This is a genomic window from Asticcacaulis sp. DW145 (assembly GCF_037101385.1).
GTDB classification, from domain to species: Bacteria; Pseudomonadota; Alphaproteobacteria; order Caulobacterales; family Caulobacteraceae; genus Asticcacaulis; species Asticcacaulis currens.
In genome coordinates this window covers 2,417,199-2,474,869 of sequence record NZ_AP029024.1, presented here as the reverse complement: position 1 = coordinate 2,474,869, position 57,671 = coordinate 2,417,199, and the positions used below count along the sequence as shown (strand labels likewise).

Here is a 57,671-nt window from a genome sequence, read left to right as displayed (position 1 = left end):
ACACGAATTTCAAGGGGGCGGGATATAACTGAAGGGCGCAGACAGGTCAACGCTTTCGGGGCAAGAATCATCCACAGAACGACTCTTTTTTCTCCATATCCGATCCCCTTAACTTTTCTGGCACGCCGGACAGTAAAAAGTCGAGCGTCCAGAATGGGTTTTACGGGCAATGGTGCCTGCGCAACCCGGTCGCAAACAGGCTTCGTCCTCGCGGTCATAGACGCGGAAACGGTGCTGAAAATAACCAAGCTCCCCTGAGGCAGACGCAAAATCGCTGATCGACGAGCCGCCGGCGGCGACCGCTTCTTCGAGCACCTCACGTACGGCGAGGGTCAGCTCGGCGGCCTTAGCGTGGCTCAGCTGGTCACCCGGCAGATCCGGCGACAAGCCAGCCCGCCACAGGGCTTCGCAGACGTAGATATTGCCAAGCCCCGATATCAGCGTCTGATCCATCAGCAGGCTTTTAAGCGGCGGGCGGCGCGGATGGAACAGGGCATAAAGGGCATCGGCGCTCAGCGCGTCTGACAGGGGTTCAAGACCCAGCCCCTTATACCAGCCCTGCGCATAGAGTTCGTCCGGGCGCAGCAACAGCATGAAGCCGAAGCGGCGCGGGTCGTAGAAGTCGATGAGACGGGTGACGCCGTCTTTGCTGGCCAGCACCTGAACGTGGAGGTGCTTGGGGTCGGGGCGCAGGGCGTGGTAATAGTTACCGTCAAGGGGAAGGCTCTGGCCGTCGATGTCGCTGACCTGAAAGCGACCGGTCATGCCAAGATGGGTTACCCAAACCTCTTGCGTGTCGAGGTAGAAAAGCAGGTATTTGGCCCGTCGCTCCAGTCGCAGGATTTCTGCCTCTTCGAGGCGCGCAGCAAAGCCTTCTGGGAAGGCATAGCGCAGATTGGGCCGGTGCAGACGTACACCGCTCAGGCGCGCATGTTCCAGCGCTGGCAACAGGCCCCGACGGACGGTTTCGACTTCAGGCAGTTCGGGCATTGGGGCGCTCAGGGTAATGGGGCGGAGCGTCTATATAGGGTGGGCTTTGAACTGCGAAAAGTCCGAACGTCGCGCGAGTGCGTCATGAAAGGCCCCGCCCCATCCGTTTCTTTTTCGTGCAGAGGGGTTCGCGCCTGGGGTGGTGAAAACCTGAACGCAGCTAGGCGGCGCAGATGAGCGATCGCCGTTCGCGCAGACGCGGGTCTTCGCTGAGGTCGGCATGCCATAGGGCCGGGTTGAGCGCGATCGGATCCTCAATCGCGAAGGCCTGCCAGGCGAGGTCCGGACGAGGGCGGTCGGAAGCGGCGATCACGGCGCGTAGTTCGGCCGCCGAGGTGACGCCGACGATCACCGAAGATACACCCTTCAGGTTGAGGGCATAGCTGAGGGCGGCGTGCAGTGGGTCAGTGGCGGTTTCCAGCAGATGTCGACGGATACGCGATAATTGCGGACCGAGCGGCTGTAGATTGGCCGGCAGGGCTTCGCGCGGCGTGAATAGCAGACCTTGCAGAAAGACGGAGCGGACCTGTACCTCAATCCCCATGCCTGACAGGGTTTCAAGTGCACCTTCGCGCACCAGTCGCTGATCGAGAATCGAGGTCGGCACCTGAATGAGGTCCGGTTTGAAGCGCTTGGCCAGCGCTACGGGCGAGTCTTCATAACGGGCGGAAATGCCGATCCGCGAGAAAAGGCCGTCGGCTTTAAGCTTTTCCATGCGTGCCCACAGGGCATCGCCCTGTGGCCCCATCAGGTCGGAGGCATCATCGATCATGCCGACGCCAACACGGGCAAGCCCCATATGCTCAACCGAGCGCTTCAGACGGGATTCAACCCAGTCGAGACCTCTCTCGGCGCGAACGGTACGAATTTGTGGCTTGAACGGCGAAGGGAAGGGCCAGCAGCGGCCGAGTATGCGTTCGACGTCTCCTTCATAGGGTGCTACGTCGATCGCCTTCAGACCGCATTGCGCCGCATAGGACAGGATTTGGCGCACCTCGTCTTCGGACACGCGGCCGCGCAGGTTCGAGATGCCGTAGTCGCATCCGAATTGCGCCGATCCGAGGCCCAGAGCCGCTTTCATTGATCCTTACCCAAACCTTAATGATTCCAACAAGCTATCGCCTGTATCACTGGGATTCTGCGGTCAAAGGTTAAACAACCTCTGAACGCCGAGAGGGATTTACGATAAATTTGCAGGAAAAATGGGTCTTCCATAGCTGAAAAGAAGGTCGCCCAGACAAAAGGGTTAACGGTATGGAAAAACCGTTAACCCTTGCCTCATTTACCAATTGCAGTGTCGGCTGATGGGCCGTTTATGGATTACGCTTCTGGGCGTCTTCGAATACCTCGTCTAGCGACTGAGGCGTTTCTGATTTAGCGGGTTGCGCCGGCTCGATCGTTACTGTCGGAGCTTCCGCGCTCGCGGCCGTGCCGAGCAGATCGTCAACGGCAGAGGTCGCGCCATCATCGAGGGCTCCGGGGCCGGCGGGGATGGTCGAGACCTTAATACGTGTCAGAGCGCGCGACATGTATTCGCGCCAGATCGCAGCGGGGGTCCCGCCCCCTGTGACCTTGGCCATCTGCGAATTGTTATCGCGACCGACCCACACAGCGGTGGTGAACCCACCTGTATAGCCGACAAACCACGCGTCCCGGTAATCAGAGGTGGTTCCGGTCTTGCCCGCAATATCGAACTGTGAAAGGCGCACACCTGAACCCGTGCCTGACCGTACGACTTCGCGCATCATCGTATTCATATAGCCGAGCGCAGGATTGTTGATCACCAGAACGCGGCTATCACCGGCATTATGCTGATAAAGCACCTTACCTTTGGTCGTGCGAATGCGCACAATGCCATAGGGAGCCACCTTATACCCGCCATTTGAGAAGGGTGCATAGGCCCGGGCCATTTCAAGCGGGGTCACGTCAGCAGTGCCAAGCGCCATAGCTGGATCGGTATTGATCTTGGAGGTGATCCCCAGGCGATGCGCGGTGGAGGCAACATTTGACCGCCCAACCTGATCGGCCACGCGGGCCGCCACCGTGTTGATCGACTGCGCCAGCGCCGTGGTCAGGGTGATATCGCCCAGATACTTGTTGGTGTAGTTGGCAGGGGTCCAGCCATCGATGGTGATCGGTTCATCCACCACAGGCGTGTCGGGGCGGAACTGACCGCTTTCCATGGCGGTGAGATAAACGAACGGCTTGAAGGCTGAGCCTGCCTGACGCTTCGCGTCAATGGCCCGATTGAACTGGCTGTCGGAATAGGACACGCCACCGATAAGAGCGCGCACGCGGCCCTCGCCGTCGATTGACACCAAAGCGGCCTGCTCGACCTTTTTCTTCGCATCGCGTTCCATCATCGCCTTGACGGCGCGTTCAGCGTCAGTCTGGATCGGCAGGTCCAGAGTGGTTTCGACGATGACGTCGTCCTTGATCTGGCTGAGGTCGATCATTTCGCCCAGCTCCGACTGCAGCCAGTCGACAAAATACTGCGCGTGTTCCGTCGCCAGTGTGCGCGAGACTTTAATGCCGGTCTTGAAGACCTCGTCACGCTGTTCGGGGGTGATAACCTTTGCCTCGACCATTTCGTTCAGAACGATCTCAGTGCGCCTGACAGCCCGGTCTTTGTCCGAAAGGGGAGAGTAGCGTGACGGGCCCTTCATCATGCCGGCTAGCATGGCGGCTTCACCGATGGTGAGATCCTTGGCGGGCTTGTTGAAATAGCGCTGGGCGGCCGCTTCGATGCCGGTTGCACCGCCGCCAAACCATACACGGTTCAGGTAGAGCGCCAGAATTTGCTTTTTAGAGAACTTCATCTCCAGCCAGACCGAAAGGATCAGTTCCTGGATCTTACGCTTTACGTTCTGATCGTTGGAGAGGAAGAGATTACGTGCCAGCTGTTGCGTAATAGTCGAACCCCCGGCGAGATTGGCACCTTCCTTCCGCGTGGCGTTACGGATCAAAGCGCGACCCACGCCGATCGGGTCGAAGCCGAAATGGTGATAGAAGCGCCGGTCTTCGATGGCGATAAAGGCTGCCGGCACGTAAGGCGGCAATTCGTCGATGTCGACCGGCGGGGCAAACTGCGAGCCTCTTACGGCGACAAGCGCGCCGGAGCGATCCAGATAGGTGATCGAAGGGGCGCGGTCGGTCTTATACAACGACGAGGTGTCGGGCAGATCGAGCGCGAATATGGCAACAAAGCCGACGGTGAATATCACCGCCCAGACGGTCAGGACCGTCAACCAATACAGGATAGCCTTCACGGGCGGACGCTTCATATTAAAGGCGAGAGCCATACATTATCCCCACGACACCGCCCTGCCAAACCGGGTGAGCGGCCTTTCGCTTCTGCTTCATGCAAAGATTTCGTTAAGGATATATCAAAGCCCGCCGCGCGCGTCCCTTATATTTACGCACAGCGCCTCAGATTTCTCCCTGCCGCGGTGGCCGCGGCACACGTCATCCTCTCATGGTCGTCCCCATCTCAAAGATGAGAGGCAAATCCGGCAAAATTAAGGGCGACAAAAAATCGCTGATGGCCCTTGTATCCTCTGGCCCGAAGCAGCTTATAGGAAGGGGCGAATATTCAGTCGAACGGACATAGCCGATGCTTCTCGATCACCCTCATGACCCAGTGCCTGAGGCCGGATACGGCCTTTCAGGCCCCGGTCTTGAGCGGGTGCGCCAGGCGCGGGAGACACTGAAAAAAGTCTTCCAATACGATGACTTCCGAGGTCAGCAGGCACGTGTAATCGCAGCGATTCTCAATGGTGAGGATGTCCTCGCCATTCTGCCGACAGGCGGTGGTAAAAGCCTCTGCTATCAGATTCCGGCCCTCATGCGACCGGGCTTCGGGCTCGTCATTTCGCCACTCATTGCACTGATGGCCGATCAGGTGCAGGCTTTGATCAAAAAGGGTGTGCGTGCTGAACGCCTCGACTCCAGTTTATCGATGGAGGCGCGCTATCAGCTTTGGGACCGTGCGCAGAACGGTGAAATCGATCTTCTTTATCTCTCTCCCGAAGCTCTGACTCAGGGGTTCGTCCTCGACAAGCTCTCGCGTCTGCCGATCAATCTGGTTGCAATTGATGAAGCGCACTGCGTGTCGCAATGGGGGCATGACTTCCGCCCTGAATACCGGGCCCTTGGCAAGCTGAAAGCCCTGTTCGGCAAGGTGCCCACGCTGGCCCTTACCGCGACCGCTGATCCGCACACGCGGGCCGATATCAAGAAGGCGCTGCATATTGAGGATGCGGCCGAGGTCATTGACAGCTTCGACCGGCCTAACCTCAGTCTGCGCCTGATGCGCCGTACCGGCAGCGCCCAGAAGATGATCCTCGACATATTGCGCCGGCAAAAGAACGCCTCCGGCATCATCTATGCCGGATCGCGCGACGGCGCTGAAAAGCTGGCGGGGCAGCTGTCGGCCGAAGGTTTCAAGGCCGACGCCTATCATGCGGGGTTGCCAGCCAAGGTGCGCGACGATCGGCTGCACGATTTTCTGGCGGATCGTACAAAGGTCATGGTGGCGACCATTGCTTTCGGTATGGGGATCAACAAGCCCGATGTGCGCTTTGTGATCCATGCCGACCCGCCGTCCTCCCTGGAGGCCTACTGGCAGGAGGTGGGCCGCGCCGGCCGTGATGGCCGACCGGCCTCCGGCATTTGTCTTTATAGCTCTACGGATCTTGGCTGGTCCCTGAGACGGCTCGCGATGCGGGAAAAGGAAACCGGTACAGATTTGTCTGTACAAAAGAAGAAGGCGCTGGACTTCTTTCGCTTTGTCCATAGTCCGGATTGCCGGAGAAAAGGCGTGCGCCGATATTTCGGTGAAGCCGCCGGCGAAAATTGCGGGACGTGCGACCGTTGCCTGTCGCGTGCGCCGGTCGTAGATGCCACAGAAGCGGCGCAGATGCTGATGTCAGCGCTTTATCGCTTTAACAGCCCGCGCGGGCGCAAAAAACTGATCGAGCATGTGCTCGGACAGAACGCGCAGGATTACGGGTCGCGCCTTTCCACCTTTGGTTGCGCAAAGGGGCAGTACAAGGCTGATTTCCTTACCGATGTACTTGATCTGTGTGAGGCTGAGGGTCTGATCGTAGAGGAATTATATGATGGTAAGATGCCCATTGTTGCGCTGGATCGCGAACGTCTGACTGACCTGATCCGTGGGGAATTGCATCTTGAGTTGAAGGCGTAGGCCGTAGTTTTTGCCGGTTGAGGTCCTTGCCGTTTTGAGAAATCGATAAAGTTCGGAGGATCTGACTTCACTTGGCGGACCCAATGCGTCTTACTCTTTTTCAGCACGGCTCTGATGACACAACTTGACCCGCAGGCGAGGTAGGGTCATTACCGCCGCTACTTCCCGCTTTTTTGTGTGTGTCATGTCCGCTCCCGAAGCCGCGCCGCCTGCGTTGAAAAATCCCTTCCTCGTGATCTTTACGCTGGGCGCGCTCTCGACCATCAGCCCCTTTGCCATTGACATGTATCTGCCTGCCTTTGGTCAGATCGCAGCGGATTTTCACACGAGCAGCGCCGCCGTTGGTTTGTCGTTGTCGACCTACTTTGCTGGGATGGCGGTGGGGCCACTGATCTATGGCCCCTTACTTGATCGCTATGGCCGTAAACCACCCCTTTATGCCGGCTTAGCTCTGTTCGTCCTGACCTCGGTCGGTTGCGTGTTGGCGCCCAACATTGATGTGCTGATCTGGCTGCGGTTGTTTCAGGCGTTGGGTGGCTGCGCCGCATCAGTGGCGGCCATGTCGCTGGTGCGCGATCTGTTTCCACCCAGGGATACCGCCAAAATCATTTCCCTGATCATCCTGACCATTGGCGTATCGCCACTTTTGGCCCCGACTTTTGGTGGGCTGATCACCACCTGGTTAGACTGGCATTGGGTGTTTGCGTTTCTGGCAACGATAGTCGGCCTGATCCTCATTCTCGTGCTGACCGTGCTACCCGATGGCAAGCCCGCTGACGCTTCCGTCTCCCTGAAGCCCCTGCCAATCCTCACGACCTATCTCAGCATCTACCGCAACCCTACCTTTGTCACTTACCTCTTTGCCGGAGGATTTTCGTTCGGCTGCCTCTTTATCTATGTCTCGGCCTCGCCGGTCATCTTCATGGATATTTTCCATATCAAGCCGGAGATCTATGGGTTGATTTTCGCCGGGCTTAGCGTGGGTTTTATCGGGTCGAGCCAGGTCAACGTGTTCGTTAACCGGCGCTACACTTCCAAACAGATTCTGCGCGTCGCCCTCAGTGCCCAGTGCGTGTTCGTGCTTATTTTTTTGCTGGCGTCTGCGAACGGCTGGCTGAACGTCTGGGGCACAGTGGGTATGCTGTTCCTCATCCTGTCCTGCCTCGGCTTTATCGGTCCCAACTCGTCGGCGACTGCCATAGGAAGCCTGACGCGTGACATCGGTTCCGGGTCAGCCTTGATGAGCTTTACTCAGATAGGGCTGGCGACCGTGGTTTCGGCGGTGGTGTCGGGTCTTAATGCCGAAACCCTGACGCCGATCGTCAGCGTGATGGCCGTCAGTGCGGTGGTTGGGCGTGTGGTCCTGTTTGCAGGCGAGCGGTGGGGAGGTGCGCGGCAATGAGCGAAGGCGCGGCCGGACGGTACACCTTATGGGCTATATCCGGCGTCATCGGCGGCATGTTGTCGTTTCAATTGGGTGCGGGTCTCGCCAAGTCGCTCTTCAGCAGTATCGGGCCCCTGGGGGCAACGGCCCTGCGACAGACCCTGGCAGCCATCTTCCTGATGGCGCTGTTTCGCCCATGGCGCAATCCGCCTGCACGTTCGGCCTGGAAGGCACTGATCCTGTTCGGCCTTAATCTGGGGCTGATGAACCTCTGCTTCTACCTGTCTTTTCAGCGCATTCCGCTCGGGATTGCGGTGGCCATTGAGTTTATGGGTCCGCTCGGCGTCGCCGTATGGAATTCGCGCCGGGCACTCGACTTTCTCTGGGTGGCCTGCGCCGCCGTGGGCTTATGGTTACTTCTGCCCCATGCGGGGGGCAGAGCGCTTGATCCGATAGGCGTGGCACTGGCCGTAGCGGCGGGGGTCGGGTGGGCCTTATACATCCTCCTTGGAAAGAGGGTCGCAAGGCACGTTCCCGAAGGTCAGGCCGTCAGCTTAGGCGTCGGGATATCCTGTCTCGTCACCTTGCCTTTGGCACTCATCACCATAGGTGCGCCGCTATTTAAACCGCAGGTACTGCAGACGGGCCTGATGGTGGCGCTGTTATCCAGTGCAGTGCCCTACACGCTCGAAATGTTCGCGCTGAAACGCATTCCGGCGCGCACATTCAGCATTCTGATGAGTCTGGAGCCCGCTCTGGCGGCCCTATCAGGCCTCATCCTGCTGCGCGAGGCCTTAAACCCGCAGCAATGGCTTGCTATTGCCCTGGTCGTACTGGCCTCAGGAGGTTCAGCCCTCACCGCGCGGAAGGCTCAGATGGCCCCCCAGTAGGGATCAGAGGTTGTCGCCCAGGAAATCGATGGTGCGCTCCCACGCAAGGTCCGCCGCGGCCTCGTCATAGACCTCCGGGCGGGTCTTGTTAAAGAAGGCATGGTCGGCATCGTAACTGTAAAGCTCCGGATGACGGCCGGCCCCGCGCATGTCGCTTTCGATCTTGGCCACCACTTCCGGCGTAACCCAGTCGTCCTTTTTGCCGAAATGGCCCTGAAACGGGATAGCGATATCGCCAGGCTTTGCGAACTCACGTGGCGGGATGCCATAGAAGCAGACGGCGGCCGAAAATCCGCTCAGACGCGCCGCCGACGCGATGGTCAGGGCGCCGCCCATGCAAAAACCCATCACCGCCACCTTGTCGTTGATGGCCTTAAGATATGTCAGAGCCGCCGCGATATCCTCATGTACGGCGCCCGGGAAGTCGAGGCCAGTCATCAGGTGGCTCGCCTCGTCGGCGTCTTTTGTCACTCGGCCATGATAGAGGTCCGGGGCGAGTGCATTAAAGCCTTCGGCATCGAAGCGATCGACAATTGCCTTGATATGATCATTGAGGCCCCACCATTCCTGCAGTACGATCACACTGGGACGTGCCGGATCGACTTCCGAACGGTAGGCTGACAGCGCGCCTCCATCGGGACGGGTGAGTTCGATCATCTGGCCCATGTGGTAATCCTCGGATATGTTTTTGCTTTTTGGCGGTGCGGTAGGGCTAACATAAATTCATTCGGGCCAGCCTGTAAAGCCGTCTGCGCCGCCCTATATGCTCTGGGTGCAGGTTTTATATTGCGACGCAACCGTTTGTTCGCGCCTTTCAGAGATCGGGAGATGGGATATGCAGTTCAGACAACTGGGACGTTCGGGTCTGAAAGTTCCGGTGCTCAGCTTCGGCACGGGCACCTTTGGGGGTAAGGGCGACATGTTCTCCAAATGGGGGACGACTGATGTGGCCGAGGCGCGCAACCTGATCGATCTGTGCCTGGACCACGGTGTTAATTTCTTCGATACAGCCGATGTCTATTCGCGCGGCGCGTCCGAGGAAATTCTCGGCGAAGCCCTCAAGGGACGCCGCAACGACGTTCTGATCTCGACCAAGGCCACCTTCACCATGGGCGATGGCCCCAATGACAAAGGCTCCTCGCGCTATCATCTTCTGCGCGCGGTAGAGGCCAGTCTGCGGCGCCTCGGTACAGACCATATCGACGTCTATTTCATGCATGGTTTTGATGCGTTGACGCCCGTCGAAGAGGTCCTTTCAACCCTCGATACGCTCGTGACGTCCGGCAAGGTGCGCTATATTGGGGCGTCGAACTTTTCCGGCTGGCACCTGATGAAGTCACTGGCGGCATCTGACCGGCTGGGGCTTAGCCGCTACGTCGCTTACCAGGGTTATTATTCGCTGATTGGCCGCGAATACGAATGGGAACTTCTGCCGCTGACCCTGGATCAGGGCGTAGGCACAATGGTGTGGTCACCCCTCGGCTGGGGGCGGCTGACAGGCAAGATCCGTCGCGATCAGCCTGCCATTGAGGGCCGTATTGCCAAGGGCGGTGATGCCGGCGGACCGCCGGTCGATAACGAGCATCTCTACAGCGTCGTCGAGGCGCTTAGCGAAATTGCGCGAGAGGTGGACAAGACGATCCCGCAGGTGGCCCTCAACTGGCTGCTTCAGCGACCTGGTGTTGCCAACATCGTTATCGGTGCCCGCAACGCCGATCAGCTTAAGGCCAATCTGGGGGCCATCGGATGGGACCTCACGGCCGATCAGGTGGCGCGTTTGGATGGGGTAAGCCGCCGTCAACCCATCTATCCCTACTGGCATCAGATGGGCTTCGACCGTAACCCCAAGCCAACGCGGTGGTAGGATTGATCACATCACCGTTAGTCCTGCTGATTGGATTGTCACTCCTGCCGCCCTCTACCGTACAGGAAAGCGAGATCGTTGTGCGTGGGCGGCTCAAGCCGTTTCGTGGGGATACGGCTTTTGCCACCCTCACCGTAGCCAGGCCTGCCATTGAAGCGGCCAGCAGCCTTGATGAAGCCCTAAAGGCGCAGGCGCAGGCCTCTTTGTTTCGCCGGCAGTCAAGCCTAAGCGCCAATCCAACCATCCAGGGCATGTCGCTGCGCGCGATCGCGCCATCCGGGGCTGGGCGGGCCCTCGTGACGCTTGACGGTGTGCCGCAAAACGATCCGTTTGGCGGCTGGGTCATCTGGGCGAGCGTCCCGGTGGACGCGATAGACCGGGCGCGCGTGGTGCGCGGCGCGGGTGGTGGAGCCTATGGTGCCGGAGCATTAACCGGCGTTGTCGATCTCGACCTTTCTCCGACACAAGCCGGGGTCTCGGGCGGTCTCGATTGGGGTGACAGCGGAACCTGGGGCGCGCAGGTTAATGCAGGTCTGGGCGGCGTTGGTCTGCACTATAGTCGCGCCCTTCGATATGGGGATGCCGCTGTTCGATCACCGCAACGCGGCGCCGCGGATGAAGGCGTCTTCGGCGACGACGAAGCCGCATTGGCGACATGGCGCACCGAGGTGCACAGGCACAATCTCACCCTCATGGCGGGCCGCTACGACAGCCGCCGTGATACCGGCTTGTCGGGGGCCACTGCGCGTGCCAGCGGTCATCAGTATGCCTTCAGCCTCACGCGTCCCACGGCAGACACCGGCGACGGCTACCGCCTTCAGCTCTGGTACCGCGACAGCGACCTCGCCAACCGTTCTGTCTCGGTCCTAAGCGGACGGGGTGGGACTACCCTTGCCAATGACCAGTTTGCTACGCCTGCCGAAGGTTATGGCCTGAACGCTGCCTGGCGCCATGAGAACGCGACGGGCGAATGGGAGGCGGGTATCGACGTCCGGCGTAGCGACGGCAGGGCGCGCGAGCGCCTTCGCTTTGTCAGCGGGATGGCCACGCGGTACCGCGAGGCGGGCGGCCGCACCGAGCTGGCCGGGATTTATGTGCAGGCAAGCCAGCGTCTGGACCAGGTGAGCCTCACCGCCGCCGTGCGCGCCGATCGCTGGACGGCGACCCGCGGTTTTCGCCGCGAAACCGAACTGAGTACAGGTGCCTCGGTTTTGGATCTGCGAACCTCCGATGCGGAAGCCACGGTCGTTTCCGCGCGTCTTGGTATAACGCGCCAAACGGGGCCGCAGCAATGGCGTGCAGCCGTCTATAATGGGTTTCGCCCGCCGTCTCTGAATGAGCTTTATCGCCCCTTTCGCGTCGGCAATGACTTAACAGAAGCCAATAGCGCGCTGAAACCGGAGAAGCTCAATGGTGTCGAAGTGGGCTGGCGCTATGCGGCAAACGGGATAAGCATCGATCTGGGCCTGTTCCATAACCGCCTGAAGGATCCAATCAGCAATATCACTATAGGCGTCGGGCCAGGCACATTCCCGACGGCGGGCTTTGTCCCGGCTGGAGGGATATTGCGTCAGCGTCAGAACGCCGGTGAGGTGCGCGCCACGGGACTGGAGTTGTCGGGCCGGTGGCAGGCCACTGAGCGTTTGATCCTGACCTTATCAGGTACGCTGACCGATGCCGCAATGAGCGGCGGCGACCCGGCCCTGACCGGAAATCGCCCGGCGCAGGCCCCGGCGTACCTGGTCTCCATGGGCGGGAATTACCAGCTGGGCCGGACGCGGCTCGGCGCCGACTGGCTGTTTATCGGTGAGTCTTTTGAGGATGATCTCAACCGTCAGCGGCTGTCTCCAGCCTCCCGACTGCACCTGACGGCAGAACGATCCGTAACGAAGACCCTCAGCTTGCGCCTCGGCGTTGATAACGCTCTGGATGCCGACATACCCGTCCAGCGCACCGCCGACGGGATAATCAGCTATGACAATCGCCGCGCAATGATGCTGTCTGTGCGCTATCGACCTTAGATCAGGAGATCCTGACTGACGGAAGAGCGCTTTAGCCAGGCTGCTGCATAGCCGCAGATGGGATGCACCTTTAGGCCGGTTGCGCGGGCATGGGCCGTAATGCCTTTCATCAGATCACCCGCCGCGCCCGTGCCACGCAGCTCGGGCGGTGCGAAGACGTAGTCGATATTTAGGACTTCGCCGTTCAGATGGTAGTCGGCATAGGCGGTGTGGCCATCGCGTGTAAGCTCAAAGCGGCTTTCGGTGGCATTGTCAGTGATCTGGCTCATAGCGCCTTCTCCTCATCGTCTCCTAAGACATGGGATCGTTGAGCCGTTAAACCAATACCCACCCAGGTCGAAAGACTGGTGCAAGGCGCGTCGTAAGCTCGCACCCAACTTTTGTGCGAAGGCCGACGTTGTATAAAGTGCTTCCGTAGAAGGCGCGCGGTCGGCCAAGCGCCCCGTCAAATCCGCCTGACCTTCTCAGATCGACACGCTTAGGTCCTATACCTTCTAAGGTTCGGGCCTTCTGAAGATGAAGTCGGCATAAGAAACACTTCAAGCGTCAAGATGTAACGCCGGTTTCGCTTTCATTCCTGGGCGTACGGTAGGGCTTCGAGTGCAGACGCGAAGATAGCAGCGTGCAGATTCCGACAAAGGCCGCCGCTGGCCATGGTCCAAAATGACTTCCAATCCAAAGGGAAGCACCACACATAACGGGTGGGACGATACTTAAGCGCAGCAGCATGATCCATTTGAAAGATGTCGAGAGCTCAGGGTCAATGACCCCTGAGGCAAATGAGATATAGGTCCATAATATCCCCCCAACGAAAGAAATCGCGGCCATCAGGCCCATGTAAATCCAGATGACTTCCATCGTCAGACGACCTGCACCTAAGAGCATGTTGGCCAAAGGAGTCAGGCCTATCAGGGCTAGGAATAAGAGATTTAACCACGAAGCGGTTTCGCTAAACTTTCGGACGTAACGAAACATAAAACGGTGCGACATCCAAAAGGCGCCAACAGCGGCGAAGCTGATCAGGTAGTAGATAATGCTCGCCCCGAGGTGGTGGATCAGGCCAGATGCGGTGCCATCCCAGTCGTGAGGGGGATGAAGCTCGATGACCAGAAGGGTAATGGCTATTGCGAACACGCCATCCGAAAAGAAAATAAGCCGCTCTAGATCATAGTCTTTCTCAGGTGTGTCGTGCCGCTTCATATGCCGCCCCCGCTTCTTCAGATCAATATGTGAACAAGGCAATCAAAGGGCGTCAAGAACAATGTTTTGGTAGGTGGGCAAGCATCCAGGTCTGTTCTGATGCCTAAGCGCGCAAAATGACCGGCAGGATGCGTTGAACGCTGAAGATCCCGGACCACGCTCGCCCAACGCATTTGCACGTTCGCGGAAGTTAAATCTTATCGATTGGGCGGGAACGGTTGGAAAAGGCGAATGCGTCAAAATCCGGTATCAGGACAGGATAATGATCTGTCTATGACGCGACCCGTACCCATCTCCGCCGAAAGTCTGAATGGCGCTCGGATAGCTCGCTTCTAAATCAGTCGGGAAAGTTGAGTGTTTGATAGCCAAAACGCCACAGCGACGCCCGGCTCGTCTTCCGGGCCTAGAATAACTAGCAAAGCTGGCAGAGCAAGAGACGTTGACCCTTCATCCCGTTCACTCTTTTCAAAGCGCAGACAACAGCGGCTTAAAAAGGAAGGGATGGTGGAGCTAAGCGGAGTCGAACCGCTGACCTCTTGAATGCCATTCAAGCGCTCTACCAACTGAGCTATAGCCCCATCTCATTTCGATGGTCTTGGCGGCGTCACCGCCACCGAGGTCGCGACTTCTAGGGCAAGGCATTTTGACATGCAAGCGCTTTTTCGAAGTTTTTTTGATTTTTTCACAGGCCCGTGAAGGGCGATGGAAAGGCGCAAAATAAAAGCCGCGAAGCACAGGCTTCGCGGCTTTTGACAGTCTCCCCTAAGGGTTAGATGTCGTCGTCATTTCCTTCGCCGGGCAATCCGTCGATGTCTTCGTCGAACGCATCGTCCTCATCGTCTTCAAGGAAGGGCACGTCGTCGGTATCGTCGTCGGCAAGGTCTGCGTCTTCGATATCCATGTCGACCGGATCGGGTGCAACGCGTGCAGGATCGGCCGGGTCAAGTTCATCGTCTTCATCAGCAAGGAGCGAGTCGTCGGCGACGACCTCATCGATTTCCGGCGTAACAATTTCCGGCTCTTCGTCCTCATCCTCTTCGCCAGGGGTCTTGCCCTTGACCTGATCTTCGGCCTCGTCGTCCATTTCATACTCATCCGGTGCAACCGGGCGGGCGCGGGTGCGACGGGTGCGCAGCGCCTCTTCAGGGTCGAACTCGAAAGCGCATTTCGGGCAGTGTGCCGGGCGTTTGCTCAGGTCGTAGAACTTCGCCGTGCAATTCGGACAAATCTGTTTGGTGCCAAGGGCGGGATCAGCCACGGAGCGTCCTCATAAAGTGAAAACTATAAAGCTTTGGCCTCCCTTGCCACCAGATCGCTCGGCTGTCAAAACCCCTTTTACACAAACACTGCGATTTTTTCGCCAGTCGGCTGCGATGCTAAGCGGCGACAGACGGTGATTGTGAAAGCGAATTTTCTCCAGATCCTCTTGGAGGACTAAGGGTCTTTTCTTCGGATTGGCGCAATCCAATACTTCCTTTTCCGCCACCAGGCATTAGAGTCCCAGGTCGACGACAATTAAGACGCGTTCACGGATCAGTTCATCGGCTCTGTCTGGGCCGTCCGCAAAAGCAGTGCTTTGCTGACCTGGTTTTAACCGCCGGACAGGTGAAATGAAAGATCAGGACCTTGGCTGTGATCCCCACGGCAAAACGTGGGGTCCTGTTCAAAATACCGCTCCTTCAGAGAGAAAGGGTTGCCAAGTTAGGCAGTGTTTTTCTAACCCTTTTTAAAACCGCAGTTTTTTGCGGCAATCATCTTGAAATAAAAGCGTCCGGCGTTAAGAGGGAGCTCATGACTTTACCGCTCATCATCGCCTTTGATGGACCTGCGGCCTCCGGGAAGGGGACGCTAGCCTCGGTCATCGCGCAGGATTATGCCCTTCCGATGCTCGATACTGGTCTGATCTATCGTGCAGTCGGCTACCAACGTGAAAAGCGAGGTCTGACCGTCGATAATGTGCCGGAATTGGTTGAAATTGCACGCACCCTCGATGCGACAGGTTTCGATAATCCAGAACTTCGCGGACGCGAGGCCGGCGAATGGGCTTCACAGGTGGCCGCTATCCCCCAAGTGCGTGAGGCCTTAAAACGTTTTCAGATCGATTTCGCCCATCAGTCCGCAGGGGCCGTTCTTGATGGGCGTGACATTGGTACGGTGATCGCACCCGATGCTACGGTCAAACTTTTCGTCACGGCCCGACCCGAGGTGCGTGCCCACCGCCGCTGGTTGCAACTGGTCAAAAGTGCGCCGGACCTGGCCTATGAAGACGTGCTGGCCGACATAAGGTTGCGCGATGAACGCGATTCGTCGCGGTCGTCAGCACCGCTGACAATGGCTGACGATGCCGTCTTGCTTGATACGACCGATTTAGGTATAGAGGCGGCCATCGAACATGCGCGACGCATCGTGAGAGACCGCCGCGGCTCTAAATAACGGAGCCAATCTCATCGGCGCGTCTTTTCAGGCAGGATCACGAACGGCGCTTTGCGGAACTCCCTCCGGCATGTGACATGTCCCCCCAAAAGCCGCTGTCCGTGTGGCCGAAGTCGTGCGCTTCGCCGTCCTGTCTGCTTACGCCGTCTTCGTCACGGCCATGCCTCAGCGCCAACCCAAACTGAGATTACATGAGCGATTACAATCCGTCGCGTGACGATTTTGCGGCCCTTCTTGACGAATCCCTGCATGGCCGCGACATGCTCGAAGGTCAGGTCGTACACGGTCTGGTCGTCGGCCTGGAAAAGGACTTCGTTATCGTCGACGTCGGTCTGAAGACCGAAGGCCGCGTTTCCCTGAAGGAATTCGGCTCTGACGCCGCCAACCTCAAGACCGGCGACACCGTCGAAGTCTATCTGGAACGCGTCGAAAACGCCATGGGTGAAGCGGTCATCAGCCGTGAAAAGGCCCGTCGCGAAGAAGCCTGGACCCGCCTCGAAGCGATCTTCAACCGTGGCGAGCCGGTCATGGGCACGATCGTCGGTCGCGTCAAAGGCGGCTTCACCGTTGACATGGACGGCGCTTCGGGCTTCCTGCCCGGTTCGCAAGTTGATATCCGTCCGGTGCGCGACATCGCTCCGCTGATGGGCAAGGAACAACCCTTCGCCATCCTGAAGATGGACCGTCCGCGCGGCAATATCGTAGTGTCGCGTCGCGCCATCCTCGAAGAAGCCCGTGCTGAACAGCGTACGGAACTGGTTGGTCAGCTGGCCGAAGGTGAAATCCGTGATGGCGTTGTCAAGAACATCACCGACTACGGTGCGTTCGTTGACCTCGGTGGCATCGACGGCCTGCTGCACGTTACGGACATGTCGTGGAAGCGCGTGTCGCATCCGTCGCAAGTTCTCAACGTTGGCGACAGCGTCCGCGTCCAGATCATCAAGATCAATCCGGACACGCAGCGTATTTCGCTGGGCATGAAGCAACTGCAATCCGATCCGTGGGATGGTGTCGAATCCAAGTACCCGGTCGGCGGCAAGTTCACCGGTCGTATCACCAACATCACGGACTACGGCGCGTTCGTCGAACTGGAGTCGGGCGTTGAAGGTCTGGTGCACGTGTCCGAAATGTCGTGGACCAAGAAGAACGTTCATCCGGGTAAGATCGTTTCGACCTCGCAGGAAGTCGAAGTGGTCGTACTGGAAGTCGACGCCAGCAAGCGCCGCGTGTCGCTGGGCCTTAAACAGGCTCAGAACAATCCGTGGGATGACTTCCTGTCCAAGCACCCGATCGGTTCGGTGATCGAAGGCGAAGTGAAGAACGCGACCGAGTTTGGTCTGTTCGTCGGCTTTGAAAACGACATTGACGGCATGGTCCACCTCTCCGACCTCGACTGGAACGTCGCTGGCGAAGAAGCCATCGCCAAGTACAAGAAGGGCGACGTCGTCAAGACCAAGGTTCTGGACGTTGACGTCGAAAAGGAACGCATCTCGCTGGGCATCAAGCAGCTCGGCGGCGATCCGATGTCGGGCGACACCTTCCGCAAGGGCCAGACCGTGACCGTCACCGTGACCGAAGTCACCTCGGGCGGTATCGAAGTCAAGTTCGGCGAAGAGGATGCTCCGGTTTCGGCGTTCATCCGTAAGTCGGACCTGTCGCGCGATCGCAACGAGCAACGCGTTGAGCGCTTCGCCGTTGGTGACCGCGTCGATGCCCAGATCACCAACGTCGATAAGGCCGCTCGCAAGGTGTCCGTCTCGATCAAGGCTCTGGAAATGGCGGACGAGAAGCAAGCCATTGAGCAGTACGGCTCGCAGGATTCCGGCGCTTCGCTGGGTGACATCCTTGGCGCCGCCCTGCGCGGTACGTCCAAAGAGTAAGGTTAAGGACCGTTAGGTTCTTATCCGCCCCTGCCTTTCGGTTTCGCAAGACCTGAAAGGCAGGGGCTTTTTTTGTGCGATGCGACATCTTTCATGAGACATTTCAGGGTTTCTGGACGGATATTCCGTATACCAGAGACGACTGAGACATTAATTTTTGAAACAAACCCTTGAAGGGGCTTTCGTTTTCGATCATGCTCGTCTGATGATGTGCTGGCAGGTGCCGGGCTGCGTTGCAACGTGGACAAAGAGCGAAAAACCACGGGGTCGCCGGGCGCTGATATATTTCGAACCTATGTTCGGGGGATAAGATGTTAAAATCGGAACTGATCGAGCGTTTGGCGTCCGAATATCCGCATATGACGCAAAAAGACGTCGAACGGATCGTCAATCTGATTCTGGAATCCATGATCGAGACGCTGGAAAAAGGTGGTCGCGTCGAACTGCGGGGCTTTGGCGCTTTTTCAGTGCGTTCGCGCCCGGCACGAGTGGGCCGAAATCCGCGCACCGGGGAAGCGGTTTCTGTTCCCGCAAAGCACGTCCCCTTCTTTAAAAGCGGCAAGGAACTGCGTGAGCGTCTGAACCTGTCGGGCGACGATAACGAATAACAAACATAAAGAGGGGATGCCCATGAGCATTGTTTCGGAATTCAAGACCTTCCTGATGCGCGGCAATGTCATCGACCTTGCGGTCGGTGTCGTGATAGGCGGCGCGTTCGGCAAAATTGTCTCGTCTCTGGTGGACAATATTATTATGCCGCCGATCGGCCTGCTGACCGGTGGTGTCGATTTCTCAGACCTGAAAGTTGTTCTGAAAGCCGCCGAAGGGACCGCCCCGGAAGTCGCTATCAGCTATGGCATCTTTATCAATACGTTGATTCAGTTTGTCATTATTGGTGCGGCCATCTTCCTGGTGGTTAAGGCAATCAACCGCCTCTTCCCGCCGCCCGCCGCCCCGGTAGCCGATCCTGGCCCGTCAGAAAAGGACCTGCTCGCCGGCATTCTCGAAGAGCTGAAGAGGAAATAGGTCAAAGGCGCGGAGGGTTCCGCGCCTTTTTGTTTTAGCTAAACAGGGTTGTCAGGCCGATCAGTTCCAGATCTCGCGCCCGGATGAGATAGACCGGGATGTCCTGCATATAACCGCGAAGCCGACCCTTATCGTTGAAGCGGGCTTCAAAGGCGGGCCAGTCGATGAGATCGCTGATCAGTTCTATGTATTCGCCAGCCAGATAGATGCCTCCGCGCGCCCCAAGCATGAGGGCGGTATCGGAGGCCATGGCCGCCAGAAACCCCTGACTGAGGCTGACCGCTTCCATCGCCAGTGCATCACCGGTGTGGGCGAGCGCTACAACCTCGGCGGCATTGACGCGGCGGGTCCCGCCTTCATCGGTGTGGGCCAGAATTTCGTAGATTTCGGCTAGCCCTTGCATACTGACCACACGCTCGCGGGAGACATGGCCGTATTTGCGTTCGAGCCGCTCAAACAAAACGGCCTCGCGCGGCGACGTAATCGCGAGGTCCGCATGCCCGCCTTCGCACGGAAGAACGGTCGGGTGCCCCAGATCGTCCAGGATGATACCCGCCAGACCGAGGCCGCGTCCGGCCCCGACCAGTGCACGTGCCTGACCGTCTTCGCCCTCGCCACCACAGACCTTGACCAGTTCTGAACTGAACAGACGATCAACCGCCATTGCCTTGCACACGCAGTCATTGACGACATGCAGACGCTGAATGTTCAGAAGGTCACGTAAATGCTGACGGTCGATGCGATAGCCATGATTAGGCATGGAAAACCCACCATCCACTTCCCATCCGCAGGCCGAAACCGCCGCCGCCATCAGTTCCGGCTGGTTGTTGGCTTCAAGAAAATCGATTATGGAAGCGTTAAATTCTTCGATCGACTTACATGGATATAGGGTGGCCTCGGACGGGCGCGCACCCGGCGTTACCAGCGCCAGCTTCATGTGGGCACTGTTGGAGAGGTCGCTCAAAAGAACGGACGTCATATACTATCCCCTGTACGGTGCGCCGTTTATCCGGCGCGTCTTATGTGAATCAAGAATTGCCTCTAATTCTTGATTTTTCTTAAAGCTCGTCGCATCTGGCGTAAAAATCAAGGCATTTCATGGCGGTCAAGGCGAAAATCTGCGGTATTACGGATGATGTTAGCGCTCGCACCGCGATAGATGACAGCGCTGGCATGCTGGGCTTCATCTCATTTCCTAAAAGTCCGAGGCATCTTGACTTGGATCGAATGGCACAATTGATTGCAAATGCGACTGCCTATACTGCGCATGTGAATAAAGCCACCAAGTGCGTCAGCGTGCTCGTTGATCCGGATGATCTCTTGCTGGAGGCGATTACCCAGCAGGTGCGCCCAGATCTTATCCAGTTGCATGGCCATGAAAGCCCGGAGAGGGTCCGCCACATCCGCACGCGTTTCGGCATCCCGCTGATCAAGGCTATCAGCGTCGAGAGCCGTAGCGATGTGCTGTCGGCGCAGCCTTATGAAGAGATGGTCGAGCATCTCCTGTTCGATGCGAAGCCGCCGAAGGATGCCGCTCTACCCGGCGGGGTTGGCGCGCGATTCGACTGGACATTGATGGAGGGTTATCCTTCCGCACGCCCGTGGCTACTGGCCGGAGGGCTTACCCCCTGGAACGTCGCTGAGGCGGTTTCGCAGTCCAAAGCGAAGTTGGTAGATGTTTCTTCTGGTGTTGAGCGGGCACCGGGACTAAAAGACGCAGCACTGATCTCTCAGTTTCTCAAAGCCGTAAAAGAGATTTAATCCAAAAAGGATCTTTCACCGTGGATGATGCCATCCTGACCAATCGCTACAACATGCCTGACGCCAAAGGGCGTTTTGGTGAGTTCGGCGGGCTCTATGTCCCCGAAACCCTCATGCCGCTCGTTCTCGAACTGGGCGAAGCATGGGCACAGGCGAAGCAGGATCAGGCCTTCTGGGCGGAATATCATCACCTCCTGAAATACTTCGTCGGTCGCCCGAGCCCGCTCTATCTGGCGGAGCGTCTGACCGAGCATTTCGGCGGCGCTAAAATCTATTTCAAGCGCGAAGAGCTGAACCACACGGGCGCGCACAAAATTAATAACTGCATCGGTCAGATCCTGCTGGCGCGCCGGATGGGCCGCACGCGTATCATTGCTGAAACCGGTGCCGGCCAGCACGGCGTGGCGTCAGCCACGGTGTGTGCCAAGTTTGATCTTCCGTGTACGGTATATATGGGCGCGCTCGATGTTGAGCGTCAAAAGCCTAATGTTTTCCGGATGCAGCTGATGGGCACCAAGGTTCACCCGGTGACCAATGGTAATGGCACGCTGAAAGATGCTATGAACGAGGCGCTCCGTGACTGGGTCACCAATGTTCACGATACCTATTACATGATCGGGACCGCCGCGGGCATGCATCCCTATCCGGAGATGGTCCGCGACTTTCAGACCATCATCGGTAAAGAGACGCGCCAGCAAATTCTCGAGGCTGAGGGTCGTCTGCCTGACGCGGTGATAGCCTGTGTCGGCGGGGGATCAAACGCGATCGGCATGTTCCACCCCTTCATCGATGATGAGAGCGTCAAAATTGTCGGCGTCGAAGCTGCCGGTCACGGGCTTGATGTCTATAATGGCCACGCCGCCTCGCTGAACGGTGGCCGTCCGGGCGTGCTGCACGGCAACCGCACTTATTTGCTTCAGGATGAGGACGGTCAGATTCTCGAAGGTCATTCGATCTCAGCGGGTCTCGACTACCCGGGCATCGGGCCGGAACATGCGCACCTGTTTGATACGGGTCGCGCGCGTTACGTCTACGCCACCGACGAAGAGGCTCTGGAGGCGTTTCAGCTGACTTCCCGGCTCGAAGGCATTATTCCGGCGCTCGAATCCTCACACGCCATCGCCCGCCTGGGTGATCTGGCCAAGGAGATCGGTAAGGGCGGCGTCATCGTGCTCAACCTGTCGGGCCGGGGCGATAAGGACATTTTCACCGTAGCCAAGGCGCTCGGTCAGCAAATGGGGAATCTCTAACTGTGTCAGTCGCGCGTATCGACGCCCGCTTCGCCCAGCTTAAGGCGGGGAACCGGGCGGCATTTGTCTCCTACATTATGGCCGGCGATCCGGACCTCGAAACCTCTTTCGACCTGTTGAAAGGGCTCGTGAAGGCGGGTGCCGATATTATCGAGCTGGGCTTTCCCTTCTCTGACCCGATGGCGGAAGGCCCGATTATTCAGCTGGCCGCAGAACGTTCTCTGAAGAACGGCACGCGCATGGCGGACGTGTTCGCACTGGCTTCACGCTTTCGTGAAGCGGATGCCGAAACGCCCCTTATTCTGATGGGCTATATGAACCCCGTCGAGAATATGGGCTATCCGGCCTTTGCCGAAGCCTGCGCTAAGGCGGGCGTGGATGGGGTAATCGTCGTCGATTGTCCGCCTGAAGAGGCAGAGCGTCTGATTGATGAGCTGGACGCGGCTGATGTTGCCCTGATCCGTCTGATCACGCCGACCAGCGATGACAACCGTCTGAAAACGCTAGTAAAACGCACGAAGGGTTTTGTCTATTACGTGTCAGTGGCCGGGGTGACCGGCGTCAAGGAAGCCGATGCGGAGGGCATAAGCGAGGCCGTGGCCCACGTGCGCGGGGTCGCCAAGCTGCCTGTCGTCGTTGGCTTTGGCATTAAGACGCCGCAACGCGCTGCCGAAGTCGCTCGCATCGCCGATGGCAGCGTTGTCGGGTCGGTGCTCGTTGACGCAATAGCGAAATCTTTACTTGAAAATTCCCCATCCAGCACAAAAGTGCTGGAAACCGCGAGCCTTTTGGCTCAGGCTGTCCGTAACGCTAGAAACTAGGCCCTCAGACTGCAGGCCCCCGTCACTGAAAGGGATTGTTAACCCTTTCTTGGCAGGGCTCACCTCAGATAAACGCATAGATTTTTGAGCGCCTCCGGAGTTAGTGACCGTACATGGCCATTGCCGATAAATTAGCCAAGAGTAGACGCGCCTTGACGAATACCGCCCGACCCACGGACCGCCGCGATAGCGGTGGATGGCTCGCCAAGATTGCCCCCGGCGTCTCCAAATTTGTGTCCAAGCGTGAAACGCCCGAAAACCTGTGGGTCAAGGACCCCGATACGGGCGAGATGATCTACCGCCCCGACCTCGAAGCGTCGCTGTGGGTGACGCCGACGGGTCGGCACATGCGTATCAATGCTCAGACGCGTCTGTCCTTTACCTTTGATAACGGCGAATACGAGGCGCTCGATACGCCCGCCGTGCCCGAAGATCCGCTCCATTTTTCCGACGGCAAACCCTATTCGCAGCGCCTGAAGGCCGCGCGGGAAGCGTCCGGCGCCAAAGACACCATGCAGATCGGTTATGGCAAGGTATCGGATGTACCCTGCGTCGTGCTGGTTCAGGACTTTACCTTCATGGGGGGGTCGCTCGGAATGGCCGCGGGGGAAGCCTTTATTGCCGCCTGCCGCTACGCAGTGGAGCGTAAGGTGCCGTTGGTCGCCATCACGGCGTCGGGCGGGGCGCGGATGCAGGAAGGCACCCTGTCCCTGATGCAGCTCGCGCGCACGACGCTTGCCATTCAGGAACTGAAGGCCGCGCAGCTGCCCTATATCGTCGTCCTGACCGACCCGACCACGGGCGGAGTTTCGGCCTCCTACGCCATGCTGGGTGATATCCATCTGGCGGAGCCCGGCGCGCTGATCTGCTTTGCCGGACCGCGCGTGATCGAAACCACCATCCGCGAAAAGCTGCCCGAAGGCTTCCAGCGCGCCGAATATCTGGTGGATAAAGGCATGGTCGATCGCGTTGTCTCGCGTGCGGAGCTACCCGAGGTCCTGGGCGCCCTTATGTCCATGCTGATGGATGGCAAACGAAGGCAGGGTCATTGACACTGCACCCCTGACCGGGCGCAGGTGACGAGGGGGAGCCTGTGATGTTTGACCGTTGGCCGCTGATAAAATCCCTTTGTGCCTGCATCATTGGTGCGGGGGTGCTGGCATTGTTTTTTTCAATGATATCAATTATTTCCGTGTTGATAGACGGTATAGGCAAGCCAGAAAAGTTAGGTAGCATCTTAACGTATTCCTCGTCGCTTTCGGTTTTTTTTGCTTTTACCTACTTCTTCGTTTGCACACTTTTGCCGATGATTTTTATAGGCCTTCCCGTTCAAGCGCTTTTGCAGAAGTGTCAGCAAACGGGTTATTGGGTTCACGCCATTTGCTCGGTTGTGGGCGGAGCGCTAGCATCTTTGTTTTTGTTTCCCAGTCTGCCCTTAGCGGGCTTTTGTGCGGCCATAGGGCTTACTGCGGGCTCCGTGGCATGGGTCATCCGCCGACCGGATAAGGACGTACCAAAAGTCCTCCCTTAAGTCAGGGAGAGATGCTAAGTCAGGTTATGACCGACCGACTTTTGCCATTCGATGCGCCTCTGGAGAGGCTCAAAGCGCTTCATCCTAAAAAGATCGACCTGACGCTGGATCGTATGCTTCGGGTATGCTCGGCACTGGGTAATCCGCAGGACCGCCTGCCGCCGGTTATCCATGTGGCAGGCACCAACGGCAAGGGGTCGACCCTGGCGCTCCTTCGGGCCATGGCCGAAGCGCAGGGCTTGCGAGTGCACGTCTATACCTCGCCGCATCTGGTGCGCTTTGCCGAACGCATCCGTTTAGCCGGTCATCTGATCACAGACGATTATCTGGCCGATGTGTTAGATCGCGTCGAAAAGGCCAATGCCGGCGAGCCTCTGACCTTTTTTGAGGCGACGACCGCTGCCGCGTTTATGGCCTTTGCAGAGGTTGCGGCCGATGTGCTGCTACTTGAAACCGGGCTGGGTGGTTTGCTGGACGCGACCAATATCATCCGTGCACCGAAGATTACCATCATCGCGCCTGTTGATTATGATCATCAGGCCTTTTTAGGAAACGATCTCACCACCATCGCCAAGCAAAAGGCCGGAATCATCAAACCCGGTTGCCCGGTCATCAGCGCGCGTCAGGCCGATGAGGCTGAAGCCGTGATCGAACGCACCGCGCTGAAGGCGCGCAGCCCGCTCCATACGGCCGGGCAGGGCTTTGAGGCGCATGAAGAAAATGGTCGCCTCGTATTTCAGGATGAGGATGCCCTGCTGGACCTTAGCCTGCCGCGTTTGCCAGGCGAGCACCAGATCGACAACGCGGCGCTCGCTATTAAGGCTGCACGCCTCATGGGCTGGTCTTCAGATGCCATGGATCAGGGCCTGCAAAGCGCTGTGTGGCCTGCGCGCATGCAGCGCTTAAAGTCTGGCCCCCTGATATCGGCGCTTCCCGAAGGTTCGGAGCTCTGGCTCGACGGCGGACATAACCCGCACGCGGCGCGCGCCTTGCGCGCCCATATTGACCGGCTTCAGGCGCGAAATCCCAAGCCGTTATATTTGATCTGTGGGCTGATTAATACGAAAGACGCGACTGAGTTTTTTTCTCATTTTATAGGCCTTGATGCGCAGATCACGTGTGTAGGCTTTTCATCGGAAGCGGTCATTCCTCCCGCTGAGCTGGCTGCCAAGGCGGCCGTCAACGGATTTAAGGCGCAGGCTGAGCCGAGCGTGACGGAAGCGGTCCAGCAAATTAATGATGGTCCTGCCCGCGTCCTCATCTGTGGCTCTTTATACCTCGCAGGAGATGTCTTGGCCCTATCACCCGACACCTGGCCGTCCTAATGCGTTTAATCTCAGGTGGAGAAATAACCGAGGTTTGACGACGAGAAATTGCCAATCCTTGGAAGGATTGTGGGCAGTTCGCTTTCGGAGGCCCCAAACCAACGGGCGAGGGTTGATGCCATCTGATCGACGGATGTGGAGGGCAAGAGCCTGCCTTGACCCACCTGATCATCCGAACTTATCGACACTTGGGGCGCGGCGCCATAATAGCGTCCGCCTTTGACCGCCCCACCCATCACAAAGTGGTGCCCACCCCAGCCATGGTCAGAGCCGTCGCCATTGGAGGTAAGAGTCCGGCCAAAATCAGAGGCTGTGAACGTCGTCACCTGATTTTCAACCCCCAGTTCTACAGTGGCTGCGTAAAAGCTTGAAAGTGCCTCATCAATGAGCGCCAGAAGACTTGGATGGGTTTCCATCAATCCGTCATGCGTGTCAAAGCCGCCGAGTGAAACGAAGAACACCTGCCTCTTTGAGCCGAGTGCACTACGTGCACCGATCAGGCGCGCCACAATTTTCAGCTGATTTGCCAGGCTATTGGGTTTGTTATCCGTGTCGAATGAGGTCGTGAGCGTTATGGGGTTGAGGGCCGTATTAACGATGTCCTCCATAACCATCGAACGCTTTGTCACCTTGGTAAACTCGTTTTCAAGGACGTGGGCCCTGGGCTCTGTTATGAGGGTTTTGAGCACCTCTGACGCCCGGGAGGAGCCAAAACTTGCCCCTTTTGCCGCCCATATCGGAATCGCGCCACCCGGGCTGATCTGATATTGAAGCGCGTCATTGCCTGATAAAAACACGGCATTTCCCGATGCCGATATGCAGGTCAGAAGACTATTGGTGTTGCTCGAAAGGGCGAGATCCCCGATGCGGCCACCCCACCCGACGGTTGCACCTTCTGCGCCCAAAGCCTGCCATACCGATTGCTGATCATTATGGGAGAAGAGCTTTGGCGGAAGTGGCACAGCGCCCGACTGAAACTGAGCGCGGGTGACGGGAACGATCAGGGGGCCAACGTTAAGTTGGATTGCGAGTTTGCCGCTGTTGAACAACGCCGCCGTTTTGATGAGCGATGGCGCAAGTCCATAGCTGAGGTCGTCAGTTAAAGTCTGGTTGACGACGGGTCTTAGCGCTATGAGCTCGTCGAGACCGTAAGCGATCCCCCCTCGCTTTCGCCCACCTGCCCCGCCGCGGATGGCGCTGTAGCGATCATAGTTTGGAATATCTGTTGGGATAAGCGTATTGTGACAGTCATTGCCCCCATAGAGGAAAATGCAGACTAACGCTTTGTAATCACTAGCGGAGAATGCGGCCGCCTCTCCAGCGGCAGCGAGGCTCATAGCCATAGGCGCCGCAAGGCCCATTCCCCCTAAAGCGCCGGCGCGGGCCAGAAAAACACGACGACTAACATTTTGGATCGACGAGGTGTTCATCTGCGGGCTCATTTCTGAACGAGATATTCGGGCGAGGCCATTACAAGTAAGATCGCGCTATAGATGCGATCAAGCTTGGCGGTTTCCGAAGAGGTTGAGGTCAGGGGTTGAGCGTCAAGGGCTGACTGAATGAGGTCGAGTGTGGTGCCAGAGACCTGACCTGCGGCGAGATAGAGATTGAGCCAGTCGAGCAGTTCGCGGGGCTGATGCGCGATGGCGATGATCGCACTATAATCTGGCTTTACGTCCTGATATCCCGACTTGATGACGGAAGTCAGGAAGTTAAGGTATCCAGCCGTCGTTGTTTCATTATGGATCTGAAACTCTGGTGCGACCAATTGATTGGCGGACAACGCTGTTTGCGGCGGAACATAGCCGGGTCGAAAAAAATTGAACACAGAGGGCGATCGCAAGGGACTTTGCCCTAAGCCCCAATCACCGTTTGAGGTGTCATAGATTTCCCATTTCCCCGTGAGGCTCGACACCTGGAAGGTTCTGGCCCATTGCGCGAAGCGCACAATTGGTTCTCTCAATTTCCCAGCGGTGACGCCTCCGGACAAGGTTCTTGCCTCAGGATCGAGAAGAATGGCGCGCCACAGAGATTTCATGTCACCTCTCACGCCTGTTCCATTATTGACAAAAGCCGCAGCCACGCGGCCCACATAGGCGGGCGATGGGTTCGAGGTCACAAGCCTCTGTATCATTTGCTTTGCTACAAAGGGCGGCGTGTTGGGATGATTAAAAAGCGTGTCGAGCGCAATCTTTAAAGCCTCTGTGCCCGAAGTATTTGCCGGTATGGTTACGCCTAGAAAGGATATGGCCTCATTCGAGTGTTTCGCCGCATCAAGTTTCATTCGGTCGCGGCTGAATTCCGGGGACGGGATCTTGTAGGTCAACCAAGGGACCGATTGCCAGGTCACGCGGTCGTAATTCCAGTCGTAGCCCGTAAAGACCTTTGCGAGGTTGGTAATATCGGATTGGCTGTAAGTGTCTTGCGTTTTGCCCTGCGCATCGAGCTTAGGCGTTCCGTCACTATTGAGCTGCGTCAGCCCGATAGTGAATAACTGCATGATCTCGCGAGCGTAGTTCTCGTCAGGTACACGCCCGGTGGCTGGGTCTGCCTTTTGGTTTCCGCGGGTATTAAGGTAAAATCCCATGGCCGGGTTAAGGGTGATCTCCTCAAGAAGCGTGCGATAATTGCCAAAAGCCTGAGCGTTCAGAAGATCCCAGTAGGCGGCGATGACGTAAGGGGGCCAAAAACCGTCAATGGGATTTAAAGACACAACCAGCATTTCGGATAAGGCAAGAGCACAGCGTTTCCGAAACTGGTCCTCACCCGCCATCAGCATTCGCCATGCCATCCAGTCCCCTGGGACTGGATTGAAATATTTATCCTTTTCGTCAGGTATGTAGAAGTTTCTTGAGTCTAGCCACGCAGTCGCCGACTGGCTTTGGGGTGCTGAAAACTGTTGGGTCAGCCATCCTTCAAAGCCTAAGGTTCTGACGTTTTGAACATCTGAGGGCGAACACGAGAACTGAGCCTGCAGGAGAAATCGAGCGGCTTCGAACGGCGTGTAGCTTAGGGTGGTCGGGGATGGGGGTGTGGGAGCGGCTGTTGTTGCACTCCCGCCGCCCCCACCTCCGCCACAGGCGCTTAAAAGGGGAAGCGCAATCGTGCTTACCTTGAGCGCAGCTAATGAACCGCGGTCGGACGAACTAAAAAAGCCTGGGGTTTCCAAGCAAACGGGTTCTTGCCGCTCTTTTTCCACTTCGCGCCTCGCATTGTAGAGCGAGGACGGAGCTTAGCTACAAGGCGTTTAACACAATGCAAATGTTGATCGCACCTCGACGATCTCATCGCAAAACAGCGTTCACACAAGCCGGGCTAATGATCGCGCTCTCGCCTTAGAGGATCCCGACAAATCATTTCGGTGATACGATTGCGGTGTTGTCGAATAAACAGAGGCCCCGCTCTCTTGCCCCGTAAGTAAAAGATCTGAAAAATACCGGATAGTGTGTTCCAGACCGCGCTCCAATGTCACCGTCGGCACCCAATTAAGAAGTTCACGTGCATATGTGATATCTGGGCGTCGTTGTTTTGGATCATCAGCTGGCAACGCTTCAAAGGATATCGGCGCATTTGAACCTGTAAGACGGACCACAGAATTAGCCAGTTCGACCATCGAATATTCCTCAGGATTTCCAATGTTGATCGGGCCTGTCACGTTCTCATCAGTTGCCATAAATGCAATAAGTGCGGTCACGAGGTCATCAACGTAACAAAAGCTACGGGTCTGCAGTCCGTCACCGTAAAGTGTTATTGGTGACCGGGTTAAAGCTTGGACGATGAAGTTCGATACAACCCTCCCATCATTGAGCTGCATTCGCGGTCCGTATGTGTTGAAAATGCGCACGACCTTGATGGGCAGATTGTGTTGTCGGCGGTAGTCAAAGAAAAGCGTCTCGGCACATCGCTTTCCCTCATCATAACAGGCTCGTGGTCCAATGGGATTCACATGCCCTCTATAGCTTTCTGGCTGCGGATGGATCTCTGGATCGCCGTACACCTCACTGGTAGAGGCCTGAAGGATTCTCGCCCGAGTGCGTTTGGCGAGGCCCAGCAAATTTATTGCTCCCAGAACGTTGGTTTTGGTAGTTTGAACGGGGTCACTTTGATAGTGCACCGGCGAGGCGGGGCAAGCAAGATTGTAAATTTCATCTACTTCTACATAGAGCGGGAGCGTTACGTCGTGCCGAAGCAGCTCGAACCGAGGGTGCGGAAGAAGATGAGCAATATTTTGCCGGCGACCTGTGTGAAAATTGTCGACGCAAAGGACTTCTTCACCCATCTCTATCAGTCGATCACAGAGATGAGACCCGAGAAAGCCCGCGCCACCTGTAACCAATATTCGTTTGGGTTGTTTCGCCAAAGGTTTTAGTTTTGTCTTTCTGGGCAATCTAATTACCTATCCAACGCATTCTAAGTGAGGAATTGTATCTCTGCCGTCGCGTCCACTGTCCGGTTGAAATTCCTTTGTCACGCTGGGAGAAAAGTCTTCGATTGCAAATTTGCTTCGTTGAAGTCCGAGAAGTGATTTTATTTTTCTGCGAATTTTTTTTGGAACAACACGCGTCCGTAATACTGAACTAATTAGCCTTGGGGTAATTGAAACAATTCCAAAAAAATCTTCTTTTGCAACACTCGAAGAGTATCGAAAAAAAGATATTAGGTCGTTGCAGCTTGCGCTTCTTTGTAACAACCATAATTTCATATCTCTGATATGGAGATCAGCTTCTGTCTTGTAATCCGGGCTTGAGAGAACTATTTCGTTTAACGCATGGGTGCAGCTCTTCAGCATTCTTTCGGCGTTAGAGGACATATTGTTGTCGAGTATCCGATACCCCACGAGAACCTCTGGAACGAGGGCTATTTCGAAGTTGGACGCAACTCGAAGGGCTATGAGCAGGTCTTCGCACCCTTGTGCACCTAGATCTCTAAGTTTCGGTTCAAACCCCCGTGCATGTTCGTAGGCCTTCCGCGTCAGAAGCATCGAGCTGCCATTACCTATAAAATTTCGTCGGCAAAGAGCGCGCAACACTTTGCCCTCCTGAAGTGGTTTGAACGGCTCAGTGAGGTAAAAATCTGCGTCATCAATTTGAGCAAACCAGCAGTAAACCAGGCCTATTTCTGCGGACCCTTGGACGCCCGGTTCTGAGCGTAACCGACTCAACTGCTTTTCAAGTTTATCATTTCGCCAAAGGTCGTCGGCGTCGATAAAAGCAAGAAGATTCGCAGGGGTGTTTTTGGCGCCGGTGTTTCTGGCAGCGGCTACGCCCGAATTGGGCTGATAAATGAGCCGAATGCGTGGGTCTGCTTCTGCCACTGCTTCTACAATCGCGCCGCTGCCGTCCGTGGACCCATCGTCTACGACGATGATGTCCAAGTTTCGGTGGGATTGGACACAAATGCTTTTCAGTGTTTGTGCTATCGTGGCCGCCGCATTATACATTGGCACGACGACGCCCACTAAGTCTTGATGTTCTGTCATGACACGTCGTGGTTGGATTTTCAGTGACATTACACCATGAAGGTAAATATTTATGCCCATTCGCCTATATGGTATGGTTAGCAAAATAATTATCCATTCAGGATACCCATCAGGACGTACAGGACGCCAAAAACGATATTAGAACTTTTTAATTGTATTGAAGAATTGCGATCGATGGGGCTTCGAAGGAATGAAAACAGCTTTAATTACTGGGGGCGCCGGCTATATCGGGTCCCATACGGCGAAGGCGTTTCACGCTGCGGGGTGGCAGGTCGTCAGTTTTGATAGCCTCGTACGAGGCAATGAACACCTGGTGAAATGGGGGCCCCTCATCCGGTCAGATATCTCCGATCAAGACGCTGTAGCCGAAGTTGTGGCCGCTTATCGCCCGGACGTATGTGTACATTTCGCCGCTTTTGCCTATGTCGGCGAGTCAATGCAGGATCCTGCTATTTATTATCTAAACAATGTTAGTAAAACTGTATCCCTTTTTGAGTCATTGCGTATTAATGGTCTAAATAGGGTCATATTTTCTAGTACATGTGCGACATATGGGCGCCCGAATTATATTCCAATAGATGAAGTTCATCCACAAATGCCGGTGAATACCTATGGGTATACGAAACTCATAGGAGAAGAGATCTTATCGTCCTATTCTAGGTCCTACGGATTTGCCTCGACATCTCTACGCTACTTCAACGCCGCTGGCGCGGATCCCGACGGGCAGACCGGAGAATGCCATGACCCAGAAACCCATGCAGTCCCATTGGCCATTCGTGCTGCATTAAGAGGAACGCCTTTCTATATCTTTGGAACAGACTTTGATACTCCAGATGGTACGGCAGTACGTGACTACACTCACGTTTCAGATTTGGCTCAGGCACATCTGTTGGCGGCGGAGCGGCTGCTGGGGCGCGATTTACCTGAGGCCAATGCCTTCAATCTTGGCACGGGGATAGGTACGTCTGTGAGGGAGCTCGTTGAAATTGTCGAGCGCGAGACCGGGCGCAAAATTGACGTCGTCGAACAGGGACGTCGTGATGGCGATCCTGCAATTCTTGTTGCCTCCCCCCTTAGGGCGAAGGCGCACCTGGGTTGGAAACCTCTCTATTCGACAAAAGACATGATTAAGACAGCAATGAACTGGGATCTCATATCGCAGCTTAAAATTTAGACTGATCCTATAAATCTGAGAATTCGATAATGTGATCTATGTGCGGTATGGTTTCTGGTCTGTGTGTAATTATAATCACTGCACGGTCTCTGAATTCTTCAAGAACCCGGTGATATATGGATCTCTCAAGATCAGAATGAACAGCGCTAAGCGCTTCATCAAGGATAAGAATCCGTGGATTGCCGTATAACGCTCGTGCTAATCCCACACGCTGACGTTGGCCTCCCGATAGGCTTTTCCCTCTTTCGCCGACCTTTGTTTCTAACCCGTCCTCTAGTACCTCTATGAGCTCTTCTAACTCACAAATCTCAATAACTTTCTCTAACGCTATTGGAGAATTGGGTTTTCTGAAAAAGGTTATATTATCTTTGATTGATCCGTTCAGGAGATCAACGTCCTGGCCGGCGAGACTGACGTGCTTCCTCCATTGCCCGATGGGGATGGAATTAAGGGATGTTCCTGCTAAAACGATTTCGCCTTCGCTCGGCTCATACAATCGTGTGAGGAGATTGACCGCGGTTGATTTGCCAGTTCCGCTATTGCCCTTGATTAGCGTGACCCCTCTTAAAGGTACTTCAAAAGAGGCGTGGTCAATGACGCGGCGTTTGCCATTTTCGAAATTAAAACTGAGATTTTTGAAATAAATTTTTTCACCCGATGGTAAGGAAAGTTCGTAAGGGGTGTCGATATCTTGCAAGGGGGCGAGACGCGGATCTACAAAGTCTGCGATGGCTTTGAGCGACGCAAGATTCCCTGCAAGGCTCAACCGATTTGCATCCGCCTCTTTGACGCTTGGCTGCAGCCTGTATAGGAGAAGAAGTGCTGTGAGGGCGGACGGCATGTCCACGCCCATTATCGACGCAATCGCTACTAAACTGCCCAATATCAGTATGTAGACGAGCTCGGTGAAGGCTCCCTGCATTCCGTAAAACCGATCACTTTCTTCAAACAGCGCCTTAGCGTGTGACGAGAGAGTCGCGAAATTGCCTGAGCGATGCCCGACCACGTCGAAGACTCTGAGTGTGCGCATTGTTTGAATGTCGTTGACCGTCGCATCGGAAAGTTTGGCGTTGGAATCGATAATCTTCTCGCTCAGTCGCCTCGCAAACTGTCCAAGCCCTTTTGTCAGAAAGATAAACACGCCGCCTGCCACGCAGGCAAGTATTGCTATTTGCCAAGAGGCGAGCAAAACAAAGATGCCAAAGATAAGAATTGCGCCGATGTTAACGGCGAGGCGACTGAAGGTAAACGCAGCGTCAGCCGGCGCCCAACTTTCAGAAAGGATAAGATTTGACAGTTCCGTAGAGTCCCTTTTATGAAAGTTTTGAAGCGGCCACTTCATAAACCGATCGAACATCTCGACGCGGACGTCGTGGCTTATTTGGTGCCGCATTTTCGACGCGCCATACCCGTAAAGGCTGACGCATGCACCCTTGAACACAATGAGGGCGACTATCAAAAGCCCCAGGGCTACGGCTGAATCTCCGAATAGGTGTCGATAGGTCTCGTAAAAGTGAGACAAAAATCCTGACACATTGTCAGTTCGGTTAGACATTAGAAGTGTGAGCATCATAACGGCTAGGCTGATGCCCAGCGTCTCCGCAAGCGACGAGACCAGACCCAGAATGGTCAGCATAGACACACGTGGCCAGTACCGGCCGTAGAGACGCAGAAACATCCCGTAAATTGATGATCTGATCCTTCGCTCGGTCATCTTCAAAGGACCTGCTCAAGATAGTGGCCACCGGGACGGCCCTTATTCCGTCTATGTCGCAGCCAGGTTTGCGGGGAGAGCGCAAGAGCCTTCAAGGTGGCTTTGGGACTTTCGTGCCAAAGCGCTGCAATAAGGCCGCTTATCGTGTCGAAGTCGCCTGTCGCTATGGCACGCCCGAGGAGCCACTTTATCAGATAGAGTCTGCCGAAGCGAAACTCACTCGGGTACGTAGAGCCATAGATGGCTTTGAATGGGTTCATTGCCAGATCATATGACCGAAGCATTCGAACGCCGTTGCTCGACATGTTACCTAAAATCCATCTATAGCCAGTAAGATACCGTTTAACGACGCCAAATTTCCAATGGCGCGCAATTGCGAAGTAAAGTTTTAAGTCCTCGCAGCCCTGAGCGCCCTTGTCGCCTAGCGTTGGATCATAACCGCCTACCTCAAGAAGACAGGTTTTGCGAATTAACGGGGAAGACCCATTGCCTACAAGGTTGCCCATGCACATGCGGCGCAGCACGTCCCCTTCTTCCTGGTGGCGATCAGAGTAACCAATAATTCGGCTAGTCTCGTCTATCACGCAATACCAGGTGTATATTAGGCCGGTCTGTGGCCCGCTCTCGCCCATAAGGGCGACCTGGCTCTCGATTTTTTCAGGGTGCCAAAGATCATCTGCATCCACCGGTGCGATCAGCCCGCCCTTGGCAGCCTCAATCCCGAGATTTCTTGCACGAGCCACGCCTCCGTTCGAAGCCGTGATAAGCCGAATTCTAGAATCTTCCTTGCTTTTTCGAAGAACCTTCTCCGCCGTATCATCGGTCGAGCCATCATCTACGACGATTATGTCGAGGTACCGCCAAGTCTGCGCACAGACGCTCGCAAGGGTTTCATCGATAGTGGGGCTCGCATTATAGGCGGGTATAATTACAGATACGAGTTCGTTCATTGCGTTTTTCTATGGCGAAAATAATATAGAAAGCCAAGGAGAGACCCAGTTATCTCATCAACGATTGTACATCTCCGGTCAGTATCATTGGTAAAAAACGTCAGTTTAAAATAATACTTTGGTATAGAAAGAAATAATCTCCTGATATTTCCAAAATCATTCCATTTTTCAAACTGAACTAATAGTCCGACCACATGTCCGCACATATATGAATGAATTTGTTGTTTTAGTGCGGAAATGTCCGATCTATGGTGGTGTCGAACAACCGCCATTGGCTCGTATGCGCATTTGTATCCGGACGAAATTATTCTATACCAATATTCAGAGTCCTCTGAACATCCTGAAGCGCCGGCGCCAAGACGCGTATCAAATAAGCCAAATTTGAAGAACGCCTCTTTTCGGAAAGCCATGTTCACCCCCGCGCCGATGCGCCAACACGGGTAACCCTTTCCTTTGTATTTTTTAAAATGGGAGGAGTCAAAAATTTGGGGATTGAACCCTTGATTAAAGGACCAATGTTTTTCGAAGATCCATTGTGCTTGCGTATCTAAACGCGCGGGCAAAACGATACCTGTTGCTGCCATAACATCAGGGTCATGAAACGCTTTCACGATCTCCTGAATCCAATGTGGGTCCACTTCTGCATCGTCGTCAGTGAAAACCAGAAAGTCTCCCTTTGCAGCCTTTACACCTGCATTGCGCGCGTGACTTAGGCCCGCCCGATCTTCCCGGACGTATACAACGCGATGTGCGGAAGCCACGATTTGTGTCCGAGAGTCGCTGGGCGCGTTGTCAACAACGATAACTTCATCTGGGGGCCTCACCTGAAGGGCAAGGCTTTCAAGGCAGGTGGATAAAGCCTCCGGTCTGTCATGAGTGCAGATGATTACGCTTACAGAGCCGGCTACCTCACGACCTCGGGAAGGTTTATCAGCGCAAAATGCCATGGACGACGGGAGGCTGACCTCGTCTCGTAGCGCCCATCGCTGACATACAGGTCTACGACCCGACCAATAGATATAGAGCGCTCGCTCTTCATCTGATGCCGCACTTTCCGATCCGATTGTCTCAACGGATTCGTGGACGATACGCGCATATGGGAGACTGATTTGCATGAAGATAGCATAATCAGGAGCGAAGAATTTATTGTTAATTCGTCGCCCAGATTTGTCCCACTAGGCTGTTCATTCTCGTCTCTGCATCTCATACGATGCCAGTTGATTTCCGGATAATGGCGTGAAGTGAGACATTACCCCATTATCCGGAATTCTAATGCACCGCTACTAGGAATCTAGGAACGAGCGCAATTTGCGCGAGCGGCTGGGGTGCTTAAGTTTGCGCAACGCTTTCGCCTCAATCTGACGGATACGTTCGCGCGTCACCGAGAACTGCTGACCCACCTCTTCAAGTGTGTGGTCGGTGTTCATCCCGATGCCAAACCGCATCCGCAGTACCCGCTCCTCACGCGGCGTCAGAGACGCCAGCACGCGCGTGGTGGTTTCGCGAAGGTTCGACTGGATCGCCGCGTCGATAGGCAGGACGGCGTTCTTGTCTTCGATGAAATCGCCCAGGTGCGAATCCTCTTCGTCCCCGATAGGGGTTTCGAGCGAGATAGGCTCTTTGGCGATCTTCAGAACCTTGCGCACCTTCTCCAGCGGCATGGCCAGCTTCTCCGCCAGTTCTTCCGGGGTCGGTTCGCGGCCGATCTCGTGCAGCATCTGACGCGAGGTCCGAACGATCTTGTTGATTGTCTCGATCATGTGCACCGGGATACGGATGGTGCGCGCCTGATCGGCAATCGAACGTGTTATCGCCTGGCGAATCCACCAGGTGGCATAGGTCGAGAACTTGTAGCCGCGGCGATATTCGAACTTATCGACGGCCTTCATAAGACCAATATTGCCTTCCTGAATAAGATCGAGGAACTGCAAACCGCGGTTGGTGTACTTCTTGGCAATCGAGATCACGAGACGCAGATTGGCTTCGACCATTTCGGTCTTGGCCTGGCGCGCTTCGCGTTCACCCTTTTGAACCGTCTGGACGATGCGGCGATAGTCATCAACCGCAACGCCCATATCGGTGGCGAGTTGGATGATGTCGGCGCGAATCCGGCCGATAGGACCGGCTTCGTTATCGGAAAACTTCTGCCAGCGTACACCCAATTCGCGGACTTTATCCGTCCACTGAGGATCAAGCTCGCGGTGGTAGTAGTTCTGCAGGAATTCCTGACGCGAAATGCCGTAGGAGTCGGCCAGACGCAGAAGACGACCTTCCAGCGACATCAGGCGCTTATTGATCGTATAGAGCTGCTCAACCAGAGCTTCGATACGCTGATTGTTGAGCTTTAGGGTCTTGAGGTGGCGCGTAATGGCCGAGGTGACCTCATCATAGGCCGCCTTATCCGCCGGATCGACGGGCAAGCCTTCAAGGCGCGCGCCCAGAATGCGTTCTTGAAGACCGCGATAGGTTTCGAACTCACCGGCAATGGCGTCAAGCGTCGCCATCACGCCTTCGCGTAGTTCCGATTCCATCGCCGACACCGAAGGACCGGCGCCGTCGTCAAAATCATCTTCCTCTTCTTCTTCCGGCTGAGGCTTCTTCTCTTCCTCATCCATCGGGACGTAATCGTCATCGTCCTCTTCGCCGTCTGCCTTCTTTTTGGGTTCCGGCTTCTTCGCCTCAACCTTAGGCTCCGGCTTCGGCTCCGGCTTAGGCTCTGGAGCTTTCACGACAGGCTCTGGCGCGCGCATGGCGATCGGCGCGTCGGCATCTTCTTCTTCACCCTCATCGTCAAGCGCGCCCGGGGGCGGGCCTTCGGACGGGCCACCGCCATAGGTTCCTTCAAGGTCGATGATTTCGCGCAGCAGGATGCGGCCCGATTCAAGTTCCTCGCGCCAGATCATGATGGCTTCGAAGGTCAGAGCCGATTCACACAGGCCTCTGATCATGGTGTCGCGACCGGCTTCGATGCGCTTGGCGATAGCGATTTCGCCTTCGCGCGACAGAAGCTCGACCGAGCCCATTTCGCGCAGATACATGCGAACAGGATCATCGGTGCGGTCATAGGACGAGGTCTTTTCTGCGACGACCACGCCGCCGGTTTCCTCGCGTACCGCGATCTCGCCACCTTCGGTCGCTTCCTCTTCGGAATCGACAACGTTCACGCCCATCTCTGTGAGCATGGCCAGGGTGTCTTCAATCTGCTCCGAAGTGAACTCTTCGGACGGCAGCACCTTGTTCAGCTCGTCCATCGTGACGTAGCCGCGGGCCTTCGCATTCTTGATGAATTTCTTGACGCCGGCATCGGTCAGGTCGAGAAGGGGGCCGTCAGAGGGCGTATCGGCTTCGGGTTTTTCCGTCGCTGTGCTCATCTATCTCTCCGCCCATGACGCAACAGTCATGAGACCTTGGAACCAGATGCGGCATTTTTGCCGCACCAAACCTATATTTACGAAGAAGATCAACGAAGTCTTAACCTAGACGTCGCTTTCCGCTTCAAAAATCTGTCCGCTTTTCAAGGCTTTGCGCAAGCTGTCGCGTTCCTGTTTGGTCCGTGTGAAAATTTCGACGTCAAATTCTGTCGAAGCTTCGTCACGAGCTGCCTTCAACGCACGGTCCAATGCCGTCAAACGCGCAATCGCGTTGAACGCTTTGGTCCAGCCGGCTTGCGCATCTGCGAGAGATTTGTCCTGTGCGAGGATTGGCGAGGCCGATCTGAGGGCCGCCTTTTGTATCTCGCTCAACAATGCGCCGAAACCTTGATTTTGCAGATGGCGGTTCACAACGCCTGAGTCAAGAGGGCTTGTGGAAAAACTTAACGCCACCAAAACACGAACCAGCCCCTCAAGTGCAGGGTCTCCCAGCCCATAGGATTCGAGCGCGTCTAAATGGTCGTGCATCCATTCGGGGTGATCGAGAAGTCCCTGCGCCAGGGCGGCAGCCATGGGGTCGAGGGTCTTTGACAAGGCGCGAGCGGCCTGTTGACCTTCGGGGGTGGCAATGGTCGGAGGTTCAATCAAGCGCCCCTGGGCATCGCGACGAGGATAGCGCCCGCGCGTCGAACCCGCTTGAAAGCCCTGCGGCAGGCTCTGGGGCTGGCGTTGAAACAGCGCGTCATAGCGCGCCATCAGGTCCTGCCGATAGGATTCGGCGAGATCCTTGTCCTCAATTGTTGCGGCAAGCGCTCGAAGGCGCTTTCGAAAACCAGCCTTACGTTCGGGCGTGTCGAGAGGCTCTTGCTCAAATTCGCGTTTGAACAACACCTCGACGAAGGGCTGAGTTTCGCTCAGCGCTTCACGAAGCGCCAGGGCGCCTTTTTCCCGAAGGACGTCGTCAGGATCCTTCCCGCCCGTAATCAGGCACACCTTGAAGGACTTGCCAGGTTTGAGTTTTGGCAAGGCGCGATCAAGTGCGCGATTGGCCGCGCGCATCCCCGCCTTGTCGCCATCAAAGCAAAGCGTAGGCTCAGGATGGCGCCGCCACAAAATGTCTATCTGTTCTTCGGTGAGCGCTGTGCCCAAAGGGGCGACGGCAGCTATCTGTGCGCGCTGACACGCGAGGACATCCATGTAGCCCTCGACGACAACCAGTTCCGGTCCTGTCTGGCTCGAACCCAGGATCTTAAGCGCTTTTGGCAGCCCGTATAAGAGGGCACCCTTATGAAAAAGCGGGGTTTCCGGCCCGTTGAGGTATTTAGCCTTTTCATCCGGATCGAGTGCGCGCCCCCCGAATGACACAATTTTAGAACGCGCGTCTTCGATCGGAAACATCAGCCGATTGCGAAAGCGATCATAGGGGGCCTTACCCTCGATCTCGATCAATAGCCCGCATTCGACAAGTTCGGAAACCTTAGCCCCCTTCTGCACAAGGGCGTCTTTCAACGCCGTATGCTCCTTTGGCGCGTAACCGAGACCGAAGTGCGCAACGTCCTGATCGCTGAGGCCACGCCGTTTGAGGTAATCCCGGGCGGCCTTCGCCCCAGGGGTATTGTCGTTAAGACGCGCAGCGAACCATCTTGCCGCAAGCTCCATCCAGTCGTTCAGGGATTGTCGCTTCTGCTCGGCCTGCGCGGCTTGGGGCGTTTGGACGGGTAAAGCCATGCCCGCCTCCGAGGCGAGCCGCTCCACGGCCTCCACAAAGCTGAGGCGCTCTGTCTCCTGAAGAAACGAGATGATGTCGCCATGCTTTCCAGATGAAAAGTCGTGGAAGAACCCCTTCTCGTCATTGACGTAGAAGGACGGTGTCTTTTCCTTCGAAAAAGGCGACAGGCCCACCCATTCGCGGCCATTACGGCGCAGCTTTACCGCCTTGCCAATGACCTCCGAAGGTCGCAAGCGGGATTTCAGTTCTTCCAGAAAACGATCGTCGAAGCGCACGTCTTGCTTATACCTGCCTTATACCGGGAAGGAAAAGAAAAACCGGGGGTCAGATGCCTCACAGCTGAGAGGCCCACAGAATGGGCCCGCGATACCTCTTCGATACTGAAGCTCAGGGCGTTCCGGATATCCTTGCTGCCTGTGCCCATGCCTAAAGATCTGAAGACGCAATTTTGATCAAATGAAGCCTGGCCTTTGAGTGCTAAACTCACGGGCAAAGGGGAGTTTGTGATGGATTTTCTCGGAAAGGCGCTCTGGTACATTGAGACTCATTTCGAGGGTGAGTTGACGCTTGACGACGTTTCCAGGTCCTGCGGACTTTCGAAATTCCATCTCACGCGCGCATTTGGCAGCTGCTACGGGATTTCGGTGATCCACTATGTCCGTATGCGCCGATTGAGCGAGGCGGCCAAAAGACTGGCGAGGGGGGACGCCGGCATTTTGGATGTGGCGCTTCAGTTCGGATATGGTTCGCACGAGGCATTCACTCGGGCGTTCAAAGCTCAGTTCGGCGTAACCCCGGAGGCGATTCAAAAGGCCGGCTCAACCGATGCCATTAAACTCATGGAGGCCCTGAAGATGAATGAAACCCTTCCTGCGGATGCCGTCGAACCGCGCATGACAGACCGTCCGGCGATCTTGCTGGTTGGCCTCAGACGCCGCTACGGCGAAGAGGCAAGCGCGCAGATTCCTGCGCAGTGGCAAGAGTTTCAACCCTTTATCGGCCACATCAGATTTCAGAGCGGCAGTGCCGCTTATGGGGTTCTGTGTCATAGTGATCAGGCCGGGCACATAGACTACTTTTCGGCCGTGGAAGTGAGTAACTATGAGAAGGACGGATCTGGGCTTGAGGTATTGCGCCTTGCGCCTCAGACCTACGCCGTTTTCAGACATTCGGGCCATGTCTCGGAGATCAGGCAAACCTGGAAAGCGATCTTTGGTAAATGGTTGCCGGCTTCGCATGTCAAACTGGCAGACGCGCCACAGTTTGAATTCTACGGAGAGACTTTCAATCCACAAACCGGCTACGGCGAAATGGAAATCTGGATACCTGTTGCGTAAAGCGCGGCGTGGTCCGGTTGAGGGCCTGTCTTTCCTGAGAGAAGCGAGGCTGCAAGTCAGGGGTGAAAACGCACGGGTGCCAACCTGTGGGCTTCACAGGGCTGCCGTTACCGGTTATCGTCAGACGAACGAGGTGTCAGCCTTGCCTTCAGAAAATGAAATGGGGCTCGCGTTTACACTATAAATACCGGGGGGAGATCATGATTTTCGCAACCTTTTTGCGTAAAGCCGCATCAGGCTTGTTGTCACTGGGGCTCGCCTGCCTTCTCGCTGTGCCCGTGCGAGCGGAGACATGGATCAGGGCGGAATCGGACAACTTTTCGATCTACAGCACCGCTCCGGAAAAGACGACGCGCGAATATATCAAGAAGCTGGAAGTCTTCCGCAATTTGACAAACCTCCTCCTTGGCAGCAGCGATAGCGGGCCAAAGGTTCGCTTTGAAGTCTATCTGATGCAAAATTCTGACGACCTTCAGCGCGTACGGCCGAGCTTCTCCAAAAGAGTCGCCGGGGTCTATTTCAATTGCGGTGAAGGCAGCAGTGCATACGGCACGGTCTCAAATGATGGGGATTCGGTGGCCGAAGAGGACGAGGGCCTGATCGTTCTGTTTCATGAGTACAGCCATTACATCATGTTTCAGCACGCCAAGTCGTACTATCCGGCGTGGTACGTCGAAGGGTTTGCCGATTACCTCGCAACCGCCTACCCCGCAAATGGCAAAATCACTCTGGGCGAACCGTCCAAAATGCGTGGCTCAACCCTGTCTGCTGACCGGTGGATAGGATTCGACAAGGTCCTCAAGCCAAGCTTCGGCTTTGCTGGCGACAAGTCAAACGATGCGTGGGAAGTCGAGAGTTTTTATGCCCAGTCATGGTTGCTGGCCCACTACATGCTGAGCGATCCGAAGCGCGCCCGGGACCTGAACACCTATTTCGCCGAAGTGGGCAAAGGTGCCGACCCGGTCGCCAGTTTCGAAGCCGCCACAGGCCTTAAGGTCAATCAGCTGGAGTCAACACTGCAGCGATATCGCCAACAGCTGTCTTTCCTCACCGTGCCCGTGCCGTCTTACCCGGACAGCCGCATTAAAGTGACGAAACTGAACTCGGCGACAAGCAGTTATTTGCTCGACCGGTCATTACTGACGACCTGCATGCAGCCTGACCAGGGTCGCGTCGTCCTGTCGCGGCTCGAAAAGGCCAAAGGTGGTTTCGTTGACGACATCGACTATCAGTTCGCCCTTACCCGTGCGCATCTGCTTTACGGCAACGCGCAGGATGCTGAGGCCATTGTTGGCCCGGTCGTCCTGAAGCATCCGGAAAGCTTTGAGGCAAACTATCTGATGGGGCGGGTTTACCAAAAGATGGCGCAGACGGCGAGCGAACAGGAACGTAACGACCTCATTGAAGCCTCGCAGGGCTTCTTCATCGCCGCTTATGAGAACAACAGGCTAAGTGCCCCTAACCTCTATTATCTGGCTCGCAGTTACGAGAACCGCCCCGATTTCCCGGACGCCAACGTATTGAACGCAGCCACCGGCGCCCATGTCCTTGCACCGGCTGTCAAAGAATACGCGATTTTTGCTGCCCAGGTGAACCTCGCAAAGGGGAACCGCTCTGAAGCCATCACGCTTCTCACGCCTTTCGTCGGAAACCCCCACGACAGGAAGTCTGCGGAGCGTTTCCAAAAGGCCATTGACGCCATCAAGGACGGGAAATCCGCCAAAGACGTCATGCAGGCCCTGAAGGAGGATTAGATTTCTCTCTGGCCGCGTCTTAAGTGACGTCTCTCGCCTTTTAGAAGGTCTTAATCCGGCGCTGGGGCGGTAATACTCAGAAGTAGGCCTGACCTGAATCTATGGCGCGGTGATAGTCGAGGCGGCGGTAAAAGGCTTCAGGGTCCTTAGGCTTTACCACCCACGACGGGTCGTGGTTCAGAAGGTCATAAAGCCGCGTCAGGGTGAAGCGTACGGCCGAACCGCGGGCAAACAGGGGCAGGGCCGCAATTTCGGCTTCTGATAGCGGACGCTCCTTATGATAGCCGGCGATTAAGGCGGATATCATGCCGGGAAGAGGCTGCCCGCCTGGTGTAAATCCCCAGGCGTTCAGGGCTACGGCCAGATCGTAAGCGTAAAAATCCGTGCAGGCATAATAGTAGTCGATGACGCCAGTGACCTGTCCGTCGTCATCCATCAACACATTGTCAGTGAAATAGTCCGCATGAATGGCGCCTGAGGGCAGATCAGCCGGCCAGCGTGATTTCAACCAGGCCACTTCGTCCCGGAAATCGGCCAGGACGGCCTCAGCCCTCGCTGACTGGGCGGCGCGGGGCACGCAGCGTTCAATGAGCGCGTCCCACGAGGCTATTCCCATTTCGTTATTGCGGGTCTGGGTGAAGTCAGATCCAAAGATGTGCAGTTTGGCCAGGTATTGTCCGGCGGAGGTGGCGTGGGGTGTATCAGGATTGCGCGGCCAGCGACCGGGTAGCCATTTAATCAGGGCGCAGGGTTTGCCATTGATGCGTCCTATCGTTGTCCCGTCTCTCATTAGGGCTGGTCCGGGCGCCGGATAGCCTTTGCGATCCAGATGCAGCGTGTAGTCCATGAAATAAGGGAGGTCTTTTTCAGGCGTTGCGGCTTCAAAGAGGGTGAGCGCATAAAGCCCGGTCGTCGTTTCGACCTTGAAGTTGGTGTTCGAAACGCCTTCTTCGATGCCTTCCAGATGGACCAGTTCGCCTATATCGTAACGGCTCAAATAAGCGCGGGCCTCTTCAAGAGATACCTTGGTAAAAACGGCCATTCCTTAGTCCCGCATGATTAATCTGCCCACCTTTCGCCCGAAGGCGAGAAAAGGCAGGCCCTGCTATACGCAATGCAAAGCCCCTTCGACAATAGGCCCTCAAATTCTCACCGCCAGACCGTGAGGCCATGGCCATCACATTGACCGGCGCCAAAGCCTTGTCATATAAGGAAACGCGCCCATCTGTAAGCCGCGCTAAACCCGCCGGTGAGAATCTATCGCTTTGGATTGCCGGGTAAATCCCATAGGCGCAAAGGCGAAAACAGGAGTCTTTTTCGTGGCCAGGACCGTCTCTTCCGTGCTCGACCTTGTGGGTAACACGCCCCTGATCCGTCTTAAGCGTGCGTCGGAGGAGACCGGTTGCGAGATCTTTGGGAAGGCGGAATTCCTTAATCCTGGTCAATCGATCAAGGACCGCGCTGCGCTGTGGATTATTCGCGACGCCGAAGCGAGAGGGCTCCTCAAGCCCGGCGGTACGATTGTCGAGGGGACGGCGGGCAATACCGGCATCGGGCTTGCCATGGTTGCCAATGCCCTGGGTTATAAAGCGGTGATCGTTATTCCACGCACGCAGGCGCAGGAAAAAAAAGACGCCATCCGTATGCTGGGCGCCAAGCTCATCGAGGTTGATGCCGTTCCCTATTCAAACCCCGACAACTATGTCCGTTATTCGGGGCGTCTCGCCGAAGACCTCGCCAAGAGCGAGCCTGGCGGCGCGATCTGGGCTAACCAGTTCGATAACATCGCCAATCGTCAGGCGCATATCGACGGCACCGCGCCGGAGGTCTGGGCGCAGACAGAAGGAAAGATCGACGGGTTCATCTGTTCGGTGGGTTCAGGGGGCACCCTGGCCGGGATGGGGCTAGGCCTGCGCGCTTTTAATCCGAAGATTAAGATCGGTCTGGCTGATCCATTTGGCGCTGCGCTATTCAGTTACTATACGACCGGCGAGTTGAAATCCGAAGGTACGTCGATCACCGAGGGGATTGGGCAGGGACGGATAACCGCCAATCTGGAGGGGTTTACGCCCGACTACACCTGTCAGGTCGCGGACGAAGAATGGTTGCCCGTTCTCTACGATCTTGACCGCCACGAGGGTCTGCTGGTCGGCGGATCCGCGGCACTTAACGTCGCCGGTGCGATAAAAATGGCGAAAGCGCTTGGCCCCGGCAAGACTATTGTCACTGTCCTTTGTGACTATGGCAACCGCTACGCATCCAAGATTTTCAATCCTGAATTCCTGAAATCTAAAGGCCTGCCCATTCCGCCCTGGAGTGAGGGGTGAGGGCAGGGCGCTTAAATTCCCTGAGCGGCAAAGACCGGTCTGTCCTGGGGTTGTGCGGCGGCGTTCCCGAGATCACGGGCCTGTGCCCGCAACCAGTCCATGAAGCGCATCTGCGCCATAGAAGGCTCACGCGTCTGCGGCCAGACGAGATGGTACCCGAAGCTTATGGGCGCATCCTTCTCGTTGAACAGGCCTCTGAGGCGACCGGCGCGCAGATCGGCCTCGGCAATCGTGCGTTTCGCCAGGGCCACGCCGCGACCAGCGACAGCCGCCTCAATCACCATGTGGCTCTGGTTAAAGCGCGGACCGCGCGATGCATCGATCTCATCGGCCCCATGCGCCTTCAGCCACATGGCCCAGTCCGGATCGGACGGGTCAAGGTCGGAGGACACGTCATGCAACAAGGTATGATGGACGAGGTCCGCGGGCTTGCGGATCGGTGCGGCCTCAAAGAGCGCCGGCGAGCAGACGGGCAGGACCGCTTCCTCAAGCAAATGCTCCACGTTCAGCCCATTGTAATTGCCCGTGCCGTAGCGGATGGCGAGATCAATGTCAGAGACAGCGAAATCGGTCGGGGTCATATCGGCCGACACCCAGACGTCGATGTCCGGATTAGCCGCCGAGAAGTCACCCAGACGTGGCATCAGCCATTTGGCGGCAAAGCTTGGCGCAACCGAAACGGTCACACGACCCTTTTGTTGGGTCTGACGCATGATACGCGTCGCTTCGAACATCTTTTCAAAGGCTTCTTTCAGGATAATCGACGACGCCTTACCCGCATCGCTCAGCACGACACGGCGACCATCGCGTACGAAAAGCTCGACACCGACATGTTCTTCCAGCAGACGGATTTGCTGAGATACGGCGCCGGGTGTAACGAACAACTCCTCGGCGGCGTGCTTGAAACTTTCGTGGCGCGCGGCGGCTTCGAACACCCGAAGCGCCGACAGCGGCGGCAGACGGTCACGCGACATTGAAAACTACCCAATCTAAACCCTGCGCTCTATATAGCGCATCCATCGTTTAACAAATCTAATCTTTGCGTTCCGGAGACAAAAATGAGTGACGCGCACCCGTCCCCCGCTATCGAAGTCCTCGAAGCCGGTCAGGCCTGGGAAACCGATGCCGTGATCATTGGCGCGGGCCCGGTGGGCCTGTTCGCCGTGTTCGAACTGGGCCTGCTCGACATCAAAGCACATCTGATCGACATTCTCGACAAGGTGGGCGGTCAATGCGCCGAGCTTTATCCGGAAAAGCCGATCTACGACATTCCCGCCTGGCCGATCATTACCGGTCAGGAAATCACCGACCGCCTGCTGGAGCAGATCGCACCGTTCGGTGCCAAATACCATCTTGGTGAAATGGCCGTGGCCGTTGAAAAGCTCACCCAAGATGACGGCACGACCAAGTGGAAGGTGACGACCGATCAGGGCACATCGGTCATCGCGCGCTGCATCCTGATCGCCGCCGGTGGCGGTTCGTTCCAGCCGAAAAAGCCACCCATCCCCGGCATTGATGGCTTCGAAAACATCGGTGCGGGCATCGGCGTGCACTACGCCGTGCGCAAGATGGAAGCCTTCCGCGGCAAACGCATCGTTATTTCAGGCGGTGGGGACTCGGCGCTCGACTGGACGCTCAACCTGCAACCGATCGCCGAACGCGTGACCCTGATGCATCGCCGCGACGACTTCCGCGCCGCACCGCACAGTGTGGCGCAGATGCGCAAGCTGGTCGAAGAGGGAAAGATGGACCTGATCATCGGTCAGGCCACAGCCCTGTCAGGTGAAACAGGCCATAAGCTGACGGGCGTCACCATCGAAGACAATGACGGCAAGGAAATCCACCTCGACGCCGATACCTTCCTGCCGTTCTTTGGTCTCACCATGAAGCTCGGCCCGGTGGCGGAATTTGGTCTTAACCTGCACGAAAATCTGATCCCGGTAGATACGGAAAAGTTTGAAACCTCGACGCCGCAAATTTTTGCCATCGGCGACATCAATTACTATCCCGGCAAGCTGAAGCTTATCCTGTCGGGCTTCCACGAAGGCGCTCTGGCGGCGCAGGCCGTCTTCCGCTACGTCTTCCCGGACAAGAAGCTGCGCTTTCAGTACACGACCTCATCATCCGACCTGCAGAAAAAGCTCGGTGTAAAGTAACGCGTTTCGTCGAACGGGTCTGTTTTGTTCAGTCAGTTCAAACGGTTTGACCCCGTCCCAGAGCCAACTGGGGCGGGGTTTGTCGTCGGAGCCGTCAATATTATCCTCACGACACGGGCAAGTTGGTACTCGTCTGTTGAATTAGCCGATAGAAGCAACCAGGGATCCTCTCCGTTTGCCCTTATCAGGCTCACATCTTGTCTATTGCCTCACGCGCTTCGTAATTGATCGACAAATTGGCCCACTTCCGACTCCAGTGAGCGCGCCTGACCGGCCAGTCCTTCCGACAGGCTTTGCAATTGTTCGGCAGCTGAGCCTGTCTCTTCGGTGGCAAGCGAGACTTTCGACATTTCATTCGTCACAAGTAAGGCTTCCGACGCGGCCTTTGCCGCATTGCTGGCGATATTCTGCGTAGCTGCCCCCTGCTCACCCATCGCCTGTGCAATGGCTGCGGTGCTGTCAGAGATATTATCGATCGTAGAAACTATCCGGCCGATTGATCCCACAGTTATTTCGGTGGCCGCCTGAATTTCGCTAATCTTTGCGGCGATCTCATCGGTGGCTTTAGACGTCTGATTAGCAAGCGACTTCACCTCCGTGGCAACGACGGCGAAACCTTTTCCGGCCTCTCCGGCTCTTGCCGCTTCGATCGTCGCATTGAGCGCCAGTAGGTTCGTCTGAGACGCCACGGCGCGGATGAGCTCGATTACATCGCCGATCTTTGCCGCCGATTCAGACAGGGCGACGACATTTGCACGCGTTGACTGGGCTTCAGAGGCGGCGATTTGAGCGATCGAGGCGGAGCGGGAGACTTCTTTGTTAATCTCATCAATCGATGCCGCGAGGACTTCAGAGCCCTCAGCTGCCGTTTCTACGCGCAAAGACGCAGATTGAGCGGATTGAGTGACGTGTTGAGCCGTCTGATGGGTCTGGGCGGCCGACCCGCTTAGACTTTTGACGGCCGTTGAGATGTTAGAGGCCGTGTCATTGAAGTCTTTGACCAGGCGCTGAACTTTTGAAACCAGCTCGCGCGAGAGTGTGTCGCGCTTCATGGACTGGCGAAGTTCCTCTTCCTTGGTTTCGTCCTGCGCCTTGGCAAGCTTTAAGGCTTCAGCCTCAGCCTGTTGCGCAGCGTTCAGCGCCCTCGCCGCCGCCTCGAAAGCTGTCTGCATCCGCAAGACCAGCCACACCAGAAGCCCCGTTTGGAGGATCAGAATAACCGCATGGATCAAGACGCGCGTCAGGTTGGGTTGGGTTTCAGGGAAAACCGCCGAGGGCAGCAGGTAGGTCAGTCCCAGATGGTGAACCGCCACCAGACCCGAATAGGCTATAAGCGCACGCCAGTCACACCAGCCAGCCAGGAGCGCCAGACAGGCAAAAAAGTACATGTGCATGTCGAGCTGGTAGGAATGGCCGTCAAACTCATAGACGACTAGCGCCACAATCGTAGCCAACGCCAGAGACGACGTTATGCGTGTTCGAAATCCGATTGGATCCGTTTTCCAGAACACAGTGACAACCGTGTTCAGGAGGACCGAAACCGTCACGGGCACAAGGCCCGTTGCCCCCGCACCGAAGGCAAACGGTATGATGGCTAATAGAGCGCAGTTCAGCCACAAAAAGCCTATGAGCGCCTTTGAAAAAGCGTGTTGAACACTTTTAAGTTCGATCATGACGGCTTAACTCCACAGCCCGCTAGAAGGCGCGGGTTAAAAACGAAAAGAGCACCTTGCGCACTTAGATTGCGCGAAAAGGCAGGGTCACCAGACCGGGCGATTATGAGTGCACCGCTATAGGAACTTGAAACCAGATATCCGCCCGCACGCGCGACGATTTCCGCAGCAGAGCGATGTTGCCAGGGCGCTGAGACAACAGCGACCGGCTCATCTTGTCGTGGGCTTAGGTAAACGAGCCAAAGGAGAAGGAGGCAAAAGATTGCCACCACCGAAACGGTGATCAAATCTGTCAGGGTCGCCTTTTCGCCATGAGCGATTTTTTGTGGCATATGGTTACCCAAGGGTTACTCTTTACTCATCCGGACATTAGCGTTCGCGTCTTAATTCCAGCTTAATGGATTGATCTCGTGCAGGTATTGCCCCTGTGGGAGCTGGCATTGGTTACAGGGACGGGTTTTAAAAAACTGTCGTCAAATCACAGCAAAGTGCCGCTGATGAGACCTTTTGCTTTCGTTTTGATGTCGCTTTTTTTGACGCTTTCGGCGGTGCAGGCGCGTGCACAGGAGGATTGGTCAGATACCGAGATTGTTGTTCGTGCCAAGGCGGCAGTCGGTCCGGCCTTGTGGCGGGTATCGGACGACGACAGCCAGGTCATCATTATTGGTGTCCTGCCGGTGTTTCCCAAGAAGCAGCCCTGGAAGACGACTCGCATCGAGAATGCATTGCGCGGTGCCAATGGTCTGATTACACCACCCGACAACACCACGGGCCCCGCCGATCTCTGGTCCTTGATGCGGAACAAAAGTTTGCCGGAAGGCGCCAGGCTGATAGAGGCCCTGCCAAGCGATCTCTATGCCCGCTATGAAGCCACAGCGCGTCGGGCGGGTGTGTCGACCAAGGATTTTGCTAAAGACAAACCGGTCTGGGCCGGGGCGCGTTTGCGCCGTGAGGTGCTACGTAAATATGGCCTGAGCGAAGACGAGCCTGTGACAACGATCAAGCGGCTGGCGCGTAGTGCCAGGGTGCCGGCACGTGCAGCCGGTCGGTACGACAGCGGCCCTTTGTTTAAGGCGGTCAATGCTATGAGCGAAGAGGCGGGAGAAGCCTGCCTTCGCTATACGCTGGACGATATCGATTTTGATATGGATCGTGCACCGCGCGCTGCGCAAGCCTGGACGGTAGGGGATATCTCAACACTTCGCAGCCTTTATCAGGGTTCAGTCCTGATGAAATGCTTGTCGGGATCTCCCACCGCTACCGCGACACTGAACCGCAGTATTACCGACTCCGTGAGCGCTGTCTCTGAAGCCCTGAGTAAACCCGGTAAGACGGTGGCCGTATTGCCCTTAGGCCAGTTGTTACGCAAAGGCGGCGTGCTCGAAAAGCTGCGGGCGAAAGGCTACCGGGTCTCAGCACCTCAGGATTGATGTCGAGCCAAAAAGCACGAGCGCTCGCAGGCCTAAATCCACTCGCTAGAGGCAGGATCTAGTACTCAGCCGAGACCGAAATGGTCGACTCCGTTCTGAACGCCTTCAAACGCGCGTTAACTGCGTTTCCTAAATCTGCGATAAAGATTTTGGCGCATAACGCCATTCTGTAATGGAGTGGTAGTCGTGTGGACGTTGCGCGTAAATGAGGCCAGTCTCAGTGACAAGGTATCGGTCAAGACGCTTTCTAAGGCTCAATTAATTCTAGTGTTCGGTACAAGGCGTGCCTTTGAAGAGGACCTTCCGGGTGAAGAGGGTCACCTCAGTCTTTTGCGTAAGGCGGCCCCACAGGCGATCATTACCGGTACCACCACGGGTACGGCCATTGAAGGGAGGTCGCTCAACGAGGCGGGCTGGAGCGGCATTGCTTTGTCCTTTGAAAAAGTGCGCATAAGGCATGCTTCAGTCAAATTACAGACGAAAGCCCAGTCTTACGAGGCGGGGAAGGATCTAGCGAAATCGCTCTGCGCACCCGATCTGCGCTACATTCTCCTCTTAAGCCCAGGCCTTGATGTCGATGGCTCGGCCCTGATCGATGGTGTCTCAGAAGGGGTGGGGGAGAATGTTATCATCACAGGCGGGCTGGCCGGTGACGGCGCCGCGTTTGAAAAGACCTACGTTCTTAACGCTGACAGCGTCTCGTCTAACGACATTGTGGCCGTAGCCCTTTACGGCGAGGCCTTAAGAGTGGGGGCTGCGACCGGCGGCGGGTGGAAGGCGTTCGGTCCTGAGCGAGAGGTAACAAGCGCTGTCGGCACCGTCCTCAAAACACTTGATGATGGTCCAGCGCTTGATCTTTACGAAACTTACCTTGGGGAAGAAGCCGCCCAACTCCCCGCTTCCGCACTCATGTTTCCGCTGAAGATCCATGATCCTGATCACCCTACACGTGAGGTCGTCAGAACGGTCCTGAGTATAGACAGATCCGCCAAAACACTCACTTTTGCCGGAAGTATCCCGCAGAACTGGCCCGCGCGCCTGATGAGAGGGCAACCGGACCATCTCGTTTCAGGTGCAGAGGCGGCGATTGACCGCGCGCTATCGCATTTGAGGATCCATGACCCTGATCTGCAGCCGCAACTATGCCTTACCGTCTCCTGTGTGGGACGCCGCCTCTTGATGGGCCAGCGAACCCTTGATGAGGTTGAAGCGGTTGGGCAACGTCTGGACGCGGATACGGTGCAGTTTGGCTTTTATTCCTACGGCGAAATAGCGCCCTACCCTGACTATTCGACCGCCGGCCTGCACAATCAGACCATGTGCCTGACCCTTCTTTCGGAGGTCGTATGATGCACAGATTGCTTGATCGACAACTTCAGAAGGCGACCGATAAAACGGGTTCTTTAGATCTCAATGTGCTCCTTGATCTCGTAAGCCTTGCCTATAGCGAATATGAGCTTGATAGCCGACGGCTTGATCGGGCCACGCAGTTGATGACCGATGAGCTCGAAATGGCTAACGAAAAGCTGCGCCAAAGCTTGCGGGATATACGGGAAAACGGGCTGCGTTTTCAGGCGACGATAGAGACATTGCCACACGGAATATGTCTTTATGACAAAGACGGACGCATTTTGGAGTATAACCGAGCGTATCTGTCTTTCTTCGGAATGGGTTACGAAGGCGATTCAAGAGGGCTCACGCTTGTTCAGACGCTTGAAGCCGCCGGCCAGCGCGTAAGCGCCAGTCACGATCGCCTGATGCTGATTTTGGAATATCTGGCTATACCCCAAACTGGACACAACGAAGCTGAGCATATCTGGCCGTCAGGGCGCACGGTGCGGGTGTCACGCACGGGTGTGGAAGGTGGCGGCTATCTCGATGTCATTGCTGATATCACCGAGTCGCACCTGGCACGGGCGACGATTGAACGCATGGCCAATTTCGACTCTCTCACAGGTCTTGCCAATCGCAATCTCTTCCAGAAGCGCCTCGCAGACCTGGTCGCGCGTGCAAGCACCAAGTCCATGGCCGCTATACTTTGTCTCGACCTCGATCGGTTTAAGGCGGTGAACGACCTTTATGGCCACGCCACGGGTGATGCGCTTTTAGCGAAGGTGGCGCGCAGGCTCGTTGACGTATTGCGGCCGGGTGATCTGGCGGCACGTTTAGGCGGAGATGAGTTCGCGGTTCTTATGGAGAAAATAAACCTTCATCAAGACGCTCATCGGGTGGCTAAGCGACTGGTAAGCCACCTCAGCGCCCCGTATGAGCTTGATGGGCTTGAGATAACTATTGGGGCGAGCGTTGGGATTGAGTTTATCGATAATCCCGATGCGGCGCCGATTGATTTTATGCGCCACGCCGATCAGGCCTTATACGCGGCTAAGAAAGGCGGTCGGAATGACATTGCCGTCTACGACGCACAACTTCATGAGAGCTATCTGCACCGGCAGAAAATTGAGGCTGATCTTCGCAAGGCAACCGCCGGGCGTGAGTTCTTCCTGGTTTACCAGCCGATTTACTGCGTGAAGTCGGGGCGTGTTTGCGGTTACGAGGCGCTTTTAAGATGGCAATCGCCAGCCCGTGGCATCGTTTCTCCCGCCGATTTTATTCCTGTCGCTGAAGAAACGGGCATTATTGAGGAGATCGGGGCATGGGTCATCCACAAGGCCTGTAAGGATTCGGTGTCCCTTCCTGAGGACACAACGATTGCGGTAAATGTCTCTCCGGTCCAGTTCCGATCCCGCTCTTTAGTCAGCGTCGTGTCGCGTGCCCTGCAAGAGTCTGGTCTTAACCCCAGACGGCTTGAGATCGAGATAACCGAAGGCGTTATGATAGGCGATACAGGTCAGGCTCTCGAGGTTTTGCGAGCTCTGAAAGCTTTAGGGGTGCGAATCTCACTTGATGACTTTGGGACAGGCTACTCCTCCTTCAACTACATTCGCGCGTTTCCGTTCGATAAGATAAAGATCGATCAGTCTTTCGTGCGGGATCTTGGCCAAAGGTCGGAATGTTTGGCGATAATTCGGGCTGTTTCAGGCATGTGTTCCAGTCTTGGCATAGTTTCAACCGCAGAAGGGGTTGAGACGGAGCAACAGTTTGAGATCCTCAAGACGGAACACTGCGACACCATGCAAGGTTATCTGTTCGGAAGGCCTGCCGCCTTAACGGAGCTTAACGCATTCGAGACAAAAGCCGTGCCGGCAAAAGTGGCCTAACCCAAGGCCCGTCCCCCTTATACGCGTGGTATGGTCAGCGGGCGTTTGGGTAGGAGCCATAGCGAGGCCGCGTGACGCAGCTTAACGAATGCCGAGCCGGTTTAGTCGCTCAACCGCCTCGACCACGGTCGTTTGCCCGAGTAAGACGTCCTCAACCTGGCTAATTACCGTATCACTAATCTCAAAGCGGGTGCGGGGACCTGGGTTGATGCCCCTGTAATGAGAGAGAAGCCAGGACACGCATTGAGCCGGAGTGATCGCGTCGTCTAAAAGCTCCTGAAAGGCGCTCATTATCGTATCGGGGACGTAGAGCATCAAAAACCTCCAAACAAGACTAATACGAAACGATCGTCTGTGAGTTCACTTACCAGCCGTGGCCGCGTTCATTATTAAGGCGTGATTTGCGCCGGGCTCTCGGCACTATGGAGTTCGTTGAGAAGCCTCGTCATCTCTATGAGGCGTGCCGCATAGTCTGAAAGCTCATCCGCGGCGCTTAGATTTTCAGTTGCTGATCTCGAATCCGCTGATCTTGCAAGGTCTTCCAGCTTGCTGATCTCCCGCAACAGCTCCCCTAAAGCCCGTGTCATGGTGTTAAGTCGTGCCCCGATCAGAGGCTTGATCTGCTCTAAGGGTATTTTCTTTATTTCGGCCGCTACATCAGCCTGTGACCAAAATGACGGATGAAGTAATAGGGGCGCCCCATGACCGTGAGACGGGCCGTCTTTCGCCGCAACCCAATCCTGGCTTCCGATCATCTCCCCCTCCTTGCTCTTCCCTATCCCCATAATGGGGTGGGTAGGTCCGCTGACCGCGTCCTTATCGGCGACTGGCTGCAAATCCAACCGGTGTCCTGCCTCGGAATCCGTGTCTGAAGAACGCTTCGCTTCCTGATAAGATCATGTATTTTCAGTAAAAAAACACGTGCCGTCACTAACGCCACCCATTTGAAATTACATTGTTATCGTTTTTGGTAAACTTGTGGTTAATTGAAATGCAATCTATGGAACAATTTACTCACAGATCGGGGAGTGGAAGAAGGGGGCGATTGACAAATGACCGAATCGAAATATCGTCGTTATGCATCAATTTTCCGATGCGCTACCGGTTCCGACGCAGTCAATTTGACCGACCTTCGACTGCGTCGGAATTTGCCGGTTTATAACTCCTGGGATTTCAACCTATCATTCAGGCTAAAAGGCGCCGACGCATCGCTTCAGCAACCGCGTGCGCCCGGTTTCGGCATCCAAGTTTGCGAATAGCATTTTTGATGTATGTGGTGACCGTGTCCGGGGCAAAGCCTGTTGAGCGAGAGAGTTCCAAGAGATCAAAGCCAGCGGCAACCCCGCTCAAGCATTTCAACTCACCGCCTGAAATGCCAGCCCGCTGAGACATATCGGCTATGTAGGCCTCACTGAGCTCCTGGTGCACCCAACGACTAACGGCTTCGATCATAAACTGTTCGTCAGCGCTAAAGGGCGTTGCGCGTGTAAAGGTCAGTCCACCAAACCGAACTGTGCCCCTATAGAGGCCAAGACAGGAGCGCAGTGAGATGTTGAAACGCGCTTCTAAACTTCGAATAGGTTGCAGTTCTGGCTGAGACAGCTCTTGATCGGTCAGCGCATACCAGCTCCCCCAGGGCCTGTCTGGCCGGATCATGTGGTGAAGCGGATCAAACCGGATATAGCCTTCTGTCAAATACGCCTCAAGGAACGCTTTGGGCATATCGCTGGCGAGAATAACGCCTGCGCCTACGCCCAGCCCCGGATAATTGAGCCCTGAGATGCAATAGTGCTCAAAGCGCACCAAGGCGCGCAATTTCGCAATCTGGGCGGGCTCAGCTACGTTTGTGCCGAGGTGCGTTGCCGCAATTTGAGCAACGGCCTGGGCTTTAGCGTCAATCAGTTTTTCGGCAACATAGGTGGGCAAGGCAAGACCCCCAAGACAACCTGGCGCGATTGTCAGGCTAAGTGAATTTTTTAGGGGCTTCAACCGTAAACGCGGGCCTAAGTCAGATGTCTAATCCGGGACCAGCGTTCTCTAGACGTGCCCCTCCTCAAGTACAGCGCTTACGACTTCTAGAAGATCGGTTGCTTCGAAGGGCTTCCTCAGCTGGGCGTTAACGCCGAGCTTTGTGGTCGCTGCCAGCACATCGTGATTTCGTACGGCCTCATCAAGACCCGCAGACATGGCAATGACTGGCACCTGAGGCCATGTCCGCCTGATCGAGCGAATGCCTTTGAAGCCTCCCATACCTGGCATAAACATGTCGCACAAAACGAGGTCTACGTGCGCAATGTCCACATTGGCGAACGCATCTTCCATGGTTTCACTCGTTGTGACCCGATATCCGATAGCGCTAAGGACGCGCTCGCAGATCATCCTGATGGGAGCGCTATCTTCAATTATGAGAACATGTTTGCGTCGCTTCAGACCAGCGCTTTTGTCAAATGTCTGTTGGAGGATGACCTCAATATCGGAAGCGTTGAAGGGCTTTTTGAGCATGAAGTCAGCCCTCGCAAGCCGGGCTTTTGATACCGTGACGTCCACGCACTCTGTCTGCGATCCTGCGGTCATAAGGACGAATACCGCTTGGGGCGCGAGCTTGCGCAGGCTGTCCACGAAAAGAAGGGCATTGTGATCACCGAGGAAGACGTCGAGGAAGACCGCATCGACCTTGAGTGTTTTTAAATGTTGAGCCCCCTGCGCCAAACTAAGCGCAAAGTCGACCTCAAAGCCCATGTCTCTGATCATCCGCCCGATAATCCTCGACTGGATCTGGCTATCCTCGATGATAAGCGCCCTGGCCACTTCGTTACACCACCTCTATCGGGTCGTTTGTTGAGTAACTAATCAATCCCCAAACGGGGAGTAGCGGGCATTGTTCAAAAAGACCTTAACGCGAAGGGCAGATATGTGTTTATGGCAGTGCATCTCGCACTCAAGGCTGTGCCCCCATTATGGCTGCAACGCCCCGATCAAATGGGAAGGCAAAGCGTGAAGGGGCTCAACCTATTTGGGCTTTTCTGGTCTTCGTCAGAATTGCAAAAAATGGCGCGGCAGACGCAATATGCCGACAAAATGCTACTTGCCGAAAAGAGCTACGGTTTCAGCCTGGACCTCTGGTGTGAAGGAAATCCTTGAAACTTTCATAATTTGGAAGTATTGAGAATTTTATGAGCGTGTTAGACGACGTAATTAGATTTAGTGGTTATACCGAGCGGATTCTAAATGAGCGGCAGCTAGCCGACATTCTCGGCGGAAGTGCTGCGCGTCGTTACGGCATTGTAAACCGAGCGCTTAAAAGTCGAAGTCTGATACGGATTAAGCGCGGGCTATATGTTCTGCCGACTCATCTCAGCTCAGCGCCGCTTCACCCTTTTGTCGTCGCGCAGGCTCTTCATCCTGGCAGCTATGTTTCTTTTGAAAGTGCACTCGCATTTCACGGCTGGATCCCTGAAGCGGTTCTACAAACAGCGTCGGTCACCCCTGGGCGCAAATCATTTGGCTATGACACAGAGACGTTTGGGAGCTTTACTTTTCTGCCGTTGGCCTTGCAGTCCTACCAGTTTTTGGTTGGTGTTGAAAGCAAGCGCTTGGGTCAGGCGACGGCGCTCGTTGCCTCACCTGTGCGCGCGCTGATGGATATCGTGGCGTACCGCAAAGTTAATTGGCAGGGCTTGTCGTGGATTACTGACGGCTTGAGGGTCGACATTGATGAGATGACTGGGGTCGATCCCCGAAAACTCGAAGAGTTGCGCCACGTCTATAAGCACGCAA

At 56.0% G+C, this 57,671-nt stretch carries 47 protein-coding genes, 1 tRNA gene and 1 pseudogene (1 of these 49 only partly in view); 25 read left to right on the top strand and 24 right to left on the bottom strand.

Going from position 1 to position 57,671, the window contains the following annotated elements; translation table 11 throughout:
* Positions 1-108 precede the first annotated feature (108 nt).
* From mutM to AACH73_RS11270, 3 genes are all read right to left on the bottom strand, one after another.
* Positions 109-990: a bifunctional DNA-formamidopyrimidine glycosylase/DNA-(apurinic or apyrimidinic site) lyase gene (gene mutM, locus AACH73_RS11280; RefSeq protein ID WP_338735013.1), complete on the bottom strand. Its 882-nt coding sequence runs from the start codon at positions 988-990 to the stop codon at positions 109-111.
* A 160-nt stretch (positions 991-1,150) separates the two neighbouring features.
* Entirely contained in the window at positions 1,151-2,071 is a 921-nt protein-coding gene (locus tag AACH73_RS11275) for an aldo/keto reductase (protein WP_272739700.1), read from the bottom strand.
* Between the two features lie 232 nt (positions 2,072-2,303).
* Positions 2,304-4,292 (bottom strand): penicillin-binding protein 1A, encoded by a 1,989-nt coding sequence (locus AACH73_RS11270; protein ID WP_272739699.1) that lies wholly within the window; start codon positions 4,290-4,292, stop codon positions 2,304-2,306.
* Between the two features lie 311 nt (positions 4,293-4,603).
* Here AACH73_RS11270 and AACH73_RS11265 point away from each other — a divergent pair, with 311 nt between their 5' ends.
* The 3 genes from AACH73_RS11265 to AACH73_RS11255 all read left to right on the top strand — a co-directional run bounded on the left by AACH73_RS11265 (position 4,604) and on the right by AACH73_RS11255 (position 8,470).
* Positions 4,604-6,196 (top strand): RecQ family ATP-dependent DNA helicase, encoded by a 1,593-nt coding sequence (locus AACH73_RS11265; protein WP_338735012.1) that lies wholly within the window; start codon positions 4,604-4,606, stop codon positions 6,194-6,196.
* 184 nt (positions 6,197-6,380) lie between these two features.
* Positions 6,381-7,598, top strand: a complete 1,218-nt coding sequence (locus AACH73_RS11260) for a multidrug effflux MFS transporter (protein WP_272739697.1) — start codon at positions 6,381-6,383, stop codon at positions 7,596-7,598.
* Complete coding sequence (locus AACH73_RS11255) at positions 7,595-8,470, top strand: DMT family transporter (protein WP_272739696.1); 876 nt, start codon at positions 7,595-7,597, stop codon at positions 8,468-8,470. The genes AACH73_RS11260 and AACH73_RS11255 overlap by 4 nt, the downstream gene beginning before the upstream one ends.
* 3 nt (positions 8,471-8,473) lie before the next feature.
* On the opposite strand, the gene AACH73_RS11250 is transcribed toward AACH73_RS11255, so the two are convergent.
* Positions 8,474-9,136 (bottom strand): dienelactone hydrolase family protein, encoded by a 663-nt coding sequence (locus tag AACH73_RS11250; protein ID WP_272739695.1) that lies wholly within the window; start codon positions 9,134-9,136, stop codon positions 8,474-8,476.
* A gap of 169 nt (positions 9,137-9,305) precedes the next feature.
* On the opposite strand from AACH73_RS11250, the gene AACH73_RS11245 reads away from it, so the two are divergent.
* Entirely contained in the window at positions 9,306-10,334 is a 1,029-nt protein-coding gene (locus AACH73_RS11245) for an aldo/keto reductase (RefSeq protein ID WP_338735011.1), read from the top strand.
* Between the two features lie 2 nt (positions 10,335-10,336).
* A complete protein-coding gene (locus AACH73_RS11240) occupies positions 10,337-12,355 on the top strand; it encodes a TonB-dependent receptor (protein WP_338735010.1) in 2,019 nt (672 codons plus the stop codon).
* On the opposite strand, the gene AACH73_RS11235 is transcribed toward AACH73_RS11240, so the two are convergent.
* The 4 genes from AACH73_RS11235 to AACH73_RS11220 all read right to left on the bottom strand — a co-directional run bounded on the left by AACH73_RS11235 (position 12,352) and on the right by AACH73_RS11220 (position 14,813).
* Positions 12,352-12,624 (bottom strand): GNAT family N-acetyltransferase, encoded by a 273-nt coding sequence (locus AACH73_RS11235; protein ID WP_338735009.1) that lies wholly within the window; start codon positions 12,622-12,624, stop codon positions 12,352-12,354. The two genes, AACH73_RS11240 and AACH73_RS11235, sit on opposite strands and share 4 nt — an antisense overlap.
* A gap of 277 nt (positions 12,625-12,901) precedes the next feature.
* Positions 12,902-13,555: a TMEM175 family protein gene (locus AACH73_RS11230; protein ID WP_338735008.1), complete on the bottom strand. Its 654-nt coding sequence runs from the start codon at positions 13,553-13,555 to the stop codon at positions 12,902-12,904.
* 502 nt (positions 13,556-14,057) lie between these two features.
* Positions 14,058-14,133 (bottom strand) — tRNA-Ala (locus AACH73_RS11225).
* 191 nt (positions 14,134-14,324) lie between these two features.
* Entirely contained in the window at positions 14,325-14,813 is a 489-nt protein-coding gene (locus tag AACH73_RS11220; protein WP_338735007.1) for a TIGR02300 family protein, read from the bottom strand.
* Between the two features lie 533 nt (positions 14,814-15,346).
* On the opposite strand from AACH73_RS11220, the gene cmk reads away from it, so the two are divergent.
* The 4 genes from cmk to mscL all read left to right on the top strand — a co-directional run bounded on the left by cmk (position 15,347) and on the right by mscL (position 18,894).
* Positions 15,347-15,988: a (d)CMP kinase gene (gene cmk, locus AACH73_RS11215; RefSeq protein WP_272740045.1), complete on the top strand. Its 642-nt coding sequence runs from the start codon at positions 15,347-15,349 to the stop codon at positions 15,986-15,988.
* A gap of 191 nt (positions 15,989-16,179) precedes the next feature.
* Positions 16,180-17,868, top strand: coding sequence for a 30S ribosomal protein S1 (gene rpsA / locus AACH73_RS11210; protein WP_272739688.1), 1,689 nt, complete (start codon positions 16,180-16,182; stop codon positions 17,866-17,868).
* Positions 17,869-18,179: 311 nt separating this feature from the next.
* Positions 18,180-18,476: an integration host factor subunit beta gene (locus tag AACH73_RS11205; RefSeq protein WP_013479844.1), complete on the top strand. Its 297-nt coding sequence runs from the start codon at positions 18,180-18,182 to the stop codon at positions 18,474-18,476.
* A 22-nt stretch (positions 18,477-18,498) separates the two neighbouring features.
* The gene (gene mscL / locus AACH73_RS11200; RefSeq protein ID WP_272739687.1) at positions 18,499-18,894 is read left to right on the top strand and encodes a large-conductance mechanosensitive channel protein MscL; all 396 of its coding nucleotides are present in this window, start codon (positions 18,499-18,501) and stop codon (positions 18,892-18,894) included.
* Between the two features lie 34 nt (positions 18,895-18,928).
* Here mscL and AACH73_RS11195 read toward each other — a convergent pair whose 3' ends face one another.
* Positions 18,929-19,873, bottom strand: a complete 945-nt coding sequence (locus tag AACH73_RS11195) for a glucokinase (RefSeq protein WP_338735006.1) — start codon at positions 19,871-19,873, stop codon at positions 18,929-18,931.
* A 119-nt stretch (positions 19,874-19,992) separates the two neighbouring features.
* Between AACH73_RS11195 and AACH73_RS11190 the strand changes: the two genes are divergently transcribed.
* From AACH73_RS11190 to AACH73_RS11165, 6 genes are all read left to right on the top strand, one after another.
* Complete coding sequence (locus AACH73_RS11190) at positions 19,993-20,655, top strand: phosphoribosylanthranilate isomerase (RefSeq protein WP_338735005.1); 663 nt, start codon at positions 19,993-19,995, stop codon at positions 20,653-20,655.
* 53 nt (positions 20,656-20,708) lie between these two features.
* Complete coding sequence (gene trpB, locus AACH73_RS11185; RefSeq protein ID WP_338735732.1) at positions 20,709-21,905, top strand: tryptophan synthase subunit beta; 1,197 nt, start codon at positions 20,709-20,711, stop codon at positions 21,903-21,905.
* Between the two features lie 2 nt (positions 21,906-21,907).
* Positions 21,908-22,726: a tryptophan synthase subunit alpha gene (gene trpA, locus AACH73_RS11180; protein WP_338735003.1), complete on the top strand. Its 819-nt coding sequence runs from the start codon at positions 21,908-21,910 to the stop codon at positions 22,724-22,726.
* A 113-nt stretch (positions 22,727-22,839) separates the two neighbouring features.
* Positions 22,840-23,778, top strand: coding sequence for an acetyl-CoA carboxylase carboxyltransferase subunit beta (locus AACH73_RS11175; protein ID WP_338735002.1), 939 nt, complete (start codon positions 22,840-22,842; stop codon positions 23,776-23,778).
* 44 nt (positions 23,779-23,822) lie between these two features.
* Positions 23,823-24,257 carry a hypothetical protein gene (locus AACH73_RS11170; RefSeq protein ID WP_338735001.1) on the top strand — a complete coding sequence of 145 codons (435 nt, stop codon included), beginning with the start codon at positions 23,823-23,825 and terminating at the stop codon, positions 24,255-24,257.
* A 26-nt stretch (positions 24,258-24,283) separates the two neighbouring features.
* Positions 24,284-25,582, top strand: a complete 1,299-nt coding sequence (locus tag AACH73_RS11165; protein WP_338734999.1) for a folylpolyglutamate synthase/dihydrofolate synthase family protein — start codon at positions 24,284-24,286, stop codon at positions 25,580-25,582.
* 11 nt (positions 25,583-25,593) lie between these two features.
* Here the strand turns inward: AACH73_RS11165 and AACH73_RS11160 are convergent, their stop codons facing one another.
* The 4 genes and pseudogenes from AACH73_RS11160 to AACH73_RS11145 all read right to left on the bottom strand — a co-directional run bounded on the left by AACH73_RS11160 (position 25,594) and on the right by AACH73_RS11145 (position 31,091).
* Positions 25,594-27,012, bottom strand: a complete 1,419-nt coding sequence (locus tag AACH73_RS11160; protein WP_338734998.1) for a DUF1501 domain-containing protein — start codon at positions 27,010-27,012, stop codon at positions 25,594-25,596.
* A gap of 8 nt (positions 27,013-27,020) precedes the next feature.
* Complete coding sequence (locus AACH73_RS11155) at positions 27,021-28,751, bottom strand: DUF1800 domain-containing protein (RefSeq protein ID WP_338734997.1); 1,731 nt, start codon at positions 28,749-28,751, stop codon at positions 27,021-27,023.
* Between the two features lie 249 nt (positions 28,752-29,000).
* Positions 29,001-29,942, bottom strand: a pseudogene (locus AACH73_RS11150) (UDP-glucuronic acid decarboxylase family protein); the annotation flags it as partial.
* A 36-nt stretch (positions 29,943-29,978) separates the two neighbouring features.
* On the bottom strand, positions 29,979-31,091 hold the full coding sequence (locus tag AACH73_RS11145) for a glycosyltransferase family 2 protein (protein ID WP_338734996.1): 1,113 nt from the start codon (positions 31,089-31,091) through the stop codon (positions 29,979-29,981).
* Positions 31,092-31,251: 160 nt separating this feature from the next.
* Between AACH73_RS11145 and galE the strand changes: the two genes are divergently transcribed.
* Positions 31,252-32,235 carry a UDP-glucose 4-epimerase GalE gene (gene galE / locus AACH73_RS11140; RefSeq protein ID WP_338734995.1) on the top strand — a complete coding sequence of 328 codons (984 nt, stop codon included), beginning with the start codon at positions 31,252-31,254 and terminating at the stop codon, positions 32,233-32,235.
* A 7-nt stretch (positions 32,236-32,242) separates the two neighbouring features.
* Here the strand turns inward: galE and AACH73_RS11135 are convergent, their stop codons facing one another.
* The 5 genes from AACH73_RS11135 to dnaG all read right to left on the bottom strand — a co-directional run bounded on the left by AACH73_RS11135 (position 32,243) and on the right by dnaG (position 40,274).
* Complete coding sequence (locus AACH73_RS11135) at positions 32,243-33,871, bottom strand: ABC transporter ATP-binding protein (protein ID WP_338734994.1); 1,629 nt, start codon at positions 33,869-33,871, stop codon at positions 32,243-32,245.
* An 80-nt stretch (positions 33,872-33,951) separates the two neighbouring features.
* Complete coding sequence (locus tag AACH73_RS11130) at positions 33,952-34,899, bottom strand: glycosyltransferase family A protein (RefSeq protein WP_338734993.1); 948 nt, start codon at positions 34,897-34,899, stop codon at positions 33,952-33,954.
* Positions 34,896-35,846 carry a glycosyltransferase gene (locus tag AACH73_RS11125; RefSeq protein ID WP_338735731.1) on the bottom strand — a complete coding sequence of 317 codons (951 nt, stop codon included), beginning with the start codon at positions 35,844-35,846 and terminating at the stop codon, positions 34,896-34,898. Before AACH73_RS11125 ends, AACH73_RS11130 begins: the two co-directional genes overlap by 4 nt.
* A 336-nt stretch (positions 35,847-36,182) precedes the next feature.
* Positions 36,183-38,270 carry an RNA polymerase sigma factor RpoD gene (rpoD, locus tag AACH73_RS11120; protein WP_272739680.1) on the bottom strand — a complete coding sequence of 696 codons (2,088 nt, stop codon included), beginning with the start codon at positions 38,268-38,270 and terminating at the stop codon, positions 36,183-36,185.
* Positions 38,271-38,375: 105 nt separating this feature from the next.
* Complete coding sequence (gene dnaG, locus AACH73_RS11115; protein ID WP_338734992.1) at positions 38,376-40,274, bottom strand: DNA primase; 1,899 nt, start codon at positions 40,272-40,274, stop codon at positions 38,376-38,378.
* Between the two features lie 231 nt (positions 40,275-40,505).
* Here dnaG and AACH73_RS11110 point away from each other — a divergent pair, with 231 nt between their 5' ends.
* Both AACH73_RS11110 and AACH73_RS11105 read left to right on the top strand, forming a co-directional pair.
* Positions 40,506-41,336: an AraC family transcriptional regulator gene (locus AACH73_RS11110; RefSeq protein WP_338734991.1), complete on the top strand. Its 831-nt coding sequence runs from the start codon at positions 40,506-40,508 to the stop codon at positions 41,334-41,336.
* Positions 41,337-41,536: 200 nt separating this feature from the next.
* Complete coding sequence (locus AACH73_RS11105; protein WP_338734990.1) at positions 41,537-43,090, top strand: hypothetical protein; 1,554 nt, start codon at positions 41,537-41,539, stop codon at positions 43,088-43,090.
* A 76-nt stretch (positions 43,091-43,166) separates the two neighbouring features.
* On the opposite strand, the gene thrB is transcribed toward AACH73_RS11105, so the two are convergent.
* A complete protein-coding gene (gene thrB / locus AACH73_RS11100; RefSeq protein ID WP_338734989.1) occupies positions 43,167-44,132 on the bottom strand; it encodes a homoserine kinase in 966 nt (321 codons plus the stop codon).
* Positions 44,133-44,409: 277 nt separating this feature from the next.
* Between thrB and AACH73_RS11095 the strand changes: the two genes are divergently transcribed.
* The gene (locus tag AACH73_RS11095; RefSeq protein ID WP_272739675.1) at positions 44,410-45,417 is read left to right on the top strand and encodes a cysteine synthase A; all 1,008 of its coding nucleotides are present in this window, start codon (positions 44,410-44,412) and stop codon (positions 45,415-45,417) included.
* Between the two features lie 11 nt (positions 45,418-45,428).
* Here the strand turns inward: AACH73_RS11095 and gcvA are convergent, their stop codons facing one another.
* Complete coding sequence (gcvA, locus tag AACH73_RS11090) at positions 45,429-46,391, bottom strand: transcriptional regulator GcvA (protein WP_272739674.1); 963 nt, start codon at positions 46,389-46,391, stop codon at positions 45,429-45,431.
* A gap of 84 nt (positions 46,392-46,475) precedes the next feature.
* Between gcvA and AACH73_RS11085 the strand changes: the two genes are divergently transcribed.
* Positions 46,476-47,573, top strand: a complete 1,098-nt coding sequence (locus AACH73_RS11085) for an NAD(P)/FAD-dependent oxidoreductase (protein WP_272739673.1) — start codon at positions 46,476-46,478, stop codon at positions 47,571-47,573.
* A gap of 209 nt (positions 47,574-47,782) precedes the next feature.
* Here AACH73_RS11085 and AACH73_RS11080 read toward each other — a convergent pair whose 3' ends face one another.
* The gene (locus AACH73_RS11080) at positions 47,783-49,246 is read right to left on the bottom strand and encodes a methyl-accepting chemotaxis protein (protein WP_338734988.1); all 1,464 of its coding nucleotides are present in this window, start codon (positions 49,244-49,246) and stop codon (positions 47,783-47,785) included.
* Between the two features lie 410 nt (positions 49,247-49,656).
* Between AACH73_RS11080 and AACH73_RS11075 the strand changes: the two genes are divergently transcribed.
* The 3 genes from AACH73_RS11075 to AACH73_RS11065 all read left to right on the top strand — a co-directional run bounded on the left by AACH73_RS11075 (position 49,657) and on the right by AACH73_RS11065 (position 53,894).
* Complete coding sequence (locus AACH73_RS11075; RefSeq protein ID WP_338734987.1) at positions 49,657-50,676, top strand: TraB/GumN family protein; 1,020 nt, start codon at positions 49,657-49,659, stop codon at positions 50,674-50,676.
* 186 nt (positions 50,677-50,862) lie between these two features.
* Complete coding sequence (locus AACH73_RS11070) at positions 50,863-52,026, top strand: FIST N-terminal domain-containing protein (RefSeq protein WP_338734986.1); 1,164 nt, start codon at positions 50,863-50,865, stop codon at positions 52,024-52,026.
* Complete coding sequence (locus tag AACH73_RS11065) at positions 52,023-53,894, top strand: EAL domain-containing protein (protein ID WP_338734985.1); 1,872 nt, start codon at positions 52,023-52,025, stop codon at positions 53,892-53,894. Before AACH73_RS11070 ends, AACH73_RS11065 begins: the two co-directional genes overlap by 4 nt.
* A gap of 389 nt (positions 53,895-54,283) precedes the next feature.
* Here AACH73_RS11065 and AACH73_RS11060 read toward each other — a convergent pair whose 3' ends face one another.
* The 3 genes from AACH73_RS11060 to AACH73_RS11050 form a co-directional block, all read right to left on the bottom strand.
* Positions 54,284-54,649, bottom strand: a complete 366-nt coding sequence (locus AACH73_RS11060) for a hypothetical protein (RefSeq protein WP_338734984.1) — start codon at positions 54,647-54,649, stop codon at positions 54,284-54,286.
* Positions 54,650-55,079: 430 nt separating this feature from the next.
* Positions 55,080-55,820, bottom strand: coding sequence for a LuxR C-terminal-related transcriptional regulator (locus AACH73_RS11055; RefSeq protein ID WP_338734983.1), 741 nt, complete (start codon positions 55,818-55,820; stop codon positions 55,080-55,082).
* Positions 55,821-55,931: 111 nt separating this feature from the next.
* Positions 55,932-56,702 (bottom strand): response regulator, encoded by a 771-nt coding sequence (locus AACH73_RS11050; protein WP_338734982.1) that lies wholly within the window; start codon positions 56,700-56,702, stop codon positions 55,932-55,934.
* Between the two features lie 111 nt (positions 56,703-56,813).
* On the opposite strand from AACH73_RS11050, the gene AACH73_RS11045 reads away from it, so the two are divergent.
* Positions 56,814-57,035: a hypothetical protein gene (locus tag AACH73_RS11045; RefSeq protein WP_272739664.1), complete on the top strand. Its 222-nt coding sequence runs from the start codon at positions 56,814-56,816 to the stop codon at positions 57,033-57,035.
* 32 nt (positions 57,036-57,067) lie between these two features.
* A protein-coding gene (locus AACH73_RS11040) for a hypothetical protein (protein ID WP_338734981.1) crosses the window boundary here: on the top strand, positions 57,068-57,671 show its 5' portion. The gene runs 65 nt beyond the window's last position; 604 of the gene's 669 nt are visible here — the first part of the coding sequence; its start codon is at positions 57,068-57,070; the stop codon falls past the right edge of the window.

Coding starts and splice junctions, on each gene's coding strand:
- AACH73_RS11135 (WP_338734994.1), bottom strand. CDS start 33,871: ATGCTGACCATTCTGGGTCTGGTCTCGTCGCTTGCGGAGACGCTGGGC.
- AACH73_RS11170 (WP_338735001.1), top strand. CDS start 23,823: ATGTTTGACCGTTGGCCGCTGATAAAATCCCTTTGTGCCTGCATCATT.
- AACH73_RS11165 (WP_338734999.1), top strand. CDS start 24,284: ATGACCGACCGACTTTTGCCATTCGATGCGCCTCTGGAGAGGCTCAAA.
- AACH73_RS11060 (WP_338734984.1), bottom strand. CDS start 54,649: ATGATCGGAAGCCAGGATTGGGTTGCGGCGAAAGACGGCCCGTCTCAC.
- AACH73_RS11250 (WP_272739695.1), bottom strand. CDS start 9,136: ATGGGCCAGATGATCGAACTCACCCGTCCCGATGGAGGCGCGCTGTCA.
- AACH73_RS11275 (WP_272739700.1), bottom strand. CDS start 2,071: ATGAAAGCGGCTCTGGGCCTCGGATCGGCGCAATTCGGATGCGACTAC.
- AACH73_RS11085 (WP_272739673.1), top strand. CDS start 46,476: ATGAGTGACGCGCACCCGTCCCCCGCTATCGAAGTCCTCGAAGCCGGT.
- AACH73_RS11260 (WP_272739697.1), top strand. CDS start 6,381: ATGTCCGCTCCCGAAGCCGCGCCGCCTGCGTTGAAAAATCCCTTCCTC.
- rpoD (WP_272739680.1), bottom strand. CDS start 38,270: ATGAGCACAGCGACGGAAAAACCCGAAGCCGATACGCCCTCTGACGGC.
- AACH73_RS11045 (WP_272739664.1), top strand. CDS start 56,814: ATGGCAGTGCATCTCGCACTCAAGGCTGTGCCCCCATTATGGCTGCAA.
- AACH73_RS11105 (WP_338734990.1), top strand. CDS start 41,537: ATGATTTTCGCAACCTTTTTGCGTAAAGCCGCATCAGGCTTGTTGTCA.
- AACH73_RS11160 (WP_338734998.1), bottom strand. CDS start 27,012: ATGAACACCTCGTCGATCCAAAATGTTAGTCGTCGTGTTTTTCTGGCC.
- thrB (WP_338734989.1), bottom strand. CDS start 44,132: ATGGCCGTTTTTACCAAGGTATCTCTTGAAGAGGCCCGCGCTTATTTG.
- cmk (WP_272740045.1), top strand. CDS start 15,347: ATGACTTTACCGCTCATCATCGCCTTTGATGGACCTGCGGCCTCCGGG.
- AACH73_RS11190 (WP_338735005.1), top strand. CDS start 19,993: ATGGCGGTCAAGGCGAAAATCTGCGGTATTACGGATGATGTTAGCGCT.
- trpB (WP_338735732.1), top strand. CDS start 20,709: ATGCCTGACGCCAAAGGGCGTTTTGGTGAGTTCGGCGGGCTCTATGTC.
- AACH73_RS11080 (WP_338734988.1), bottom strand. CDS start 49,246: ATGATCGAACTTAAAAGTGTTCAACACGCTTTTTCAAAGGCGCTCATA.
- AACH73_RS11175 (WP_338735002.1), top strand. CDS start 22,840: ATGGCCATTGCCGATAAATTAGCCAAGAGTAGACGCGCCTTGACGAAT.
- AACH73_RS11265 (WP_338735012.1), top strand. CDS start 4,604: ATGCTTCTCGATCACCCTCATGACCCAGTGCCTGAGGCCGGATACGGC.
- AACH73_RS11205 (WP_013479844.1), top strand. CDS start 18,180: ATGTTAAAATCGGAACTGATCGAGCGTTTGGCGTCCGAATATCCGCAT.
- gcvA (WP_272739674.1), bottom strand. CDS start 46,391: ATGTCGCGTGACCGTCTGCCGCCGCTGTCGGCGCTTCGGGTGTTCGAA.
- AACH73_RS11245 (WP_338735011.1), top strand. CDS start 9,306: ATGCAGTTCAGACAACTGGGACGTTCGGGTCTGAAAGTTCCGGTGCTC.
- mutM (WP_338735013.1), bottom strand. CDS start 990: ATGCCCGAACTGCCTGAAGTCGAAACCGTCCGTCGGGGCCTGTTGCCA.
- AACH73_RS11235 (WP_338735009.1), bottom strand. CDS start 12,624: ATGAGCCAGATCACTGACAATGCCACCGAAAGCCGCTTTGAGCTTACA.
- AACH73_RS11065 (WP_338734985.1), top strand. CDS start 52,023: ATGATGCACAGATTGCTTGATCGACAACTTCAGAAGGCGACCGATAAA.
- AACH73_RS11255 (WP_272739696.1), top strand. CDS start 7,595: ATGAGCGAAGGCGCGGCCGGACGGTACACCTTATGGGCTATATCCGGC.
- AACH73_RS11195 (WP_338735006.1), bottom strand. CDS start 19,873: ATGACGTCCGTTCTTTTGAGCGACCTCTCCAACAGTGCCCACATGAAG.
- rpsA (WP_272739688.1), top strand. CDS start 16,180: ATGAGCGATTACAATCCGTCGCGTGACGATTTTGCGGCCCTTCTTGAC.
- AACH73_RS11110 (WP_338734991.1), top strand. CDS start 40,506: ATGGATTTTCTCGGAAAGGCGCTCTGGTACATTGAGACTCATTTCGAG.
- AACH73_RS11230 (WP_338735008.1), bottom strand. CDS start 13,555: ATGAAGCGGCACGACACACCTGAGAAAGACTATGATCTAGAGCGGCTT.
- AACH73_RS11145 (WP_338734996.1), bottom strand. CDS start 31,091: ATGTCACTGAAAATCCAACCACGACGTGTCATGACAGAACATCAAGAC.
- AACH73_RS11130 (WP_338734993.1), bottom strand. CDS start 34,899: ATGAACGAACTCGTATCTGTAATTATACCCGCCTATAATGCGAGCCCC.
- AACH73_RS11270 (WP_272739699.1), bottom strand. CDS start 4,292: ATGGCTCTCGCCTTTAATATGAAGCGTCCGCCCGTGAAGGCTATCCTG.
- mscL (WP_272739687.1), top strand. CDS start 18,499: ATGAGCATTGTTTCGGAATTCAAGACCTTCCTGATGCGCGGCAATGTC.
- AACH73_RS11125 (WP_338735731.1), bottom strand. CDS start 35,846: ATGGCATTTTGCGCTGATAAACCTTCCCGAGGTCGTGAGGTAGCCGGC.
- galE (WP_338734995.1), top strand. CDS start 31,252: ATGAAAACAGCTTTAATTACTGGGGGCGCCGGCTATATCGGGTCCCAT.